The sequence below is a fragment of the Roseibium aggregatum genome, assembly GCF_014692675.1.
GTDB lineage: Bacteria > Pseudomonadota > Alphaproteobacteria > Rhizobiales > Stappiaceae > Roseibium > Roseibium aggregatum_C.
Map to the genome: position 1 here is coordinate 1 of NZ_JABFCZ010000009.1, position 55636 is coordinate 55636.

General features: G+C 61.5%; 62 protein-coding genes (1 of these 62 cut by a window edge). 37 read left to right on the plus strand and 25 right to left on the minus strand.

Annotated elements, in window-relative coordinates; translation table 11 throughout:
- Nucleotides 1-202: 202 nt before the first annotated feature.
- Together HK439_RS09070 and HK439_RS09075 are read left to right on the plus strand one after the other, a co-directional pair.
- Nucleotides 203-1207 carry a cation diffusion facilitator family transporter gene (locus tag HK439_RS09070; protein WP_190291089.1) on the plus strand — a complete coding sequence of 335 codons (1005 nt, stop codon included), beginning with the start codon at nt 203-205 and terminating at the stop codon, nt 1205-1207.
- Nucleotides 1208-1285: 78 nt separating this feature from the next.
- Nucleotides 1286-1951 carry a glutathione S-transferase family protein gene (locus HK439_RS09075; RefSeq protein WP_190291090.1) on the plus strand — a complete coding sequence of 222 codons (666 nt, stop codon included), beginning with the start codon at nt 1286-1288 and terminating at the stop codon, nt 1949-1951.
- 13 nt (nt 1952-1964) lie between these two features.
- On the opposite strand, the gene HK439_RS09080 is transcribed toward HK439_RS09075, so the two are convergent.
- Nucleotides 1965-2705, minus strand: coding sequence for a FadR/GntR family transcriptional regulator (locus tag HK439_RS09080; RefSeq protein ID WP_419247583.1), 741 nt, complete (start codon nt 2703-2705; stop codon nt 1965-1967).
- Nucleotides 2706-2882: 177 nt separating this feature from the next.
- Here HK439_RS09080 and HK439_RS09085 point away from each other — a divergent pair, with 177 nt between their 5' ends.
- From HK439_RS09085 to acuI, 3 genes are read left to right on the plus strand one after another with little or no spacing between them, the layout of a single operon-like run.
- Nucleotides 2883-3686 (plus strand): DUF2182 domain-containing protein, encoded by an 804-nt coding sequence (locus HK439_RS09085; RefSeq protein ID WP_190291092.1) that lies wholly within the window; start codon nt 2883-2885, stop codon nt 3684-3686.
- A 14-nt stretch (nt 3687-3700) separates the two neighbouring features.
- Nucleotides 3701-4327 carry a DUF1326 domain-containing protein gene (locus tag HK439_RS09090; RefSeq protein ID WP_190291093.1) on the plus strand — a complete coding sequence of 209 codons (627 nt, stop codon included), beginning with the start codon at nt 3701-3703 and terminating at the stop codon, nt 4325-4327.
- Between the two features lie 31 nt (nt 4328-4358).
- On the plus strand, nt 4359-5351 hold the full coding sequence (gene acuI, locus HK439_RS09095) for an acryloyl-CoA reductase (protein WP_190291094.1): 993 nt from the start codon (nt 4359-4361) through the stop codon (nt 5349-5351).
- A 241-nt stretch (nt 5352-5592) separates the two neighbouring features.
- Here the strand turns inward: acuI and HK439_RS09100 are convergent, their stop codons facing one another.
- On the minus strand, nt 5593-7035 hold the full coding sequence (locus HK439_RS09100) for a TrkH family potassium uptake protein (RefSeq protein WP_190291095.1): 1443 nt from the start codon (nt 7033-7035) through the stop codon (nt 5593-5595).
- A 382-nt stretch (nt 7036-7417) separates the two neighbouring features.
- Between HK439_RS09100 and ffh the strand changes: the two genes are divergently transcribed.
- From ffh to rimM, 4 genes are read left to right on the plus strand one after another with little or no spacing between them, the layout of a single operon-like run.
- Complete coding sequence (gene ffh, locus HK439_RS09105; RefSeq protein WP_190291096.1) at nt 7418-8980, plus strand: signal recognition particle protein; 1563 nt, start codon at nt 7418-7420, stop codon at nt 8978-8980.
- A 41-nt stretch (nt 8981-9021) separates the two neighbouring features.
- On the plus strand, nt 9022-9306 hold the full coding sequence (locus tag HK439_RS09110; protein ID WP_209011672.1) for a chorismate mutase: 285 nt from the start codon (nt 9022-9024) through the stop codon (nt 9304-9306).
- Nucleotides 9307-9326: 20 nt separating this feature from the next.
- On the plus strand, nt 9327-9743 hold the full coding sequence (gene rpsP, locus HK439_RS09115; protein WP_190291098.1) for a 30S ribosomal protein S16: 417 nt from the start codon (nt 9327-9329) through the stop codon (nt 9741-9743).
- A gap of 49 nt (nt 9744-9792) precedes the next feature.
- Nucleotides 9793-10338 carry a ribosome maturation factor RimM gene (gene rimM, locus HK439_RS09120; RefSeq protein WP_190291099.1) on the plus strand — a complete coding sequence of 182 codons (546 nt, stop codon included), beginning with the start codon at nt 9793-9795 and terminating at the stop codon, nt 10336-10338.
- Here the strand turns inward: rimM and HK439_RS09125 are convergent.
- Nucleotides 10296-10790 carry an antibiotic resistance protein VanZ gene (locus HK439_RS09125; protein WP_190291100.1) on the minus strand — a complete coding sequence of 165 codons (495 nt, stop codon included), beginning with the start codon at nt 10788-10790 and terminating at the stop codon, nt 10296-10298. The two genes, rimM and HK439_RS09125, sit on opposite strands and share 43 nt — an antisense overlap.
- A 162-nt stretch (nt 10791-10952) precedes the next feature.
- Here HK439_RS09125 and trmD point away from each other — a divergent pair, with 162 nt between their 5' ends.
- Nucleotides 10953-11657 carry a tRNA (guanosine(37)-N1)-methyltransferase TrmD gene (gene trmD, locus HK439_RS09130; RefSeq protein ID WP_190291101.1) on the plus strand — a complete coding sequence of 235 codons (705 nt, stop codon included), beginning with the start codon at nt 10953-10955 and terminating at the stop codon, nt 11655-11657.
- 11 nt (nt 11658-11668) lie between these two features.
- Here trmD and HK439_RS09135 read toward each other — a convergent pair whose 3' ends face one another.
- A complete protein-coding gene (locus tag HK439_RS09135) occupies nt 11669-12823 on the minus strand; it encodes a helix-turn-helix transcriptional regulator (protein WP_190291102.1) in 1155 nt (384 codons plus the stop codon).
- 499 nt (nt 12824-13322) lie between these two features.
- On the opposite strand from HK439_RS09135, the gene rplS reads away from it, so the two are divergent.
- From rplS to HK439_RS09160, 5 genes are all read left to right on the plus strand, one after another.
- Nucleotides 13323-13823 carry a 50S ribosomal protein L19 gene (gene rplS / locus HK439_RS09140; RefSeq protein WP_190291103.1) on the plus strand — a complete coding sequence of 167 codons (501 nt, stop codon included), beginning with the start codon at nt 13323-13325 and terminating at the stop codon, nt 13821-13823.
- A gap of 273 nt (nt 13824-14096) precedes the next feature.
- Nucleotides 14097-15509, plus strand: a complete 1413-nt coding sequence (gene leuC / locus HK439_RS09145; protein WP_190291104.1) for a 3-isopropylmalate dehydratase large subunit — start codon at nt 14097-14099, stop codon at nt 15507-15509.
- A gap of 300 nt (nt 15510-15809) precedes the next feature.
- Nucleotides 15810-16367: an HNH endonuclease gene (locus HK439_RS09150; RefSeq protein ID WP_190291105.1), complete on the plus strand. Its 558-nt coding sequence runs from the start codon at nt 15810-15812 to the stop codon at nt 16365-16367.
- Nucleotides 16368-16520: 153 nt separating this feature from the next.
- The gene (locus HK439_RS09155) at nt 16521-17864 is read left to right on the plus strand and encodes a pilus assembly protein (protein WP_190291106.1); all 1344 of its coding nucleotides are present in this window, start codon (nt 16521-16523) and stop codon (nt 17862-17864) included.
- Nucleotides 17865-18136: 272 nt separating this feature from the next.
- Nucleotides 18137-19435 carry a pilus assembly protein TadG-related protein gene (locus tag HK439_RS09160; protein WP_190291107.1) on the plus strand — a complete coding sequence of 433 codons (1299 nt, stop codon included), beginning with the start codon at nt 18137-18139 and terminating at the stop codon, nt 19433-19435.
- 72 nt (nt 19436-19507) lie between these two features.
- Here HK439_RS09160 and acs read toward each other — a convergent pair whose 3' ends face one another.
- The 10 genes from acs to ureC form a co-directional block, all read right to left on the minus strand.
- Nucleotides 19508-21445, minus strand: a complete 1938-nt coding sequence (acs, locus tag HK439_RS09165) for an acetate--CoA ligase (protein WP_190291108.1) — start codon at nt 21443-21445, stop codon at nt 19508-19510.
- A 146-nt stretch (nt 21446-21591) separates the two neighbouring features.
- Nucleotides 21592-21996, minus strand: a complete 405-nt coding sequence (locus HK439_RS09170; protein WP_328804127.1) for a DUF1761 domain-containing protein — start codon at nt 21994-21996, stop codon at nt 21592-21594.
- Between the two features lie 21 nt (nt 21997-22017).
- Complete coding sequence (locus HK439_RS09175; RefSeq protein ID WP_190291110.1) at nt 22018-22569, minus strand: hypothetical protein; 552 nt, start codon at nt 22567-22569, stop codon at nt 22018-22020.
- A 77-nt stretch (nt 22570-22646) separates the two neighbouring features.
- The gene (gene ureG, locus HK439_RS09180; RefSeq protein ID WP_190291111.1) at nt 22647-23258 is read right to left on the minus strand and encodes an urease accessory protein UreG; all 612 of its coding nucleotides are present in this window, start codon (nt 23256-23258) and stop codon (nt 22647-22649) included.
- Nucleotides 23255-23695: a DUF3995 domain-containing protein gene (locus HK439_RS09185; RefSeq protein ID WP_190291112.1), complete on the minus strand. Its 441-nt coding sequence runs from the start codon at nt 23693-23695 to the stop codon at nt 23255-23257. The genes ureG and HK439_RS09185 overlap by 4 nt, the downstream gene beginning before the upstream one ends.
- Nucleotides 23692-24420 (minus strand): urease accessory protein UreF, encoded by a 729-nt coding sequence (locus HK439_RS09190; RefSeq protein ID WP_190291262.1) that lies wholly within the window; start codon nt 24418-24420, stop codon nt 23692-23694. The genes HK439_RS09185 and HK439_RS09190 overlap by 4 nt, the downstream gene beginning before the upstream one ends.
- Nucleotides 24410-24925, minus strand: a complete 516-nt coding sequence (locus HK439_RS09195) for an urease accessory protein UreE (RefSeq protein ID WP_190291113.1) — start codon at nt 24923-24925, stop codon at nt 24410-24412. Before HK439_RS09195 ends, HK439_RS09190 begins: the two co-directional genes overlap by 11 nt.
- Complete coding sequence (locus HK439_RS09200; protein ID WP_190291114.1) at nt 24922-25527, minus strand: glutathione S-transferase family protein; 606 nt, start codon at nt 25525-25527, stop codon at nt 24922-24924. Before HK439_RS09200 ends, HK439_RS09195 begins: the two co-directional genes overlap by 4 nt.
- A 20-nt stretch (nt 25528-25547) precedes the next feature.
- On the minus strand, nt 25548-26060 hold the full coding sequence (locus HK439_RS09205; RefSeq protein ID WP_190291115.1) for a hypothetical protein: 513 nt from the start codon (nt 26058-26060) through the stop codon (nt 25548-25550).
- Between the two features lie 35 nt (nt 26061-26095).
- Nucleotides 26096-27808, minus strand: coding sequence for an urease subunit alpha (ureC, locus tag HK439_RS09210; RefSeq protein WP_190291116.1), 1713 nt, complete (start codon nt 27806-27808; stop codon nt 26096-26098).
- A gap of 350 nt (nt 27809-28158) precedes the next feature.
- Here ureC and HK439_RS09215 point away from each other — a divergent pair, with 350 nt between their 5' ends.
- On the plus strand, nt 28159-29088 hold the full coding sequence (locus HK439_RS09215; protein WP_190291117.1) for a DUF2167 domain-containing protein: 930 nt from the start codon (nt 28159-28161) through the stop codon (nt 29086-29088).
- A 105-nt stretch (nt 29089-29193) separates the two neighbouring features.
- Here HK439_RS09215 and HK439_RS09220 read toward each other — a convergent pair whose 3' ends face one another.
- Genes HK439_RS09220 through HK439_RS09245 form a run of 6 tightly spaced genes read right to left on the minus strand, consistent with a single transcriptional unit; the run spans nt 29194 to nt 31734 of the window.
- A complete protein-coding gene (locus tag HK439_RS09220) occupies nt 29194-29628 on the minus strand; it encodes a lysozyme inhibitor LprI family protein (RefSeq protein WP_190291118.1) in 435 nt (144 codons plus the stop codon).
- A complete protein-coding gene (locus tag HK439_RS09225) occupies nt 29625-30032 on the minus strand; it encodes a hypothetical protein (protein WP_190291119.1) in 408 nt (135 codons plus the stop codon). Before HK439_RS09225 ends, HK439_RS09220 begins: the two co-directional genes overlap by 4 nt.
- Nucleotides 30029-30334 carry an urease subunit beta gene (locus HK439_RS09230; protein WP_190291120.1) on the minus strand — a complete coding sequence of 102 codons (306 nt, stop codon included), beginning with the start codon at nt 30332-30334 and terminating at the stop codon, nt 30029-30031. Before HK439_RS09230 ends, HK439_RS09225 begins: the two co-directional genes overlap by 4 nt.
- Nucleotides 30331-30534, minus strand: coding sequence for a hypothetical protein (locus HK439_RS09235; protein ID WP_190291121.1), 204 nt, complete (start codon nt 30532-30534; stop codon nt 30331-30333). Before HK439_RS09235 ends, HK439_RS09230 begins: the two co-directional genes overlap by 4 nt.
- Before the next feature lie 21 nt (nt 30535-30555).
- Nucleotides 30556-30858 (minus strand): urease subunit gamma, encoded by a 303-nt coding sequence (locus HK439_RS09240; RefSeq protein WP_190291122.1) that lies wholly within the window; start codon nt 30856-30858, stop codon nt 30556-30558.
- A gap of 30 nt (nt 30859-30888) precedes the next feature.
- Nucleotides 30889-31734 carry an urease accessory protein UreD gene (locus HK439_RS09245; protein WP_190291123.1) on the minus strand — a complete coding sequence of 282 codons (846 nt, stop codon included), beginning with the start codon at nt 31732-31734 and terminating at the stop codon, nt 30889-30891.
- 429 nt (nt 31735-32163) lie between these two features.
- Here HK439_RS09245 and HK439_RS09250 point away from each other — a divergent pair, with 429 nt between their 5' ends.
- The 3 genes from HK439_RS09250 (at nt 32164) to HK439_RS09260 (ending at nt 35312) form a co-directional block, all read left to right on the plus strand.
- On the plus strand, nt 32164-33606 hold the full coding sequence (locus HK439_RS09250; RefSeq protein ID WP_209011674.1) for a D-alanyl-D-alanine carboxypeptidase family protein: 1443 nt from the start codon (nt 32164-32166) through the stop codon (nt 33604-33606).
- A 172-nt stretch (nt 33607-33778) separates the two neighbouring features.
- Nucleotides 33779-34009 (plus strand): hypothetical protein, encoded by a 231-nt coding sequence (locus HK439_RS09255; protein WP_190291124.1) that lies wholly within the window; start codon nt 33779-33781, stop codon nt 34007-34009.
- Nucleotides 34010-34112: 103 nt separating this feature from the next.
- Nucleotides 34113-35312, plus strand: a complete 1200-nt coding sequence (locus tag HK439_RS09260; RefSeq protein WP_190291125.1) for a CobW family GTP-binding protein — start codon at nt 34113-34115, stop codon at nt 35310-35312.
- 3 nt (nt 35313-35315) lie between these two features.
- Here HK439_RS09260 and tesB read toward each other — a convergent pair whose 3' ends face one another.
- A complete protein-coding gene (gene tesB / locus HK439_RS09265; RefSeq protein ID WP_190291126.1) occupies nt 35316-36182 on the minus strand; it encodes an acyl-CoA thioesterase II in 867 nt (288 codons plus the stop codon).
- Between the two features lie 129 nt (nt 36183-36311).
- Between tesB and HK439_RS09270 the strand changes: the two genes are divergently transcribed.
- The 12 genes from HK439_RS09270 to HK439_RS09325 all read left to right on the plus strand — a co-directional run bounded on the left by HK439_RS09270 (nt 36312) and on the right by HK439_RS09325 (nt 45726).
- Complete coding sequence (locus HK439_RS09270; RefSeq protein ID WP_209011675.1) at nt 36312-37553, plus strand: ubiquinone biosynthesis hydroxylase; 1242 nt, start codon at nt 36312-36314, stop codon at nt 37551-37553.
- A gap of 56 nt (nt 37554-37609) precedes the next feature.
- A complete protein-coding gene (locus tag HK439_RS09275) occupies nt 37610-38482 on the plus strand; it encodes an SDR family oxidoreductase (RefSeq protein WP_235987727.1) in 873 nt (290 codons plus the stop codon).
- A gap of 73 nt (nt 38483-38555) precedes the next feature.
- The gene (locus tag HK439_RS09280; protein WP_190291128.1) at nt 38556-38753 is read left to right on the plus strand and encodes a twin transmembrane helix small protein; all 198 of its coding nucleotides are present in this window, start codon (nt 38556-38558) and stop codon (nt 38751-38753) included.
- A 20-nt stretch (nt 38754-38773) separates the two neighbouring features.
- Nucleotides 38774-39349 carry a cob(I)yrinic acid a,c-diamide adenosyltransferase gene (locus HK439_RS09285; RefSeq protein ID WP_190291129.1) on the plus strand — a complete coding sequence of 192 codons (576 nt, stop codon included), beginning with the start codon at nt 38774-38776 and terminating at the stop codon, nt 39347-39349.
- A gap of 37 nt (nt 39350-39386) precedes the next feature.
- Entirely contained in the window at nt 39387-40076 is a 690-nt protein-coding gene (locus HK439_RS09290) for a rhomboid family intramembrane serine protease (RefSeq protein ID WP_190291130.1), read from the plus strand.
- Between the two features lie 397 nt (nt 40077-40473).
- Nucleotides 40474-41223 carry an electron transfer flavoprotein subunit beta/FixA family protein gene (locus tag HK439_RS09295; protein WP_190291131.1) on the plus strand — a complete coding sequence of 250 codons (750 nt, stop codon included), beginning with the start codon at nt 40474-40476 and terminating at the stop codon, nt 41221-41223.
- 23 nt (nt 41224-41246) lie between these two features.
- Nucleotides 41247-42179 carry an electron transfer flavoprotein subunit alpha/FixB family protein gene (locus HK439_RS09300; RefSeq protein ID WP_190291132.1) on the plus strand — a complete coding sequence of 311 codons (933 nt, stop codon included), beginning with the start codon at nt 41247-41249 and terminating at the stop codon, nt 42177-42179.
- Nucleotides 42180-42320: 141 nt separating this feature from the next.
- Complete coding sequence (locus HK439_RS09305) at nt 42321-43202, plus strand: 3-hydroxybutyryl-CoA dehydrogenase (RefSeq protein ID WP_190291133.1); 882 nt, start codon at nt 42321-42323, stop codon at nt 43200-43202.
- Nucleotides 43203-43209: 7 nt separating this feature from the next.
- Nucleotides 43210-44688 carry a class I adenylate-forming enzyme family protein gene (locus HK439_RS09310; RefSeq protein ID WP_190291134.1) on the plus strand — a complete coding sequence of 493 codons (1479 nt, stop codon included), beginning with the start codon at nt 43210-43212 and terminating at the stop codon, nt 44686-44688.
- 76 nt (nt 44689-44764) lie between these two features.
- Complete coding sequence (locus HK439_RS09315) at nt 44765-44971, plus strand: hypothetical protein (RefSeq protein WP_190291135.1); 207 nt, start codon at nt 44765-44767, stop codon at nt 44969-44971.
- Nucleotides 44972-45216: 245 nt separating this feature from the next.
- Nucleotides 45217-45477 carry a hypothetical protein gene (locus HK439_RS09320; RefSeq protein ID WP_190291136.1) on the plus strand — a complete coding sequence of 87 codons (261 nt, stop codon included), beginning with the start codon at nt 45217-45219 and terminating at the stop codon, nt 45475-45477.
- A 42-nt stretch (nt 45478-45519) separates the two neighbouring features.
- Nucleotides 45520-45726, plus strand: a complete 207-nt coding sequence (locus tag HK439_RS09325; protein ID WP_190291137.1) for a hypothetical protein — start codon at nt 45520-45522, stop codon at nt 45724-45726.
- Nucleotides 45727-45737: 11 nt separating this feature from the next.
- Here the strand turns inward: HK439_RS09325 and tlpA are convergent, their stop codons facing one another.
- Nucleotides 45738-46400: a thiol:disulfide interchange protein TlpA gene (tlpA, locus tag HK439_RS09330; RefSeq protein WP_190291138.1), complete on the minus strand. Its 663-nt coding sequence runs from the start codon at nt 46398-46400 to the stop codon at nt 45738-45740.
- Nucleotides 46401-46441: 41 nt separating this feature from the next.
- On the opposite strand from tlpA, the gene argH reads away from it, so the two are divergent.
- The 4 genes from argH (at nt 46442) to HK439_RS09350 (ending at nt 52178) form a co-directional block, all read left to right on the plus strand.
- Nucleotides 46442-47830, plus strand: coding sequence for an argininosuccinate lyase (gene argH, locus HK439_RS09335; RefSeq protein WP_190291139.1), 1389 nt, complete (start codon nt 46442-46444; stop codon nt 47828-47830).
- 61 nt (nt 47831-47891) lie between these two features.
- A complete protein-coding gene (locus tag HK439_RS09340; RefSeq protein ID WP_190291140.1) occupies nt 47892-48134 on the plus strand; it encodes a hypothetical protein in 243 nt (80 codons plus the stop codon).
- Between the two features lie 62 nt (nt 48135-48196).
- Nucleotides 48197-49471, plus strand: coding sequence for a diaminopimelate decarboxylase (lysA, locus tag HK439_RS09345; protein WP_190291141.1), 1275 nt, complete (start codon nt 48197-48199; stop codon nt 49469-49471).
- A 136-nt stretch (nt 49472-49607) separates the two neighbouring features.
- Nucleotides 49608-52178, plus strand: a complete 2571-nt coding sequence (locus tag HK439_RS09350; protein WP_209011677.1) for a TIGR02302 family protein — start codon at nt 49608-49610, stop codon at nt 52176-52178.
- A 74-nt stretch (nt 52179-52252) separates the two neighbouring features.
- On the opposite strand, the gene HK439_RS09355 is transcribed toward HK439_RS09350, so the two are convergent.
- From HK439_RS09355 to HK439_RS09365, 3 genes are read right to left on the minus strand one after another with little or no spacing between them, the layout of a single operon-like run.
- Complete coding sequence (locus HK439_RS09355; protein WP_190291142.1) at nt 52253-52648, minus strand: response regulator; 396 nt, start codon at nt 52646-52648, stop codon at nt 52253-52255.
- A gap of 2 nt (nt 52649-52650) precedes the next feature.
- Nucleotides 52651-53214, minus strand: a complete 564-nt coding sequence (gene hpt, locus HK439_RS09360; RefSeq protein ID WP_190291266.1) for a hypoxanthine phosphoribosyltransferase — start codon at nt 53212-53214, stop codon at nt 52651-52653.
- A gap of 1 nt (nt 53215) precedes the next feature.
- Complete coding sequence (locus HK439_RS09365) at nt 53216-54223, minus strand: zinc-ribbon domain-containing protein (protein ID WP_190291143.1); 1008 nt, start codon at nt 54221-54223, stop codon at nt 53216-53218.
- Between the two features lie 192 nt (nt 54224-54415).
- Here HK439_RS09365 and ftsE point away from each other — a divergent pair, with 192 nt between their 5' ends.
- Both ftsE and HK439_RS09375 read left to right on the plus strand, forming a co-directional pair.
- Complete coding sequence (ftsE, locus tag HK439_RS09370; RefSeq protein ID WP_190291144.1) at nt 54416-55075, plus strand: cell division ATP-binding protein FtsE; 660 nt, start codon at nt 54416-54418, stop codon at nt 55073-55075.
- A 13-nt stretch (nt 55076-55088) separates the two neighbouring features.
- A protein-coding gene (locus HK439_RS09375; protein WP_209011678.1) for a cell division protein FtsX crosses the window boundary here: on the plus strand, nt 55089-55636 show its 5' portion. The gene runs 502 nt beyond the window's last position; 548 of the gene's 1050 nt are visible here — the first part of the coding sequence; its start codon is at nt 55089-55091; the stop codon falls past the right edge of the window.

A 55636-nucleotide genomic window follows, 5' to 3' on the forward strand; every position in this document is an offset into this window, starting at 1 on the left:
ATTATGAGGACCAGACTGCGCGGATCTCCATCTTGGCCGGGGCTCGACCCCGAGACCGGATACGTTGACGCAGACTGAACAGAGCAATCTTCAAATTACCCCTTGCAGACGGGGCGGGCCATACGTTTCAAATTGGTTGAACGCTTGAACCCATTCCGGCCTCAATCCGGCTTCACCAGCCCTGTCCGCGCAGGAGAAACCGATGACCACGCCACACCAGTCCGGCAAAAAGACATCGCACGGCCACCATTCCGGACAGGGCCATGCCGGTCACGGCCACCGCGGCGGGCATGGCCATAGCCACCAAGGCGGAGATGGTCACGGCCATTCCCATGCGCCCGACGTGAATGACAAGAACGCCCGCGCGGTGGCCATTGCCGGGCTTCTGATCCTGTCCTTCATGTTCGCGGAGCTGATCGGCGGCTACCTGTCCGGGTCCCTGGCGCTGATGGCGGATGCCCTGCATATGGTGACCGATGCGGCCTCGCTCGGCCTGGCCTGGTGGGCGTTCCAGCAGACGAAGAAACCGCCCACTGCGTCTCTGAGCTACGGCCGGCACCGGCTGCCGGTGCTGATCGCCTTCGCCAATGCGATCTTCCTTCTGATCGTCACCGGCTGGATCTGCGTGGAAGCGGTCGGGCGGTTCATCACCCCGGAAAAGGTGCTGGCCGGTCCCATGATGGTCATCGCCATCATCGGTCTTCTGGTCAACATCGCCGCGTTCTTCGTGCTCCGCCAGGGCGGTGACGATTCCCTCAATATCCGGTCCGCGATCCTGCATGTGCTGGGCGACCTGCTCGGATCGGTGGCAGCGATCGCCGCGGCGGCGGTGATCGCCGTCACCGGCTGGTATCCGATCGATCCGATCCTGTCGGTCTTCGTCGCCCTCCTGATCGTGCGTTCCGCAATCGCCATCCTGCGCCAGTCCGGCCACATTCGGCTGGAAGGCACGCCGGAGGAGATCGACTGCCGGGAAATCATCGACGATCTGACCGTGAAAATCCCGGACTTGCTCGAGATCCATCACGTTCACATCTGGGCGCTTGCCGAAGGTCGCCTCAACGCCACGCTGCACGCACGCGTCCGTTCTGCCGATGACGTCCCGCGCATCACGGCTGCCATTCGCGAGGAACTTTCCAGCAGTCACGGGATCGGCCACGCGACCATCGAATGCGAAATCGAAGAAGCGGTTTCCGCGGACGCCTAGTCGCTTCGAGGAATTGTCAGCCCGATCCCGGCCATGCCCTAATTGCCGGATGGAATCAGCCCGGGGGAATTTGCACTCATGAAATTGTGGCACTGCTACAACGCACGGTCCCTGGGCCCGCTCTGGGCGCTGGAGGAACTGGGTCTTGATTACGACATCGAGACCCTGCCTTTTCCGCCCCGGGTCTTTCAGCGCGACTATCTTGAGATAAACCCGCTAGGAACGGTGCCTTATTTTACCGACGGCGATATCAGCATGACGGAATCGACCGCCATCTGCGTCTACCTGATCGAAAAATACGGGCGAAACGACCTTGGGCTTGCGACCAACCACCCGGACTACGCCGACTACCTGAACTGGCTGTTCCAGAGCGATGCCACGCTGACCTTCCCGCAGGCGCTGGTGTTCCGCTACTCGTGCCTCGAACCGGAGGACCGCCGCCAGCCGCAGGTGGTGTCCGATTACGCCAAGTGGTTCCTCGCCCGGCTGAAGCGGCTGAACACCCATCTGGAGACAAGAGATTATCTGTGCGACGGCCGCTTCACCATCGCCGACATCGCCGTCGGCTATGCGCTCCACTTCGGCGAAATCATCGGCTTCTTCGATTATTACACCCCGCAGGTTCAGGCCTATCTGAAACGGCTGCAGGAACGGGACGCCTTCAAACGCGCGCTGATGGTGGCCAAGGACCTCGACCCGTTCAAGGGTTTCACACCGGATCTTGCGCCTTATCTGGCGACCTGAAAGGAGCGATTATCTAGCCGTCGTCCCGCGGAACGCGCCTCAGGTCGGCGAGTTTGCGGGTATAGGCGGCAAGCTGGTCGAGCTTGTGCTGCGCGGTCACGGCATCCCGGGCTTCCAGCGCATCGGTCATCGCCTTGTGCAGGTCGGCGATGCTTTCCCGGTCGCGCAGGCGGTAGACCAGCATGTTCATCAGCGGCTGCATCGCCTCGACCGCGCCGGAGACCTGGAAACCGAGCAGCGGGTTTCCGCTGGCACGCGCAACGACGGAATGAAAGCGCACGTCCGAGGCGCAGAAATCCTCGTCGCTCAGGTCCTTGTCCCGCTGCTTGTAGACTTCCGCGCGAAGAGCGGCCAGGTCGTCGGCCGTCCGGCGCTGCGCCGCCAGCGGCAGGCAGGAGGCTTCCATCGTGAAGCGCGCCTCGATAGCGTCTTCCAGGGGAATGTCGTTCATGCCGATCAGGAGCCGGCAGGTGGAGACGAGATCGTCCTGCGCCTCGTCCCAGGTGATCCGGTTGACGAAGGCGCCGCCGGCCGCGCCGCGCTCGGAGCGGATCAGGTTCTGGGCGGCGAGCCGTTTCAGCGCCTCGCGCACCGTTGCCCGCGACACACCGAACCGGTCTGCGAGTTCCGTCTCGCTCGGCAGCTTTTCCTCGACGGCCAGATGGCCGTCGACGATGGCCTTTCGGATGGCATTGGCGATTTGGGTCGACAATCCTTCCTTCCGGATTGCCTGATATTCGATCGCCAATTGCACCTCCTTAGCCGTTCCTGAAAAGCGTCCGGAACACATGGGTGCCGGATGGTCTTCGCAAGGGTAAGAAGGCCGGGCGTCAACGTCAATGCGAAACAATCAATTGTCTGACAATTAATTGTTTGACTTTTATCTCCTTCCGGATCAGCCTCACCGGAAACGAAAAACGGGAGGAGACACATGGGCTTGAGCGCGGGCCTGATATCCAGTCGCGAATTGGGCCGCCAGCTGGTCTGGGGCTTCTTTTTCGCCAGTATCCTGGCCGCCTGGGGCCTTCTGTTCGCCATGCAGCCCGGCCTCGACCTGCCTGCCGGCTGGCAGGATCTCGGCCCGGATTACCTCGCCTCCCTGTGCCGGGGGAATGCGGGAACGGCCGGATATATGCCTGTCCTGGCCATGTGGGCTCTCATGGCGCTGGCGATGATGGCCCCGACCACCGTTCCCGCGCTGAAGACCTATACCGATCTCGGCCATGCAGGTGCGGCGTCCGCGTCCGGCCTTGCCGCGCTCATTGCCGGTTATCTCGCCGTCTGGCTCGGCTTTTCGGCCGCCGGTGCTGCGGCCCAGGTGCTGCTGTCCGGCTTCGGCCTGATCGATCCGCTGGGGCGAAGCACGGCAACCTTTTTGAACGCAGCGCTTCTGGCAACCGCCGGCGCCTATCAGTTCAGCCGTTTGAAACAGGCCTGCCTCAACAGCTGCCAGAGCCCGATGATGTTCTTCATGGCCCATTGGCGGCCGGGCGCCGCGGGCGCTTTCCGCATGGGCCTCAAACTCGGCGCCGTCTGCCTCGGCTGCTGCTGGGCGCTGATGCTGCTGGCCTTCGTCGCCGGCACCATGAACCTGGCCTTCATGGGCCTCGCCATGGCGCTGATGACAATGGAGAAAATGCCCGTTATCGGGCGCACCCTCACGGTCCCCGTCGGCATCGCGCTTCTCGCGGGCGCGGCGGCAACCATTTTTATCGCACTAACGACAACGAACTGAAAGGGAGAGGCGCCATGAGCGGATGGGCCATAAAGGGCGAATTGATTCTCAACTGCAATTGCACGGTCTTCTGTCCGTGCGTCGTCTCGCTCGGAAAGCACCCTCCCACCGAGGGCTACTGCCAGGCCTGGGCCGGGGTTCGCATCGACACCGGCCACTACGAGGGCGAAGACCTCTCCGGCCTGAATGTCGGCCTTGTCCTGGAGATCCCCGGGCTTATGGCCCGCGGCAACTGGAAGGCGGCCGCCTATATCGACGAACGCGCCTCCGATGCTGCCTATGACGGGCTCCTGAAGATCTTTTCCGGCCAGGCCCGTGGTACCACCGGTCTCTTCCGGGTGCTGGTCAGCGAATTTTTGGGGGCTGAACGTGCGCCCGTTTCCTATACCATGGAGGGCCGGAAGCGCCGGCTGATCGTCGGCAAGGCGATCAAGGGCGAAGTCGAACCGATTTCAGGCACGAGGCCGGACGAGGAAGTCGTGGTGACCAATACCGAATACTGGATGGGTCCGGACATCACGGTCGCAACCGCCAACCAGGGCCGGGTCCGCGCCTATGGCCGGGTCTGGGACTTCGACGGCCGAAGTGCGGAAATCTGCCAGATCGACTGGTCCGGTCCGTCCGCCGAAATCGCCGCATGACCGAAAACCGAACCGAAAAGGAGATTGCCGAATGACCTTCAAGGCGTTGCTCGTTGAAAAGGACGATGAGGGCAAGACCAGCGCGTCCGTTCAGGACCTGGACGACAGCCGGCTTCCCGACGGAGACGTGACCGTCGCCGTGGACTATTCCACGGTGAACTACAAGGACGGTCTGTGCATCGGCCCGGGCGGCGGCCTTGTGCGCACCTATCCGCATGTGCCCGGCATCGACTTTGCCGGCACGGTCGAGACGTCAAGCGATGATCGCTACAAGCCCGGCGACAAGGTGGTCCTGACCGGCTGGCGGGTCGGCGAGGTCTGGTGGGGCGGTTATGCCCAGAAGGCCTGCGTCAAGGCCGACTGGCTGGTTCCCCTGCCGAGTGGACTGTCGACGAGGGACGCCATGGCGATCGGCACGGCCGGCTTCACCGCCATGCTCGCGGTCATGGCTCTGGAAGACCACGGACTGAAGCCGGGCAACGGACCGGTGCTGGTCACGGGAGCGGCCGGCGGCGTCGGTTCCGTGGCAACGGCCATCCTGGCCAATCTCGGCTACGAGGTTGCCGCCGTCACCGGCCGGCCGGAAACCGAAGACTACCTGAAGTCGCTCGGCGCCACGCAGATCGTGGCGCGGACTGAGATCAACGAAACGGTCAAGCGGCCGCTGGAAAGCGAGACCTGGGCCGGCTGCATCGATGCGGTCGGCGGACCGATGCTTGCCCGTGTGCTCGGCCAGATGAAATACGGCGCTTCGGTCGCAGCCGTCGGTCTCGCGGGCGGCGCAAGCCTGCCGGCGACCGTCATCCCGTTCATCCTGCGCGGCGTCAACCTGCTCGGCATCGACAGCGTGATGCGGCCCCATGAGGACCGGATCCGCGCCTGGACCCGTCTGGCAAGCGACCTGCCCATGGAAAAGCTTCATGCCATGATCCAGCCGGCAACGCTTTCGGATCTGCCCGAGCTGGGCGCCGCGATCCTGAAAGGCCAGGTCAAGGGCCGAGTCGTCGTCGACGTGAACGCCTGAAATTAGGCGTTCAAAGGACAAGAGAACAGCTGACAAAGTTCCCTCTCTCAATAGTCACCCCGGCCAAGCGATAGCGCGAGCCGGGGCCGGGGAGGCAGAGGCCTTATGAATTTCGCCGGGGTGTTCCAATATAGAGACCCCGGCTCGCCGGTCCCGGGTCTCACTGACGTTCGCCCGGGATGACCAAATTGGAGTTTGTCATCAAGCTGGCAAACGGCCGCCGGACAACCCGGCGGCCGTCTTACCGTTCCATCCAGAAATCCGGGGTCAGGATGACGATGCCGGCGATGATCTCAAGCCGGCCGAGGATCATCTGGATCGCCAGCAGCCATTTCGCCGTATCCGACAGGCTCTGGAAGTTGCCGGCCGGGCCGATGATCTCGCCGACGCCGGGACCCACATTGGCAAGGGCCGTGATCGATGCGCTGAGCGCCGTTTCCAGGTCCATCCCCAGCAGGCTATAGATGGCGGCAAAGGCCGCAAAGGTTCCCGCGTAGAGAATGCTGAACACCAGGACGCCCTCGATCACCGAACTGCCGATCGGCTTGCCGGAATAACGGGTGTTGACCACCCGGTGCGGATGGATCATTCGCCTGAGCAGCGTGTGGATGAAGTTCAGCAACACCGCGATGCGGAACATCTTGAAGCCGCCGGCCGTCGATCCGCTGCACCCGCCGAGGAATGTCAGCAGGAAAAACATGGAAATGAAGAACGGGCCCCATTTGAGGTAATCGTCGGTGGCATATCCCGTCGTCGTCACCACCGAGACCACGTGAAACACGGAGTCCGTGAACAGGGCCAGCGGCGCACCGTCGTTTGTGGAGCGAAGGGTCAGGAAAACGGCGAAGCTTGCGACGGTGATAGTGCCGAGAAAATAGACGATCTGCGACGTATCCTCGAGCGGCTTGCGCTCGAAAAACCGGATCAGAACCAGGAACGGCACGCTCGAGGCGCACATGAAGATGATCGCCACCCAGTAGACCGCGATATTGTGGAACTGGCCGAAGGACAGGTCCGAGGTCGAGTAGCCGCCGGTCGAAACCGTGGTCATCGCGTGGTTGATCGCCTGGAAGGCGGTCATGCCGCACAGGAAATAGAGCAGCGTGCAGCTCAGCGTCAGACCCGCATAAAGGATCAGCAGACGGGCCAGGAACGGCTCGATCCGCCCGTAAGGCTTGGACGCGTTCTCCGACGATTCAATGGCGAACAGCTGGCTTCCGCCGACCCGCAGGCCGGGCAGCAGCCAGATGCCGATGACCACGATGCCGATGCCGCCGATCCACTGCATCAGCGACCGCCACAAAAGGATGCCCGGCGGCATGTTGTCCAGGCCGGTCAGGATGGTGGACCCGGTGGTCGTCAGCCCGGAGGCCGCCTCGAAAAAGGCGTCGGCGAAGGAAATGTTCAGCCCGCTGCCATAAAGCGGAATGGCGCCGGCGATCGAAAAGGCGAGCCAGGCGGCATTCACGAACAAAAGGGTTTCCCGCGACCGGTAGGTGAATTTCCGCCCCGCAAGGGCCGCGACCGTCAGGGCGCCGACACAGGCGATCATGAGCGCGGAGGCCAGGAACACGACCCAGTCCGGATTACCCGCCACGAGATCCGCGGTGGCCGGAATGAGCATGAATCCCGCAATCAGGATCAGAAGCCGGCCGATGGGAAGCGCAATCGCGCGATAGTCCATATCAAGTACCCTGCGGAGCCTCGTGATTACCCGCAACAGCGGAACAGACGACACCGGATGACTGCGATCTACTCCCTATAAAGGAAGATTCCGGTTAGACATACCCGCAAACCGGAGCGCCGGGCAATCTGGCCCTTTTCCTTGACTCTCGCGCCCGATTGCTTCATAGAGCGCCAACTCCATATGAGTGACTGACATTTCGATCCGCCGACCGGGACCCGCAAAGGTGTAAAGAGATCCCGGAGGTTCACATCCGACAGCGCGATGCGCCCTCGGGTGTCAAACTGCTTTGCGCGGATCCCGAACTGCTTTGCGCAGATCAATGTTAGTCCCCATATGGTCGGGAGATCCTCCCGAAACCTGAAATGCCAAGGACCAGTTAATGTTCGAAAGCCTGTCCGATCGACTAAGCGGAATTTTCGACAAGCTCACCGGCCGCGGGGCCCTGTCGGAAAACGACGTCAACGAAGCGCTGCGCGAAATCCGCCGCGCGCTGATCGAGGCTGACGTTGCGCTTCCGGTCGTCCGGTCCTTCACCGACAAGGTCCGCAACCGCGCGATCGGCGCAGAGGTGGTCAAGTCGATCACCCCGGGCCAGATGGTGGTCAAGATCGTCCACGACCAGCTCGTGGAGATGCTCGGCTCCGAAGGCCAGGGCATCGACCTGAATGCCGCGGCCCCCGTACCCGTGATGATGGTGGGCCTGCAGGGCTCCGGTAAAACGACCACCACCGCCAAGATTGCCCGCCGCCTGACCCAGCGCGACAAGCGCAAGGTGCTGATGGCCTCGCTCGACACCCGCCGGCCGGCCGCCCAGGAACAGCTCAAGGTCCTCGGCGAGCAGAACGGGATCGACACCCTGCCGATCATCGAAGGCCAGGGACCGGTCGAGATCGCAAAGCGGGCCATGTCGGCGGCCAAGCTCGGCGGCTATGACGTGGTCATGCTCGACACCGCCGGCCGCATCCACATCGACGAGCCGCTGATGGTGGAAATGGCCGAGGTCAAGGCCGCCGCCAACCCCCATGAAATCCTGCTCGTCGCCGATGCGCTGACCGGTCAGGACGCGGTCAACCTCGCCAAGAGCTTCGACGAGCGCGTCGGCATCACCGGGATCGCGCTGACCCGTATGGACGGCGACGGCCGCGGCGGCGCGGCCCTTTCCATGCAGGCGGTCACCGGCAAGCCGGTGAAGCTGATCGGGACCGGCGAAAAGGCCGATGCGCTGGAGGATTTCTATCCGAAGCGGATCGCCGACCGCATCCTCGGCATGGGCGACATCGTATCGCTCGTTGAAAAGGCGGCCGAAGCCATCGACGCGGAAAAGGCCGCGCAGATGGCGAAGAAGATGCAGAAGGGTCACTTCGACCTGAACGATCTCGCCGAACAGCTCAAGCAAATGGAAAAGCTCGGCGGCATGTCGGGCATGATGAGCATGCTGCCCGGCGTCGGCAAGATGAAGAAGCAGATCGAGGCTTCCAATCTCGACGACAAGATGTTCAAGCGCCAGGTCGCCATCATCCAGTCCATGACCGCGAAGGAGCGCGAAAAGCCCGAACTCCTGAAGGCAAGCCGCAAGAAGCGGGTCGCCGCCGGGTCCGGCGTCGATGTCGCGGAGGTCAACAAGCTTCTGAAGATGCACCGCCAGATGGCGGACATGATGAAGATGATGGGCAAGAAGAAGGGCATGCTCGGCAAGATGATGGGCGGCCTGACCGGAATGGGCGGCATGCCCAATGTCGATCCCAAGCAATTGGAAGAAATGGCCCGATCCGGCCAGATGCCCGGCGGAATGGATCTGCCCAAGGGCCTGCCCGGCGGCCTAGGGGGCGGCATGGGCGGCGGTTTGCCCGGCGGCATGCCCGGTCTTCCCGGCCTCGGCGGTCCGAAAATGCCCGGCGGCATGCCCGGTCTTCCCGGGATGGGCAAGGGCAAGAAGAAATGAGCGTGAGCGACGCGGAAAACCGGCTGGGCGAAAGCCCGGCCATGGCCGAGCTTCTGGCGCTGCGCGCCTCCATCGACAACATCGATGCCGCACTGGTCCACATGCTCGCAGAGCGATTCAAATGCACCCAGAAAGTGGGGATGCTGAAAGCAACCAACGACCTGCCGCCGGCGGACCCGGCGCGGGAGAAAATTCAGATCGAACGCCTGCGCCAGCTGGCTGTGCAGGCCAATCTCGATCCTGATTTTGCCGAAAAGTTCCTGAACTTCATCGTGAAGGAAGTCATCCGGCATCACGAAGCCATTGCCGCTGAAACCGGCAAATGAACAAACTGGAGAACTGAAAAATGGCTACCAAAATTCGTCTGGCACGTGGCGGTTCCAAGAAACGCCCGTATTACCGCATCGTCATTGCCGACATCCGCTCCCCGCGCGATGGCCGCTTCATCGAAAAGGTCGGTTCCTACAACCCGATGCTGCCGAAGGATTCCGAAGAACGCGTTCAGCTGAACGTCGAGCGCATCCAGTACTGGCTCGGCACCGGCGCAAAGCCGACCGACCGCGTGGCCCGTTTCCTGGATGCCGCCGGCCTCTTGAAGCGCGAACCGCGCAACAACCCGAAGAAGGCTCAGCTCGGTCAGAAGGCCCAGGAACGACTGGACGCCAAGAAGCAGGCTGAAGAAGACGCAGCCGCTGCCGCCGCAGAAGCCGCAGCCGCACCGGCAGCCGAAGAAGCTCCGGCTGAAGAAGCCGCCGCTGAATAAGATGCAGTACTCGGCCTGCGCCGGACGGCTTTGAGGATGACACCGTACAATGGGTGATGTCGGCAAAGACATGGTCCTCATGGCCGTTATCGGCGCAGCCCACGGCATTCGCGGTGAGGTGCGGGTCAAACCCTATGGCGACGACCCGCTTTCCTTCACCGACTACGGACCCCTGGTCACCGAGGACGGCAGCCGCACCTTCGAGGTGTTGAATGCCCGGGTCCAGAAGACGGTTGTCATCACCAGGTTCAAGGGCATCGACGACCGCAACCAGGCCGAGGCCCTGAACGGCCTCAACCTGTATATCCCCCGCGACCGGCTTCCCGAGCCGGAAGAAGACGAATTCTACTATTCGGATCTTGAGGGGCTTGCCGTCATCTCGACGGCAGGCGAGGACCTTGGCAAGGTCGTTGCGGTGCAGGATTTCGGCGCCGGAGACCTGCTGGAAGTCCGCCCGAAACGCGGCCGGACCTTCTACATCCCCTTCACGAAAGCCTTTGTTCCGGAAATCGACCTGGAAGCCGGCGTCGTGAAAGCCGATCTGCCGGACGATTACTTTTCAGACGAACGGTCGGAGTCGGCAGACAGATCGTAATAGATCGGCTGCAGACCCATCTGCTCCAGATCGAGCGGCACCGGCTTTTCTTCCATGACCTGCTGCGTTTCGGACCGGATCAGGGCGATGGCGGCGACGACCATGGCGATCCCCACTCCGTTGGCGAAGGCATCGGAAAGCGAGGATTCATGGTTGGGAAGGAACCCCTGGACAACCTCTCCGGCAAGGCCCATGGAAAAGGCCGCAACCGCGGAGATCCGCAGGCGGCAACAGAACAGCGCATGGATCGACAGGGTCAGAAGCGCGTAAAAGGCGACGTGGATGATCTTGTCGTAGGGATGCCCGACGCCCGTGTTAAAGACCAGCCCGGCCAGAACGCCGAATGTGAGCAGGGCAAGAAGCGGCAAAACGCGGCTCAGCGAAACATCCAGATAATGCTGGTCGACGCGCTCCTGGATAAATTTGGGCAGCTTCAAACGGAATACGGGCATTGGAAAACCTGACGCGACTACCTTCCCTAAGACTTGATACTATGCCGTGGGAAGTTTAATGCGCCACTTAAAGGCGCCGCTAAGGTGTTCAAAAGAATGGTAAACTTGTATTAACCCTAAGCATTCCCTACGAATGGCAAAACGATCCGCCGGTGACAGGACATGGCCTTCAAGGCAACCGTATTGACGCTTTACCCGGAGATGTTTCCAGGACCGCTGGGCCAGAGCCTGGCCGGCCGCGGGCTGGAACGCGGGCTATGGGCGCTGGAAACCGGCCAGATCCGGGATTTCGCCACCGACAGGCACAGGTCGGTGGACGATACGCCGGCCGGCGGCGGCGCCGGCATGGTGCTTCGCGCCGATATCCTGGCAAAGGCGATCGACGGCTCGGTGCCGGAAGACGATCCGCGACCGAAGCTGCTGATGAGCCCGCGCGGCAGGCCCTTCACCCAGTCCATGGCGCATGACCTTGCCGAGGGACCGGGCGCCGTCATCGTCTGCGGCCGGTTCGAAGGGGTCGACCAGCGGGTGATCGACGCCCGGAACCTGACGGAAGTCTCCATTGGCGACTACATCCTGTCGGGCGGCGAGATCGCCGCGATCACCATGCTGGATGCGATCGTGCGCCTGATCCCGGGCGTGATGGGCAATATGGAAAGCGCTGAAACCGAGAGCTTCGAGACCGGCCTTCTGGAACACCCGCACTATACCCGCCCAGCCGAATTCGAAGGCCGAACCATTCCGGAGGTACTGACCTCCGGAAATCACCGGAAAATCGCCGAATGGCGCCAGCAGCAGGCGGAAAAGCTCACCCGGGAACGGCGGCCGGACCTGTGGGAACGGCATCTGCTGCAGCAGAAGGACTGATCCCGTGCGCCTTACCCGAGGCCGAGCTCCGGCGTTCCGGGAAGTCGGGCCAGAAGCTGCGCGCCCATACGAACCACGTCGGACTGGGACCGTGTCCCGGTCTTGGTATGCACGCTTGCCAGCTGATTGCGCGCGGTATTGTAGGCAATGCCGAGGCGGTCTGCGGCCTCGCGCAAGCTGGAGCCGTAGATCAGTTCCTGGAGGAGCGCGCTCTCGCGTTCGGTCACTCCCAACGCGCCGGCCAGCACGCCCTGAGCGGTTTTCGGTCTGTCCTCGGGATTGAAATAGGTGACGAGGAACGGCATTCGCGGCCCGAGGAACGGGGCCAGCGACGGATGAACCTGTCCTTCCGGGCGGACCGGAAGGACAAAGAAAAAGCTGCCTCTTTGGCCCGGCCCGCGGAGGAAGACCGGACCGACGGGGCTGGAGGTTGCCTGCGCGCGGCCGATCGCATCCTCGATCCGTTTCCGGACCAGGATATCGGAGGATGTCAGGACCGCCCCGGGCGATGTGGTCAGGGCATCGTCGCGTTTCAGGGTCTGTTCCGCCAGGGTGTTCATGTGGATCAATCGACGGCCACCGTCCACGACAAAGGCGGGCGTTGGAATTTGTTCCAGCCAGAAACCGTAGCGGGCGGTATTCACCTCCCGTTTGCGGACTTCGAGAAGGAGCTTGAAGGCGCCTTGGAAATGCGGCCGCAGAAACCGCATAACGTCATTGGCGCGCGCTTCGTCCTCGTCGCTGAATTCCTTCGGGAAATTGGCGGCGACGAAGGCGGAATCCGCGCCTTGCCGGTGCAGGATAATCCCCGTTGCCCTGTTGATGTGGATATTCTCGCGGCAGAATTCGTCATAGAAGTCGGTTTTCTCCATCTCCTGCGGAGAAATCGTGTGTGCGGTTTGAACGATATCCGAGACGTCGCAGTTCAGAGCAATCGGCGGGAACGGATTGGCGGATTCGACCCGGCTCAGCTTTTCCAGCACATCGGGCCCGTGATTGTAAAAGGCACAGTCGTAGAATTCGTTCTGATAGACGCATTGCGCCTGATAGGAGATCGGCAGATCCGGGAACGCGATTGCCAGATCGGCCAGCACGCCGGTTAAACCGCCCTCCAGCAGAGCGGCGGAATAAAGCTTCTGAAGCAGTCCTTCCCGATCGAGCTGCATATGATCCCCTGTCAGACCCAGCGGACGACATCATACCGGAATGAGACAAATCTTATAGTGCATTTGGATCATTCGGGACTTTTCGCAATGCTATAAAATGAAAACTGCCGATGGGGAAAGAGAATGCCGACCGGATTGCGATTTCAATCAGGCCCGTTGTTCTCCCTCTGCAGGCTGCGAATAGCGGACTTGTTTATGAGGCATTTGCCTTCGGCCGTTTTTAAAGCACTTTGACAGGCATCAGCGGCGACCGGTATCCCCGGTCGCCGTATTTTTGGGCGTGACGGCCCGTAAAGCTCTCCGATTTTGTGCTTTTCTTAAAAACCGCATGACAAACGTTGCGTCTTCCTGTATCACGCGCGGCGAATGGACCGGATGGGTGAAGTCTTCCCACCGGCCGGGAAATGTCACCATGGCCCAGAGACGGTGAACCCGTCCCCGCGCAGTTTGATGCGGAGGACGCTCTGACCGCTTTGTAAATTGAAAAGGGAAATATGCCATGAACATTATCGAGCAGCTCAACGCCGAGGAAATGGCGAAAATCGAGGAAAGCCGCAAGCTTCCGGAATTTTCCCCCGGCGACACGGTCAAGGTCAACGTCCGCGTGACGGAAGGCAACCGGACCCGTACCCAGGCTTATGAAGGTGTCTGCATCGCCCGTTCCGGCGGCGGCATCAACGAAAGCTTCACCGTCCGCAAGATCTCCTACGGCGAAGGCGTCGAACGCGTATTCCCGGTCTACTCGCCGATGCTGGAAGGCGTCGAAGTGGTCCGCCGCGGTAAGGTTCGTCGCGCGAAGCTCTACTACCTGCGCGATCGCCGCGGCAAGTCGGCTCGTATCGTGGAAGCCACCAACGCCCGCGCCAAGCGCCTGAACGAGGAAGTTCGCGCAGACGCCGCTGCCGTCAAGGCAGCCGCAGCCGCTGAAAAAGAAGCCGCCAAGGCAGCCGAAGCAGCAGCAACTGAAGCAGCAGCTTCTGCCGAAAGCGCCGCGGAATAAGACGGACGCAGCTTTCAGGTTCGAATTTCAAAAGGGCAGTCCAGCGGGCTGCCCTTTTTGCGTTGAGTTCCGCACGTTTCAATCTCAGTTGAAGAATACTCAACTCAAACGTCTTGACCGCGCGACCTGCTTTGAGTCATTGAAATGCCCAACAATGGGGAGGGAGTGACTGCCGTTTCCCCGACAACAAAGACCGGTCCACAGACGTCTGCAGCGGATGCACTGCCGGCAGACGCTTAGAGAAAAGGCCCGGCCCGGTTTCAGGAGAGAACCATGACGCAAGCCAGGACGCTTTACGACAAGATCTGGGACGACCATGTGGTCGACATGCAGGAAGACGGAACGGGCCTGCTCTACATCGACCGTCATCTGGTTCATGAGGTGACCAGCCCCCAGGCCTTCGAAGGCCTGCGCATGACCGGTCGCAAGGTTCGCCAGCCGCACAAGACCCTGGCCGTTGTCGACCATAACGTGCCGACCACCGACCGCAGCCACGGCATCGACGATCCGGAATCCGCCCTGCAGGTCGACACGCTGGCAAAGAACGCCGCCGACTTCGATGTCGAGTACTATAACGAACTCGACCACCGCCAGGGCATCGTCCACATCGTCGGGCCGGAACAGGGCTTCACCCTGCCGGGCATGACCATCGTCTGCGGCGACAGCCACACCTCGACCCATGGCGCCTTCGGCGCGCTGGCACACGGTATCGGCACCTCGGAAGTGGAACACGTTCTGGCCACCCAGACGCTGATTCAGAAAAAAGCCAAGAACATGCTGATCCAGGTGGACGGCAAGCTGCCGGAAGGCGTGACCGCCAAGGACATCATTCTGGCGATCATCGGAGAGATCGGCACCGCCGGCGGCACCGGCTATGTCATGGAATATGCCGGCGAGGCGATCCGCGAGCTCTCCATGGAAGGCCGCATGACCGTCTGCAACATGTCGATCGAGGGCGGCGCCCGCGCCGGCCTGATTGCGCCGGACGAAAAGACCTTCGCCTATATCAAGGGCCGCCCAAAAGCTCCGACCGGCGAAGCCTGGGACCGCGCCGTCGAATACTGGAAGTCGCTGCACACCGAAGAAGGTGCGCATTTCGACAAGATCGTCGAACTCGATGCCGCCAATCTGCCGCCGATCGTCACCTGGGGTTCGTCTCCGGAGGATGTCGTCTCCGTGACCGGCGTCGTCCCGAACCCGGACGACATCGAAGACGAAACCCGGCGCACCTCCAAGTGGCGCGCGCTGGAATACATGGGCCTGAAGCCCGGCACGAAGATCACCGACATTGAGCCCAATGTCGTTTTCATCGGCTCGTGCACCAACGGCCGTATCGAGGATCTGCGCGCCGCCGCCGCCGTCATCGGCAACGGCAAGGTCAAGGACGGGATCCGCGCCATGGTGGTCCCGGGCTCCGGCCTCGTGAAGGAACAGGCGGAAGCCGAAGGTCTGGACACCATCTTCAAGGCGGCCGGTTTCGAATGGCGCGAGCCGGGATGTTCCATGTGTCTGGCCATGAACGCCGACAAGCTGGCGCCGGGCGAGCGTTGCGCATCCACGTCGAACCGCAACTTCGAAGGCCGTCAGGGCTTCAAGGGCCGCACCCATCTGGTGTCCCCGGCCATGGCCGCGGCAGCCGCCATTGCCGGCCATTTTGTCGACATTCGCGAATGGCAGGCGCCCTGATTCGACGCAATTTGGCCTGAGGTTGGCCTGAAACAAACGGGCGCCCACCGGGCGCCCGTTTGCATTTTGTCGCGGGTTCTTCGCCCCGACAAAGTCGCCTGGTTCGTTCATTTCGAAATTTCAAATGGTTAACAGGCATTAACCCCGGCCTGCACCGGGTGTCTCAGAATTGGGATTTGCGAATTTATCAGGCTTCACAAGAGTGTCACAGCCGCTCTACAATACTCGCGTCTCATGAGGACAGGCCTTGCGTCCGCACAGCCGGACGACAGCCGTCCGAGCAGGCATGAGGAGCGGAAGGTGACGATAGCGGTTTCGTCTGGAGCACACCCGGCTTTGGTGCTCAATGCGGACTACCGGCCATTGAGCTACTACCCCCTGTCTCTCTGGTCGTGGCAGGATACGATCAAGGCTGTGTTTCTCGACAGGGTGAACATCGTGTCGGAATACGACACCTGTGTCCGAAGTCCGAGCTTCGAGTTCCGATTACCCAGCGTCGTTTCCCTCAAGAGTTACGTCAAGCCCAGCCGCTACCCTGCCTTTACCCGTTTCAACGTCTTCCTCCGCGACAAATTCCAGTGTCAGTATTGCGGCTCCAGGGAGGAGCTGACCTTCGACCACCTCGTTCCCCGGTCGAAAGGTGGACAGACGACCTGGGACAATGTCATCACCGCCTGCTCGCCCTGCAATCTCAAGAAGGCCAACAAGTCCTGCAAGCAGCTGAACATGTGGCCGATGCACATGCCGTTTCAGCCGACCATCCAGGACCTGCACAACAACGGCCGCGGTTTCCCGCCGAATTACCTCCACGAAAGCTGGCTCGACTTTCTCTATTGGGATACGGAACTGGAGCCGTAATCATCGGCTTCGCGCGGCGCCCCGGGTTTCATCAATCGAAGTAAGCAACACTTAACCGAGACCGCAGGTTCCTCGATATTTCTTACAGATTTTAATAAATAAGAATTGGTTTTGTCCGACGCTCCCGGCAGGTCACATCCTGGAGAGTGCGTCATGTTTTCAGCTGCCCGCCGACAGCTCAGGTTTTCTGCGGCCCGGTTCGCAGAGAACGCAAGCGGTTCGATCCTGCCGATGGTCGCGATCATGGCCGTCATCCTGCTCGTCGTCGGCGGCGCCGCCGTGGATTACAGCCGCGCGATCGGCAATCGCACCACCATGGCAAACGCGTTGGATGCCGCAGCTCTGACCATTGCCAGCCAGTTGTCATCCTCGGTCATGACCGATGCGGAAATCGGCCAGAACCTGAAGGACGCGTTCACGGCCAATCTCAACAACATGGGCTATTCGGACGCCGCCATAGAAAACCTGCAGCACACCATCAACAGCGACGCCGGCACGATCCACGTGTCCTCCTCGATCGCCATCCCCACCAAATTCATCCATATCGGCGGAATCGGGCCGGACACGATTTCGGTCGGCGTGGAAACCGAGGTGTCCTATTCCAAATTCGATGTCGAGCTCGCCCTGGTACTCGATGTGACCGGCTCCATGAGCGGCGACATGACGACCCTGAAGGAGGCCGCAAATTCCCTTGTCGACACCCTGATTCCGAAAGGTACGTCCGAAGCCGACAGCAAGATCCGGATTTCGATCGTCCCCTACAGCCAGGGCGTCAATCTCGGCGAATTCGCCCAGGCCGTGACCGACGGCAACAAGGGAACCAGGAACTGCGTGACCGAGCGAACCGGCGATGCCCAGTATACGGACGATCCTTACGATTATGATGCGACCAATGCGGAATCCTATTTCGGCGGCGGCTCCGACGGTTGCGCCTCGACGCCGCAGATGGAGCCGCTGACCGCCAAGCGCAACAAGCTGACCACGGCGATCAACAAGCTTTCCGCCAGCGGTTCGACTGCCGGCCAGACCGGGATTGCCTGGGGCTGGTACTCCCTGTCGCCCAACTGGACAAACCTGTGGCCGACGAAAAGCGCCCCCGGCGACTACGGTGACGACGAGATCCTGAAATTCGCGGTCATCATGACCGACGGCGATTTCAACACTTATTACAATTATGAAGATCATCGGGAGTGCAAAGGCTGGGGCTGGGGCCGGAAATGCTCGACGGTCAAGGGTTGGACGGAGAAAAGGGAATCGGAAAACGACACCAACATCTCCTCGACACGGGCCAAGGCACTCTGTTCCGCAATGAAGGACGAGGGGGTCGACGTCTATACGATCTATTTCGGTTCGAACAGCAGCTCGGCCGGCGCGAAGGTCATGAAATCCTGCGCCACCAGCGGATCGACCTTCTACATGGCCTCATCCGATGATGCCCTGGTCGCCGCCTTCGGCAACATCGCCAAGAAAGTGCAGGCAATCTATCTCGCAAAATAGGACTGCCAGGCATCAGACTTCAATTCTATATCCGTAATTGTTCTGTTCCGAATTTCTACTTATAGTTTGAAAATAGTTTCAAATAATCCGAGAGGATTTATATTATTTCGCAGGAAAAGTGGTTAATGTATATAACTTTATACATTTGATTTAAGAATTCTCCAACTTTTATAAGATATGTAAAGCTGGTTGACCTTGGAGTCGCCTCGTTGAAATATGAATCCGGTTTAATACAGCTACAAAAACTAAAAACAGACCAGCGCGGCTCCATCATGCCGATGTTCGCCATCCTAGGCGTTCTGATAATGGTCATTGCCGGCGCGGCCGTGGACTACAGCCGCGCGGTGAACAACCGTGAAAAAATGGCCCATGCCCTGGATGCCGCCGCATTGACGCTGGCAACCCAGCTGTCGACATCGGTCATGACCGACAGCCAGATCGACACCCAGCTTTCCGAAGCGTTTGCGGCGAACATCCAGACACTCGGCCTGGATGACGTCGCGATTTCCAACCTGACCCATACCGTTGACCCCGACAACGGGATCATCGACATCTCCACGACCGTCGCGGTTCCGACCCAGTTCCTGAGCATGGGCGGTATCGGACCGGACAACCTGACCGTCCACGTCAAAACGGAAGTGAACTATTCCAGGTTCAACGTCGAACTGGCGCTCGTGCTCGATGTGACCGGTTCGATGCGCTACGACATCGACACGCTGCAGGAAGCTTCGAACGACCTTCTGGACACGCTTATTCCCGACGGCACAGATCCTTCGGACAGCAAGGTACGGATCTCGATCATCCCCTACAGCCAGGGCGTCAACCTCGGCAGCGATGCGTCGACGGTCACCAATGGAGACGCCTCCGGCAGCTGCGTGACCGAACGCGTTGGCGAGGCGCAATATACGGATGATCCGTATGATTATACGCCGGCGGATACCAGCCTGGTCTCCTCCAGCTACTTCGGCGGCGGCACGGGAAGTTGTCCGGGCAGTTCGATGAAGCTCCAGCCGCTGACCAGCAACCGGACCACCCTTCAGAACAAGATCACGGCTCTGGACGATGGCGGCGGAACCGCCGGCCAGACCGGTGTGGCCTGGGGCTGGTACACGCTGTCGCCGAACTGGACGAACCTTTGGCCCGCGGACAGCGCACCCGGTGCTTATGATGACGATGAACTTCTGAAGTTTGCGATCATCATGACCGACGGTGACAACAACCGCTATTACGACCTGGATGTCGAAAAGTGCGGCTGGAAATACAACTACTACAAACACAGTTACGAATATTCCTGTTACACGGACACCGGCTGGTCGGAGAACTCCGAAAGCGAAAGCTACAGCAACGAATCGTCGACACGGCAGCGGGCCCTGTGCCAGGCCATGAAGGACCAGGGGATCACGGTCTACGGAATTTATTTCGGAACCAACACCTCGTCGGCGGGCGCAAAAAACATGTCATCCTGCGCGACCGACGACACAACCTTCTATCAGGCGAATTCAAGCAGCGAACTGATCAGCGCCTTCGGCAACATTGCCAAGAAGATCCAGTCGATCTATCTCGCGAAGTAGAGCCGGATAACGCGCCGCAAACAAAAAGCCCGCCGGTCCGGCGGGCTTTCCTTTTTTCATGCAGCGGACTGATCAGCCGCGGTTCTGCCGGTTCTCGATCAGGTCGTCGACCACGGCCGGTTCGGCCAGGGTCGACGTGTCGCCCAGATTGTCGAAGCTGTCCTCGGCGATCTTGCGCAGGATTCGGCGCATGATCTTGCCCGAGCGGGTCTTCGGCAGGCCCGGCGCAAACTGGATCAGGTCCGGAGAGGCGATCGGCCCGATTTCGGACCGCACGTGGGCGACCAGCTCCTTCTTGAGCGCGTCGGTCGGCTCCTCGCCTTCCATCAGGGTGACGTAGGCATAGATGCCCTGACCCTTGATGTCGTGCGGATAGCCGACCACGGCAGCTTCCGAGACCTTCGGATGGGCCACCAGCGCGCTTTCCACTTCCGCCGTTCCCATGCGGTGGCCGGACACGTTGATCACGTCGTCGACGCGGCCGGTGATCCAGTAATAGCCGTCTTCGTCGCGGCGGCAGCCGTCACCGGTGAAATAGAGGCCCTTGTAGGTGGCGAAATAGGTCTGCACGAAACGCTCGTGATCGCCGTAGACCGTGCGCATCTGGCCGGGCCAACTGTCCTTGATGACCAGATTGCCTTCGGTCGCCCCTTCCAGGAACTTGCCGTCCGCATCGACCACGCCGGGCTGGATGCCGAAGAACGGCCGCGTTGCGGAGCCCGGCTTCAGATCCGTGGCGCCGGGCAGAGGCGTGATCAGGATGCCGCCGGTTTCCGTCTGCCACCAGGTATCGACAATCGGGCAGCGCTTTTCGCCGACCACGTTGTAATACCAGGTCCAGGCTTCCGGGTTGATCGGCTCGCCCACCGACCCGAGCAGGCGCAGCGACTTGCGCGAGGTCTTGGTGACATGCTCGTCACCGGCCCCCATCAGGGCGCGGATCGCCGTCGGCGCGGTATAGAAGATGTTGACGTTGTGCTTGTCGCAGACTTCCCAGAACCGGCCCGGTCCAGGATAGGTCGGCACGCCTTCGAACATCAGCGTGGTCGCCCCGTTGGCGAGCGGCCCGTAGACGATGTAGCTGTGCCCGGTGACCCAGCCCACATCCGCCGTACACCAGTAGACGTCGCCGTCATGGTAGTCGAAGACGTACTCATGGGTCATGGAGGCGTAGACGAGATAGCCGCCCGACGTATGCAGCACGCCCTTCGGCTTGCCGGTCGAACCCGAGGTATAGAGGATGAACAGCGGGTCTTCGGCGCTCATTTCCACCGGCGTGCAATGGTCGGACACGCGATCGGCTTCCTCGTGGTACCAGACGTCCCGGCCGGACTGCATGGCAATGTCGCCGCCGGTGCGCCGGACCACGATGACGCTGTCGACGGGGGCCTTTTCGGCCGCCCGGTCCACATTGGCCTTGAGCGGCACCTTGCGCCCGCCGCGCAGGCCCTCATCGGCGGTGATGACGCATTTGCTTTCGCAGTCCTCGATGCGCTGCGCCAGCGAATCCGGCGAGAACCCGCCGAAGACGATGGAATGCACCGCGCCGATGCGCGCGCAGGCGAGCATGGCGTAGGCCGCTTCCGGGATCATCGGCAGATAGATGGTCACCCGGTCGCCCTTCTTCACGCCCTGGGCGTGAAGGACGTTGGCGAACACGTTCACTTCATGATGAAGCTGCTTGTAGGTGATGACCTTGTGCTCGGACGGATCGTCGCCTTCCCAGATGATGGCCGGCTGGTCGCCGCGGGTCGCCACATGGCGGTCGACGCAATTGGCGGAAACGTTGAGCGTGCCGTCCTCGAACCACTTGATGGAAACATTGTGGTAGTCGTAGGAGGTGTTCTTCACCTTCGTGAAGGGCTTGATCCAGTCGATCCGCTTGCCGTGCTCGCCCCAGAACCCGTTCGGGTCGTCCACGGAGCGCTGGTACATCTCAAGGTACTTGGCATTGTCCACGTGCGCGCGCGCGGCAACTTCCGCAGGCACGGGGAAAACATTATCCGACATGTAATTACCTCCCAAACACCACTGATGGGCACGCCCCTCACTCGGGCACCCAATTTAGTCGGCGCCATTATGCTTACCGGCCTGCCAAGCGTCCATACGGAAGGGCTGGTACTTTCGTAGGCGTCAACTTTTGTCCAGAATACCGGTCAGGAAACCTGACCGAACAGACCGATCACGGCACCCTGGATGAGGAGCACACCGAGCCAGTGGCCGCCATCGATCACGGTGAGGCTCCATGGCGCCCCCTGAAACCGGTGATTGACGATCTGCGTCGTCACCACGAAGCCTAACCATATCAGGACCGCCGAAATCAATCCCGTTTTCAAGGTCGTCTCGCCGGTGTGAAAGATCACACCCGCCAGCACGAATGCCATCACAAGCTGGCAGATGAAGGCGGTCATGAAGGTTTTCGGGTCCGGCCTGACGTCGTCTTTCGTCAGCCCCGCCGCTTTCATCCAGGCTTTCCCGAGCACCCCGTACCAGAGCGCCCCGAAAACGAAGGCAACGACGGCGGCAATGAAAACACCCAGCAGATTGATGGTCTCGAACATCAAAAAATTCCTCCTGTAATCTCAGGGCTTCCTGACCGTCCATCGGCGGTAGACAAACATCACGATCAGCGCAGCGAGGACAATGAATTCGAGGGTGAGAAAAGCGAATTTCGTCTGGGTGGCGCTGCTGGCGAAGCGGACAAGATCCGGAGACAGGTCTTCGGCACTGCCGGTCAGAATGCCGGCAACGGCCAGGTTCTCCAGATAATCGGCGATCATTGCGGGAACCGTAACCAACGGCAGGAGATAACGCGCCCGACCCCACCCTTTTGGTGTCAGACGCAGGATCGACCAGCCGACGGAAAGCGCCAGCAACAGAGGAAAGGTACGGTCCAGTCTCTGCACGACGTACAGATATTTCCGCTTTTCGGCTTTGGGCATCTCCTCCAGATAGGTCTTTGCCGCGTTAAAATCGTAGCCGCTGATCCGTTCATCAAAGGTCGGCAACGCCTTGTCGTCATGGATGACCTGCGGCGCCCAGACCCGCATTGCACCAAAAACAAGACAAGCCGCGATCAGGACAGCCCAGAACAGGCCAGTCCGCCAGTACCTTTGCCGTTTGTCTCGCGTCACCGCCAACCCCCGGTATTTTTGCCGGGCATCATAGAACGGCCGATTGATTCCGCCGATCGTTTTCTGAAAGGGGGCCGTCAGAGCCCGCCCTTGTCCTTGATGAAATCGACCACCTGCTGAATGCCGTCTCCCGCCCGCATGTTGGCGAAGACGAACGGCCGGTCCTTGCGCATGCGCTCAGAATCCCGCTCCATGACGGCGAGATCGGCGCCGACATAAGGCGCAAGATCGGTCTTGTTGATCACCAGAAGATCGGACCGGGTGATGCCCGGGCCGCCTTTGCGCGGGATTTCCTCGCCCGCGGCAACGTCGATCACATAAATCGTCAGATCGGCAAGTTCGGGCGAGAAGGTCGCCGCCAGATTGTCGCCGCCGGATTCGATCAGGATCAGGTCCAGATCCGGGAACGCCTGATTGAGATCATGCACGGCCGCCAGGTTGATCGAGGCGTCCTCGCGGATCGCCGTGTGCGGACAGCCGCCGGTCTCCACGCCGCGGATCCGCGCGCTTGGCAGCGCCTGTGAGCGCATCAGCGCCTCCGCATCCTCGCTGGTGTAGATGTCGTTGGTGATGACGGCGAGCGAATAGGCATCGCGCATGGCCTTGCAGAGCCGGTCCGTCAGGGTGGTCTTGCCCGAACCGACCGGGCCGCCGATACCGACGCGCAAGGGACCGTTGGGTGAAGTCATTGGGACACTCCAAGAAAGACAGCTGTGAACCCTGCGCCGAATACCAGGCACAGGGGAGAATAGAACCGGCGATCGAACGAACGGAAAGGCTCTTCGGAAAAGCGCCGCGAAAAAGGCCCCGAATAACCTGCCAGTCCGCGCAGCAGAAACACCGCCGCAAACGCGGCCACCAGATACCGGCCGAAGACGCCAGCTGGTTCCGGCAAAGGGAAGAAATTCAGCGCCGCCCATAGGGCGAGCGCCCCGATGCAAAGGGCGCCGGCGACGAGAAAACACGAAAGACCGGGCGGCATTTTCTCAATGCCGGTCTGGCCGACCACGGTCCGGGCAAGCGCGGTTTCGTCCGCAATCGGCCACCAGACCTTTACGCCCCACAGGGCATGGATCACCGCGATAACCAGCAATCCGAAAGAAAGAGCCGCGGCGAGAACGGTCATGACCGGAACAGCCGCGAATATTTCGTCTCATGCGCCATGGAGGCAATGTCGCCGAGGAAGGTGCTGCTGCCAAGATCGTCAAGGCCGGAGCGAAGCGCCTGTTCCGTTATCCCGGCGACCGCAGGTTCCAGCCGTGCCAGCACCCGCTGGCCGTCGCTCTGGCCGAGCGGAACCGCCCTGACGGCCGCCGATATCACATTGGCCATGAAGGTATGCAGAAATCCGGTCACCGTCGCCTCGACCGGAATCTCCCAGGCCGCCGCGACCAGACCGACGGCGACCGGATAGGGCCAGAGCTTCGGCCTGTCCGAGCTAGAGCGATCGGTCAGCCGCGCAAACAGGCCCGCCGCCGGTCCGTCCGTTTCCGGCGCCCAGGCCTTCAGGACCGCTTCGATGAAGGCAGACCCTTGCGCGCTTGTCTCAAGGTGCCGCTCCTTTGACGGCTGCAGCGCGAGACCGAGATCGATCAGCCCCCGGACGGCCGCCTCATCGCCCCGTTCCGCCGCACCCATCGTTTCCTTCAGGAGAATCGCGTCGCTCCGCCCGGAGCCGTGGTTCAGAACATCCAGAAGCCAGGCTTCGAGGCTGGCCGCGTCGGAGACGCCGCCGTCCTCGATCACCTGTTCCAGCCCATGGCTGTAGGTGAAGGCGCCGACCGGAAAGGCCGGGGACAGGAAAGCGAGCAGACGGTAAAGGGCAGCAAGCGAGACGTTTTCAGTGGTCATGGGAATGCCCATGATGATGACTGTGCCCATGCGAATGCCCATGGTCGTGCGGGTGATCATGACCGTGGGTCTGGCCGTGTCCGTAGGCGCCGCCTTCCGGATCGAACGGCGCCTGCAGCGGCGTCAGCCGGCCGCCGAGACGGGCCACCATATCCTCGATCACATGATCGCGGCGGATACGCAGCGTCGTTCCCATGAGCTGGGTCGGCAGGTGCCGGTTGCCAAGATGCCAGGCGATCTTCACCAGATGCCCCATGTCGTCGGCTTCGATTTCGACAAGGTCCTCCGGTGCCGCCAGCACTTCCACGATCCGGCCGTCTTCCAGCTTCAGCCCGTCGCCGTGATGCAGGGTGACCGCACTCGGCTGATCGAGGAGGAAGGAAAGCCCGCCCGCACCGGTCATGACCGCCCGCCGGCGGTGCCGGTCGTCCCGTTCCAGCATGATCGTATCGGCGGGAGGACCCTCCCAGGTTCCGGCGGTCAGAATCTCGGAGACGCGGATCATGACGCGGCCTTGACCTTGGCCATCAGCCGCTGGAATGCGGGACGGGCGCGCAAGCGCATGGAGTAGTCGTAGAGCGGACCTTCCTTCGGCAGGTCGAACTTGGCGGCGATCGCCCACCCCAGACAGTGACCGGCAATGATATCGGCAATGGTGAAGGTGTCGCCCATGAGGTAGGGGCCGTCGCCCAGGCGCGCTGCAAGGGTTTTCAGCGCCCTGTCGAATTCAAGCCTGCAGACCGCCTTGATTTCCGGAACCCGCACCTCTTCCGGGTGGACGAAGGAATTCTTCGCCGCCGTCCACAGCACACCGTCCAGTTCGTCGACGCCGAACTGGGTGAGACTGTCCTGACGGGCCCGCTCGACGGTTCCGGCCGGAAAGGTCAGCTTGCCGTGCTTGTCGGCGAGATAGGTACAGATCGCCACGGAATCGGTCACCACCGCGTCACCGTCGATCAGGATCGGAATCTTGCCGGCGGGATTGAGCGCAAGCACGGTTTCCGACCGCGGAGGTGCGGGGTCGTGTTCATAAGGCTCGCCGAGTTCTTCAAGCGTCCACAAAACGCGCATGACGCGCGACTGAAAGGCACCGATGACCTTGTACATTCCGTTTCTCTCCTCGGATCTCAGTCCGGAGCCGGTTCTTTTCGCGCAGCCTGCGCAGCAAAAATTCCGGTCTTCCGATGCACCGGCCGCAACATTGTTTTCGATGTCGACGCGGTGTCCGCAAGTGCCTTTTGTATACGGCTGTCCCGGGCCGTAATCGCATCGGCCAGCCCGGCGAATTCCGGCTCCAGGGCGGCGTCTTCATCGCTCAGCAATTTGCCGACCATCCCGACATCCCGCCACAGGCTCAAGCGTGCATCAAACCCGGTCCACCGGGCGACGCCATCAGTGAGTTGCCCCCTGAAGGCCGCCGCGCACCGATTCGCAGGCGTGCTGTCTTTTTCCCAGTTTCCGACGGAAATCAGCAACTCGACGGTGCCGCTCGCACCATAATCCCAATCTGCAAAGTAGATCGCATGGGGCTGCCCGCCCCTGCTGACATATCCTTGCGGAAAACAGGCCTCGGGATCGCAGCAGGGGCAGCCTCCGGACGGAGCGCTGCCCAGCTCAATGGTAATGTCTGCCGCTGTCATTCCGAAAACGCCGCTGCTTGTGGTTTCCCGTCAGTCTAGAACAGGAAATACCGCTGGGCCATGGGAAGGACCTCCGCCGGTTCGCAGGTGAGCAACTCGCCGTCGGCGCGCACTTCATAGGTTTCCGGATGGACATCGATATGCGGGGTCGCGTCGTTGAGAACCATGGATTTCTTGGAAATCCCGCCACGGGTATTCTTCACCGGCAATACGAGACTGTCGAGCCCCGCCTTGCCCTTGACGCCGTTTTCATAGGCCGCCTGCGAGACAAACGTGATCCGGCTCTGTGTGAGCGACTTGCCGAAGGCGCCGAACATCGGCCGGTAATGGACCGGCTGCGGCGTCGGGATCGAGGCGTTCGGGTCGCCCATGGGGGCGGCCGCGATGGTGCCGAGCTTCAGCACCATGTCCGGCTTGACACCGAAGAAGGCCGGGTCCCACAGCACCAGGTCGGCGAGCTTGCCGACCTCGACGGAGCCGATGTGCTCGTCGAGACCGTGGGCGATCGCCGGGTTGATGGTGACCTTGGAGATATAGCGCTTGACCCGGTAATTGTCGTTTTCGCCCGCTTCCTCCGACAGCCGGCCGCGCTGGACCTTCATCTTGTGCGCCGTCTGCAGGGTGCGGATGATCACCTCGCCGACGCGGCCCATGGCCAGGCTGTCCGAGGCGATGATCGAAAAGGCGCCCATGTCGTGGAGGATGTCTTCCGCGGCGATGGTTTCCTTGCGGATCCGGCTTTCTGCGAAGGCCACGTCTTCCGGGATCGAGGCATCCAGGTGGTGGCAGACCATGAGCATGTCGAGATGCTCGTCGATGGTGTTCCTGGTGTAGGGCCGGGTCGGATTGGTCGACGACGGCAGCACGTTCATCTCGCCGCAGACCTTGATGATATCCGGGGCATGGCCACCGCCCGCACCCTCGGTATGGAACGCATGGATCGTGCGGTTCTTGAACGCCGCCGTGGTGTTTTCCACGAAGCCGCTTTCATTGAGTGTGTCGGTGTGAATCATCACCTGGACGTCGTATTCGTCGGCAACCGCAAGGCAGTTGTCGATGGCAGCCGGTGTGGTGCCCCAGTCCTCATGCAGTTTCAGCGCGGACGCACCCGCCAGGATCTGCTCTTCCAGGGCGGCCGGAAGCGAGGCATTGCCCTTGCCGGCAAAGGCCAGGTTCATCGGAAAGGCATCGGCTGCCTGCAGCATGCGGGTGATGTGCCAGGACCCCGGCGTACAGGTTGTGGCATTGGTGCCGGTCGCCGGCCCCGTGCCGCCGCCGAGCATGGTGGTGACGCCTGACATCAGCGCGTCGTCGATCTGCTGCGGACAGATAAAGTGGATATGAACGTCGAGCGCGCCTGCGGTGAGGATCTTGCCCTCGCCCGCGATCGCTTCGGTGCCCGGACCGACGACGATGTCGACGCCCGGCTGGACATCCGGGTTGCCCGCCTTGCCGATGCCGACGATCCGCCCGTCCTTCAGGCCGACGTCCGCCTTGACGATACCCCAGTGGTCGACGATCAGCGCGTTGGTGATCACCGTGTCGACCGCACCGGCCGAACGCGGCTGCTGCGACTGGCCCATGCCGTCGCGGATCACCTTGCCGCCGCCGAATTTCACTTCTTCGCCGTAAGTGGTGAAATCCTTTTCGACCTCGATGATCAGGTCCGTGTCGGCGAGACGGAGCCGGTCTCCGGTCGTCGGGCCGAACATGTCCGCATAAGCGGCGCGGGGCATCTTGTAAGGCATTCAATCCTCTGGGAACTGCTTGTATCGGAAGGCGCAGGATCGCCATTTGCTATGTAATTAAGCATGCATATTTATTCATCCGCAAGGTCAAACACCCCGGAATGGCAAGGCTCGAACATTATTTTCCGACGACCCTGGACAAACTGCAACACCGGGAACGATCCGATTGGCTTTCCACCTGCCTCAGGCGAAATCAAGGCGGCATTCCGCTCCTATCCAATGTGCCCTTTTGGCAACGGATCTTCGATAACGACCCGATGGAGATACCGGTTTCAAGTTGCAGATTGAAAACACTGCAAGCCGGGATACTGTTGATCGGATAGACAAATGGATATGGGGCGGCGGCCTTCATGAAGAAACTATATGCCGGACTTGTTCTGGGCTGCCTCCTTGCGAGCAGCGCCCAGGCGAAAACCTATGCGGAAATGTTTGGTCAAGAGCCGCCGTACGAAGGCGACGCCGTCAAGCTCCTGAACAGCCTGGATTTCAAGCAGGGTCACATCGACCTGCCTGATGTCCCTGCCTCCCTGGATGTCCCGGACCAGCTTTATTACCTGGACGTCAGGGACACGAAAACCCTGCTGACCGAGATCTGGGGCAACCCGCCGTCTGCCGCCGAGGGCGTTTCCGGCATGCTTATGCCGGCGAAATACCCGCCGGAAGCCGACATCGGTTGGGGAACCGTTATTTCCTACGAAGCTGACGGCTACGTCTCCGACGAAGACGCCGAAGAGATCGACTACAACGAACTTCTCTCCAGCCTGAAGACGGCCATCAGCGAAAACAATCCGGAACGCGAGAAAGCCGGATACGAGCCCATGGAACTGATCGGCTGGGCATCGCCTCCCCACTACGAAAAACAGGAACATGCCCTGCACTGGGCCAAGGATCTGCTGTTCGGCAAAGACAAAGATGGGCCGCACACCCTGAACTATGCGGTTCGGGTCCTTGGGCGCGAAGGTGTCCTGGAAATGAATTTTATCGCCGGCCTCGATCAGCTCGATGAAATCAAGACCAATATTCCAAGCTTCCTGAAGGTCACGAATTTCGATCAGGGCAAGAAATACACGGATTTCATGGAAGGCGACAAGGTCGCCGGCTATGGCCTTGCCGGCCTGATTGCCGCCGGTGCGGGCGCAAAACTGGCCGCCAAGGCGGGCATTTTCGCGATTGCGCTCGCCTTTTTGAAAAAAGGCTTCGTTATCGTGCTTGTCGCGGCAGCAGGCGCCTGGCGTTTCGTCAAGGGCCTGTTCGGCAAGAAGGACGGACCCACCGGCTAGTGCCGGAAGTGCTTGGAAACCGGTAAGGCGCGCCGGCGCGGGATATTTCCCGGGCCGGACCTCGCCTGAAAGATCCCCTCGAGCGATTGCCTGGTGTTCAGACCCCTAGTTTCCGAGCCCGCCGATGAGGTCTTTCAATTCCTCTATGCGCGCCCGGGTCATTGTCGCCATGCAGCCGTAGATCAGCATGGGTTCCATCGTGCCGCCGCGGGCCTGAAAGCCGTAAGACGCACAGGCCTTGTCGCGGTAGGGGATCCAGGCGCGCTGCGCTTCCTTCAGCGCATCTGCCGCCCCTTTCAGCGAGGCGTCCAGATAGCTGTCCATCTCGCGCATCCTGGCCATGGCGTCCTTGTAGACCGCGTTCAGCTCCGCATCCGCCTCATGCCAGCCCTTTTCGGCGCAATAGGTCATTTCGTTCTGGTTGATCGGGTAGCCGCAGTCGATGTTTTGCTGGGCCGAAGCCGAACCGATTTCGGCGGCAATCAGGAACACCGTACCAAACGCCAGGTGAAACGGTGGCCTTTTGATTGCGTCTTTCATTCGTCTCTCCCGGCGATGGAGTTGGCGAGTTTCCACAGGTCACCCGTATCGAATGCGATCGGCGATCCGCCCGCGCCGATCTGAAAATAATTGTCAGACAAAATTACCTTGAGCTTGATATATTTTATAGAAAATTCTCCAAATATTTTCCCTCGAACATATGTTCCGTCTTCTATTTTTTTAAATCCAAGTTTATCGAGATTAGCCTTGACGTTATCTGCTTCGATACCTTCAACTCTATACTTCGGAAGGAATGCTATAAACGGCTTGCGGGCAGGAATTTTTTTATAAGGGCGTCTTTGATAGTAAAAATACATAACGACACAAATAAATATCACAATCGGCATGCAATACAACAAAGCCTGAAGCACTGCGACACCGACATAATATGCCAAGTCTGTCAAAGTGCGCCCATGACCTTCTGATTGAAGCCGTAGACCGTCCGGTCACCGCGGAAAGCCACCAGCGTCACCGACCGGCTCTGGCCGGGCTCGAAACGCACGGCGGTCCCGGCCGGGATGTCGAGCCGCATGCCGCGGGCCTTTTCCCGGTCGAACGACAGGCCTTCGTTGGTCTCGTAGAAATGATAGTGGCTGCCCACCTGGATCGGCCGGTCGCCCGTGTTCGAGACGTCCAGCGTGACCGTTTCCAGGCCCGCATTCAGTTCGATCTCGCCTTCGGCGGGAAAGAGTTCTCCGGGGATCATTTGCTCGTCTCCTTGCGGCGGCGGTACCAGGCAATCGTACCGCCGATGCTGAGACCGAGGGCAAAGATCACCAGGGTCTCGATGGTGAAATAACTGGCGGCATCATTGTGGGGATGCGTGTGCTCCTGCAGGCCCGAATGGGCAAGAGCGGTTGCGGTTGAAAAACTGAAGGCAAGAAGGCCCGGGAGGATCCGTTTCATCTCATGCTCCTTCGGGAAAATTCAGCGGATCGGATCGTGGACGGTAACAAGCTTGGTCCCGTCGGGAAAGGTGGCTTCGACCTGGACGTCGTGGATCATCTCCGCAATCCCTTCCATCACCTGATCGCGGGTCAGCACCTTGGCGCCGGCCTCCATCAGGTCCGCTACCGTGCGTCCGTCCCGGGCGCCCTCGACGACGAAATCGGTAATCAGCGCGATGGCTTCCGGATGGTTCAGCTTGACGCCCCGTTCCAGGCGGCGGCGGGCAACCATGGCCGCAGTCGCAATCAGCAGTTTGTCTTTTTCACGTGGCGTGAGATTCAAAACGACCTCCCCTTCGGTGGCAATCAAGTTTCAGCAATGCCAGACCCTCGGAAGGTCTGCAGAGCGGTAGGTTTTCAAAAAAGTCATCAGCCCGTCGCGCAGCGACCGGCCGTCGGCGCCGACGAAGCGGGCAACCAGGACCCCGTTCCAGGCACTGGCCGCCGCCCGTATTTCTAACTGCCCAAGGGCCTCACGAGCGAGGCCAAGGCGGGTATCCGCATCCACCGCACAATCGACCAACGTGGCAAAGGCCAGTCCGCCGCCCGCCGTCGCCGGACCGTTGAGAATGCCGCGCCCGTCCCCCTCCAGCCGGACATCATCGGCAAAGACAAGACGGCCGTCGCGGTGAACCCGCCAGCGGTCGCGGAAGGCGACCCGGTCAACGGTTTCCCCCATCGCGGTCCGTCCCAGGACAACCGATTCAATGGCAAGCAGACGGGCATCGCCGGCCAGATCCGCGGTCATGGACCGGTGCAGGCCCGATGCGTTGAACAGGATGGTTTCCTGCGGCAGCCATTCCAGGGCCGCGCCGGTTCCGGCCGACAGCCTGTTTGCAACCTCGGCCACGCCGCCGGAACTGCGGTACGCCCGTTCGGCCGCCTGGGTGGTCACGACCGCGCGGCCGCCGGCGCCGACGCCGGCTTCATAGGTCAGCCGGTCGCCCCCGGTCAGTCCGCCCGAGGTATTGATCAGGACCGCGACCGGAACGCCGTCATAGACCTTGGGCAACCGGATTTTCGCCGAGCCGCTCTGATGAAGATCGCTCAGGCGGGTCAGGCCGGATGTGTGCTTGAAGGCAACATGTCCCCGTCCGCTCACCCGCTGCATGCGGGGCGCGTTGTCATTGATCGGCTCAACGATTGCAGCTTCATACATTACGTGATCTGGCCTTGCCGCAGACGAACCCCGCCAGCGCGGGGAACCCGGTCTCCACTTGAAACAGGTTGATCGGCGAATGCAAGCCGTTCAGCCGGCATCCGCGTTTACACGCGCTTGATGCAAACAGGAGGCCATATCAGGTTCATGCGCACAACATGACGGCAATGGCCGGGATCGTTCCGTCGAAAAGGCTGAATTTCTGGGCGAATGCCTAAAATCTCGCCATTTTTACAAATTTCCTTAGGTTAGTTTTTGCAATCGGGAAGCCGGATCGTTTATGAATGGACCTGGCCGGGAGCCGATCGACAATCAGATTTTGAAACGTTGCATTAACGCCGGAACGCGAAAGTATTTCCGCCCGAATCCTGAATTTCGACCGGCTGGCCGCCGGAGCCCGAGACCGCGAAATCGACCAGCGAGGCTATAGTGTTCACAAGACTGCTAGACTGCCGGTTCCACGTGTTCGGTTTGGTATTCGCCCTCTCGCTGGTGGCTTTATCGGCCACGCCGCTTCGTGCGGAAATCGGCACCTATATCCTGTTCGATGCCAAGACCGGCGCTGTCCTGGACGAACACGACGCCACCCGGAAATGGTATCCCGCATCGCTCACCAAGATGATGACCGCCTATGTCACCTTCAAGGCGATCCGGGACGGCAAGGCATCGCTGAATTCGATCGTTGTGCAGTCGGCAAATTCGATCAAGGAACCGCCCAGCAAGATGGGGTTCAAGGTCGGCACGCAATTTACCGTCGATACGGCGCTGAAAATCATCCTGATCAAGTCGGCGAACGACATCGCCATTGCCCTCGGTGAAGCGATCGGCGGATCGGAAGCCGCCTTCATCGACATGATGAATGCCGAAGCCCGCCGTCTGGGGATGAACGACACCGTCTTCGTCAATCCGAACGGTCTTCCCGACAACCGCCAGATCACCACCGCGCGAGATCTTGCGATCCTGGCACAGGCCCTCAGGCGCGATTTCCCGCAGGCGCAGAATTATTACAATCACCCGGGCATCAAATTCGGCAAGAAGACACTGCGGTCCGCCAATCGGGAGTTTCTGCTCCGGGTCCGCGGCGCGAACGGCATGAAAACCGGATACATCTGCAATTCCGGCTACAATGTCGCCGCATCGGTTACCCGCAACGGCCGGACGCTGATCGCAATCGTACTCGGTGCGGCCTCCGGCCTGGAGCGGATCGCCTTCACCCGCGACCTGATGGACAAGGGCTTCCGGAAACGCTCCGGCAGGTACACGCTCAAGACGCTCCCCCGCAGGGGCGGCAATCCTCCGGCGGACCATTATTGCAAACGGAACGAAAAACCCGGCGCTGAAGGCATCATGGCGCAGTTTGACATGCAGGGCGGGAACAGCGGCATCCAGGTCCTGTCCTACACCTCCCCCAGCAAAGGCAGAGGCCCCGCGATCCCCGGTCTCCGGCTCGGCAACGGCGGCAAAGCCGAAGGGACCGGCGGGAAAGTGGACGATTCGGTCAAGCTTGCGAATGGGAAAATCGACTGGCGCAAGGTGATGGACCGGACGATCGGACCGCGCCGGATCGCCTATGCGCCGATTCCGATAGACCTCAACGTCCCCAACGGCGCGACGCCGCCCGCCGCCTCGATAGCGGACGATACGGACACCGGATCCGGCGAACCGGACGACGAACTCGCCGTGGTGCCGCTTCCCACCCCCAATCCCCTCCGGATTCTCGAAATCAAGCTGAAGTCGGCGGCAAAGGTGGCGGGTCCCGGCGCCGTCGCCCAGAAGGATTTCGTGAAGACGGAGACCGATGCCCACATGACGGCCTCGGGATCGCTGTTCCAGAAGGGAACCGGAATCGCCGTGCCGGCTCCGAAGCCGTAAGGTGGAAACCCTCTCCGGCAAGCCCAGCATGTCCCTACGTTAACGCGATATTAACCGTTAAAATTAACAGTATGTTCAGAATAGCATTTGCCGCGGTGCGGGCCTGATCAGCTTCAGGAAAGCCTCCGCGGATCATGCTGGGCAGAAGCCCTTTATTTTATGGAGCATTTCCATGGCTGAACCGAACTCCTCCGCCACGATCCGGGCGCTGGCCGATCTTGCGGAGCTTAGCGCGACCCAGCTGGAAGAAGGCCGCTCCGTCGACGATGTCATCGAAATCCTGCGCAAGGCCGCCAAGTCCGTCCGCTCCGCCCTGGACCCCAAAACCGAAGCGCCGGAAGAAGACTTTACCCCGGTCGATCTGAAGGAAGAGCTGGAGAAGGTCGAAGACCTTTCCGCTTGAGGATCTGCCTCATTAGGGCTGGATTTTCCGTTCCCTACATCCTAGGTGACTGCCTGAAGGTTCCGGCACAGGCCGGAGCCAGATGGTTGGAGCCGCCTGCCGAATGACCCGAACCCCTGCCGACGAAACCACGGACAAGCCGCAGCGCGGGCCGAAACCGCCGATCCCGCTGTCGGTCATCACCGGATTTCTGGGATCCGGCAAGACGACCCTTCTGAACCGGATCCTGAAGGACCCGGCCATGGCGGATACGGCGGTCATCATCAACGAATTCGGCGAAATCGGCCTGGACCACCTGCTGGTCGATCAGGCCAGCGACGGCATTCTCGAACTCTCGTCCGGGTGCCTGTGCTGCACCATTCGCGGCGACCTTGTCACCACGCTGGAAAATCTCCTGAGACGCCTCGACAACGGCCGCATGGACCGGCTGGCGCGGGTCGTGATCGAAACCACCGGGCTCGCCGATCCGGCACCGATCCTGCACACGGTCATGCTGCATCCCTATCTTGTCATGCGCTACCGGCTGGAAAGCGTCGTGACCCTGGTCGATGCCGTCAACGGCCTGGAGACGCTCGATACCCACGAGGAAGCCCGCCGCCAGGTGGCTGTCGCCGACCGGCTGGTGCTGACCAAGACCGATCTGATCGAGGCGCAGGGCGCGCATGAAGGGCTGACGGCCCTGAAGGAACGGCTCGCCCATCTCAATCCGGGCGCACGGCTGCTCGACACCCAGGCCGGCGAGGCAACGCCGGACCGCCTGTTCGACGCCGGCCTCTACAATCCGGAAACGAAGATCCCCGACGTTGCCAAATGGCTGAATGCCCAGGCCTATGAGGCGGCGCACGACCACGATCACGCCGATCATGATCATGGGCAGCGCCATCATCATGGCCACGGACACGACGTAAACCGGCACGACGACAAGATCCGCGCTTTTACGCTGTCCACCGACCGGCCGGTGTCCGCTTCCGCCCTGGAAATGTTTCTCGACCTGCTGCGCTCCGCCCACGGATCGAAACTGCTCCGGGTCAAGGGCATCGTCTGCCTGGCCGAGGACCCGGACCGTCCGGTCGTGATCCATGGCGTGCAGCACGTCTTCCATCCGCCGGCGACCCTGGAAGGCTGGCCGGATCAGGACCACCGCACACGCATGGTCTTCATCACCTACGATCTTCCCGAAGGCTTTGTGCGCAAGATGTTCGAGGCCTTTTCCGGCGCGCTTTTACCCGACACTCCGGATGCGAAAGCCATGACGGAAAATCCGCTGGCGATTTCGGGCTTTACCAGCCCAATCCGAAATTGAGAATCACGGCCTGGTTCTGAGCCGCATCAGGCCTTCCTGGGTCGTGGAGGCAACCAGCTTGCCGTCCAGGTCGAACAGGGATCCGCGGTTGAAGCCGCGCGCGCCGGAACTCGACGGGCTGTCGGAGGTGTAAAGCAGCCAGTCATCGGCCCTGAACGGCCGGTGGAACCACATGGCGTGGTCGAGGCTCGCACATTGGACCCGGTCGCTGAAGACCGAAAGACCATGGGGATGCAGCGCCGTATCCAGCAGCGTCATGTCGGAGGCATAGGCAAGCACGCACTGATGAATGCGCGGGTCGTCCGGCAGCGTATCGGTCGCCCGGACCCAGACATGCTGCACCGGCGGCAACGGCTTGTCGGAATAATAATGGGTCAGGTCGACGGGGCGCATTTCGATGGGCCGCTCCCGTTCCCAGTATTTGCGTACATTTTCAGGCGCCAGCTGAAGAAACTTTTCCTTCAGTTCCTGCTCGCTCGGCAGGTCTTCCGGCCGCGGCACATCCGGCATCTCGATCTGGTGCTCCATGCCTTCCTCCAGCACCTGGAAGGAGGCCGACATGGAGAAGATCGCCTTGCCGTGCTGGATCGCGACCACCCGGCGGGTGGTGAAACTGCCGCCGTCGCGAATCCGGTCGACTTCGTAGATGATCGGTACCGACGGATCGCCCGGGCGCATGAAATAGCCGTGGAGGGAATGCACATGCCGGTCTTCGACCACGGTCCTGGAGGCGGCGACCAGTGCCTGCCCGATGACCTGACCGCCGAACACCCGCTGCCATCCGACCTGGGGGCTGCGACCCCGAAACAGGTTGTGTTCCAGCGGTTCCAGGTCGAGAATTTTCAGAAGTGTGTCAATGGCCGTGTTCATCGGCGCGATCCCTGCTAAATAAGACAGTCGAAGCACGAGTTGATCGCCATATGGGGATGGCGTGCCTCTGAGATGGGCGAGCCGCGGCACATAAGTCAAGGTGCCCTTAAGGAACGGTCCGGGAGACGGATGATGGTAAAAGCCGGCAAGAATACCGAAATGTTGGACGTTGTCGTCGCCGGAGGCGGCTATGTGGGCCTGTCGCTTGCGCTCGCGCTGAAGCAGGCCGACCCGACGCTGAAAATCGCCGTCATCGATCCCAAACCGGCGGAAAGCCTGTCAAAGGATCCGCGGGCATCGGCCATCGCCGCCGCGGCCTGCCGCATGCTCGATCAGCTGGGTGTCTGGCAGGACATTCTGCCTTCCGCCCAACCGATCAACGAAATGATCGTCACCGACAGCAAGCTGCGCGATGTGGTGCGGCCCGTGTTCCTGACATTCGACGGCGAAACGGCCGAGGGCGAGCCCTTCGCCCACATGGTGCCGAACGGTGTGATGATGCCGGCGCTCTATGAAGCGGCAGCCGGCGCCGGGGTCATCTTTCACGCGCCCGACAGCGCCGAAACCTTCCGCAACACCAACGATCATGTCGCCCTGACGCTGGCAAGCGGCGAGACCCTGTCGACCCGCCTGCTGGTCGCCGCCGACGGCGTGCGCTCCAAGCTTCGCGACCTTGCCGGCATCCGGACCGTCTACTGGGACTACGGCCAGTCCGGCATCGTGACCACCGTCAAGCACGAGCGGCCGCACAACGGCCGGGCCGAAGAACATTTCCTGCCAGCAGGCCCGTTCGCGATCCTGCCCCTGCCGGGCAACCGGTCATCGCTGGTGTGGACCGAGCGCACGGCGGACGCCAAACGTCTGGTGGCAAGCGACGACTTCACCTTCGAGATCGAGCTGGAGCGCCGCTTCGGCCATCACCTGGGCAAGATCGAACTCGACGGACCGCGTCACGCCTATCCGCTGGGCCTGCGCCTTGCCCGTGACTTCGTCAAACCGCGTTTCGCGCTTGCCGGCGATGCCGCGCACGGCATTCACCCCATTGCCGGCCAGGGCCTGAACATGGGATTCCGGGACGTGGCCGCCCTGTCGGAAGTCCTGATCGAGGCCCGCCGCCTGGGCCAGGATATCGGTGCGCTTGATGTTCTGGAGCGCTATCAGCGCTGGCGCCGGTTCGACACCTTCCAGATGGGCGTGGTCACCGATGTGCTCAACCGGCTGTTTTCCAACGACAACGACATCCTCCGCGGCATACGGGATTTCGGATTGGGTCTTGTCGACCGGATGCCGGGCCTCAAAACGCACTTCATCAAGGAAGCCGCCGGATTTGCCGGACCCTCCCCGAAGCTGCTATCAGGCGAACCGCTGTAACACCTGTTACCATCGGTATAACTGACAACCTCATATGAAGCGATCGACGCCCGCGCATGTCTGACGATCTTTTGATGTACAGAAAACCCCGGACGCTCCTGATCACGGGATGCTCCTCCGGGATCGGCGAGGCTGCGGCGCATTTGATGCGGGGGCGGGACTGGCGCGTGTTTGCCACAGCACGCAAGGTCGAGGACGTGGACCGTCTGAAGCAACAGGGCTTTGAAGCCTTCCGTCTGGATTACGAGGATCCGGACAGCATCATGAACGCCGCCGATTCGGTCCTGGAGGCCTGTGACGGCAAGCTCGACGCCCTGTTCAACAACGGTGCCTATGCGGTGCCCGGCGCCATTGAAGACATGCCGGTTGCCGCGTTGCGCACCCTGTTTGAGGCCAATTTCATCGGCTGGCACGATCTCACCCAGCGCATCATTCCGTCCATGCGCCTCAACAGAAACGGCCGTATCGTGCAATGTTCCTCGGTGCTGGGACTGGTCGCGCTGAAATACCGGGGCGCCTATACGGCTTCCAAATTTGCGCTGGAGGCCTATTCCGACACCCTGCGCCAGGAGTTGTGGGGAACCGGAATTCACGTAAGCCTGATCGAGCCCGGACCGATCGACACTCATTTCACGCAGAATGCTCTCGCCAATTTCGACCGCTGGATCGGTCCGGAGGCCATGAAAGACTCGCCCCATCGCAAGGCTTACGAAAAGCGGCGCAAGCGCATGGAAAAGGGCGAACCCGGGCCGTTCAAGCTGCCGTCCTCGGCCGTGGTCAAGCGCCTGATCCATGCGCTTGAAGCCAAACGGCCGAAACCGCGCTATTATGTCACGATACCGACGACGGTGATGGGTGTGGCAAAACGGCTGCTCTCGACGAAGCTCATGGACCGGGTCAGCCTGGCCGCCGCCAAGTCGGAAGAATGACCTGATCCTCTCGCCGGCCCCTGATCGGGCCGGACAAATAGTCGGCCGCCACCGGTCAGATACAGGAATGGAAATGGAAACAGTTTATCACGCACTGGTGCCGGTCGGTCTGGCCGCAGTGACCCTCGTGCTCCTGCTCGGCATCTGGAACATGCTGCGCGGCGGTCCGGGCAACCGCTCGCAGATGCTGATGCGCTGGCGCGTCGGCCTGCAGTTCATCGTTATCGTCGTCATCATGACCGGAATTTATTTCTTCGGCACTCCGAGCTGACACCAGGATCATCCAGACACATGGTCGTTCTGAACAAGATCTACACCAAGACCGGCGACGACGGCACGACCGCACTCGGCACCGGCGAACGCCGGCCGAAGAACGATCTGCGCATCGAAGCATACGGCACGGTCGACGAAACCAATGCCATCGTCGGCATTGTCCGTCTCCATACCGCGGGCTCCACGGCCGATGTGGATGCGATCCTCGGCCGGATCCAGAACGACCTGTTCGATCTCGGCGCGGACCTGGCCACCCCGGAAACGGATGAAGACCTGGGTTACGAACCACTGCGTCTGACCGACGGCCAGGTGAGCGCCCTGGAAGAAGCGATCGACCGGCTGAATGCCGACCTGCAGCCCTTGCGCTCATTTGTCCTGCCCGGCGGCAGCGCGGCTGCGGCCCATCTTCATCTGGCGCGCACCGTTTCGCGGCGCGCGGAACGCCTGATGGTGGAGCTGCAGGCCCGCGAGAAGATCAATCCCTGCGCCATCCGCTACATGAACCGCCTGTCGGATTTCTTTTTCGTCGCCTCGCGATTCCTGAATTCGAAAGGCGACGGCGACGTGCTATGGGTTCCCGGTCAAAACCGCTGAAAGTTCGGACATACTGCGGTTCTGAGGGGAGCCGCCGATGTTCATACCGCTGCACGACCACAACACGATCAAGCACGTCTACCGGCCCATTGTGAACTGGGCATTGCTGGCGACGAACGTCCTCGTCTTCGTCGTCGTGCAGCACGCCGGTGTCGGCGACGCGGCCACCATTTCCGACTACAGCTACGGCCTGATCTCCAGCGTCCTGTTCGACATGAAGGACCTGACGCCGGACCTGCAGGCCGTCCCCGATACGGCGACCCTCATTACCTACGCCTTCCTGCACGGCGACTGGATGCACCTGATCGGCAACATGCTGTTCCTGTGGGTCTTCGGCGACAATGTGGAAGACGCCATGGGTCACGTCCGCTATCTTGTCTTCTATCTTGCCTGTGCCGCCGGGGCCGGTCTTGCCTATGCCCTCACATCCTACGGCTCGGACGTGCCGCTGATCGGCGCCTCGGGCGCGACGGCCGGCATCATTGCGGCCTACCTGATGCTTCACCCGCACGTGAAGATCTGGGTGCTCGCCCTCGGGCGGATCCCGCTGCGCCTGTCCGCCCGCTGGGTGCTGGGCGCATGGATTGTGCTGCAGGTTTTCAATGTGGTGGTCGATCAGGAATCCAATGTGGCCTGGTCGGCCCATATCGGCGGATTGATCACCGGAGCAATTCTGGTGCTTTTCCTGCGCAGGCGGGGCGTGCCGCTGTTCGATAAAAACCTGTAACCGGGGCCTGTGACCGGCTCACCCGGTGGCAATCGGAACCGCCGGGTCGCTTATGCTCCGGTTCACGCCGGTTTTCGGGCCGGATTCCTCATTTACCTGCCCATAATGATGAATTGGCACGCAGGTCCGTCCCGGTTATGGTCCCGTCCGCGGGAGCGCGCCGAGCGGGACGGAAGTTTGCATGGGCACAATTGACAGCGCCAGGTGGTTAGAATGAAACCCGATTTCGCAAACTTCCGCAAAGCCATCGTTGACACATGAACTACAGGTGATTACCGTCCCGCGTCATGCGCCAGGATTGGCCAAAAACTGCAGTTTATGACCCTTTGTCCCTGCGATGGCGAAGCCGAATGATGCGGTGCGGTATCCCTGCCCACCCAGCGGAGGTTGAAACCTTATGAAGATCCTAGTGCCCGTAAAGCGGGTAATTGACTACAATGTTAAGGTCCGTGTGAAAGCGGACGGTTCCGGCGTCGATCTTGCCAACGTCAAGATGTCGATGAACCCGTTCGACGAGATCGCCGTTGAAGAAGCCCTGCGCCTGAAAGAGGCCGGCAAGGCGGAAGAAGTCATCGTCGTTTCCGTCGGCCCGCAACAGGCGACCGAGACCCTCCGCACGGGTCTGGCCATGGGCGCCGACCGCGGCATTCTGGTCAAGACCGACGAAACCACCGAACCGCTTGCCGTCGCCAAGATCCTCAAGGGCATTGTCGAGGCGGAAGAGCCGGGGCTCGTGATCCTCGGCAAGCAGGCCATCGACGACGACTGCAACCAGACCGGCCAGATGCTGGCCGCCCTGCTCGGCTGGGCCCAGGGCACCTTCGCCTCCAAGGTCGATATCGGCGACGGCACGGTCGACGTCACCCGCGAGGTCGACGGCGGCCTGCAGACGGTAAAGCTGAAGATGCCGGCCATCGTGACCACGGACCTGCGCCTCAACGAGCCGCGCTATGCGTCCCTGCCGAACATCATGAAGGCAAAGAAGAAGCCGATCGACGAAAAGACCCCGGACGACTTCGGCGTCGACATCGCTCCGCGCCTGACCGTCGTCTCCACTGCTGAGCCCGCTGCCCGCCAGGCCGGCGTGAAGGTCGGCTCCGTGGCCGAACTCGTCGACAAGCTCAAGAACGAAGCCGGCGTCCTTTAAGACGCGCCCAGGGAGAAAAACCAATGACAACACTTCTTGTGGCCGAACATGCCGGCGGCGCGCTCAACGATGCGACCGCCAAGGCCCTGACCGCAGCCGTCGCCCTTGGCGGCGATGTCCATGTGCTGGTTGCCGGCAAGGATGTCGGCCCGGTCGCCGATGCCGCTGCCAAGCTTTCCGGCGTCGCCAAGGTTCTGACCGCGGAAGGCGACGACCTGGCCCACCAGCTCGCCGAGCCGATGGCCGCCCTGATCGTCGATCTCGCAGGCTCCTATGACGCCATCGTCGCGCCCTCGACCGCCAACGGCAAGAACATCCTGCCCCGCGTCGCAGCCCTGCTCGACGTGATGCAGATTTCCGACGTGATCAAGGTGATCGACGCAGACACGTTCGAACGCCCGATCTACGCCGGCAACGCCATCCAGACGGTGAAGTCGAACGATCCGAAGAAGGTGATCACGGTCCGGACCTCGACCTTCGCCGCTGCCGGGGAAGGCGGATCGGCGCCGATCGAGGCCGCCTCGGCCCCGGCGGCATCCGGCCTGTCCGACTTCGTTGGCGAGGAACTGTCCAAGTCCGACCGCCCGGAACTGACGTCTGCAAAGATCATCATTTCTGGCGGCCGCGCGCTCGGCTCGGAAGAGAAATTCCAGGAAGTCATCATGCCGGTGGCCGATGCGCTGGGTGCCGCCGTCGGCGCATCGCGTGCAGCCGTCGATGCGGGCTATGCCCCGAACGACTGGCAAGTCGGCCAGACCGGCAAGGTGGTCGCTCCGGACCTTTATATCGCCTGCGGGATTTCCGGCGCCATCCAGCACCTGGCCGGCATGAAGGACTCGAAGGTGATCGTGGCCATCAACAAGGACGAGGAAGCACCGATTTTCCAGGTTGCGGACTACGGCCTGGTCGCGGACCTCTTCGACGTTCTGCCGGAGCTGAAGGCAGCCGTCGAGTAGACGGCGAAACATTATGCATATTCTCCCTTGGGCGGAAGTTACGAATTCCGCCCAAGGGTGCTTGCCGTTCGGCATTATACTTGCCAAAAATAGCCCGGCAGGACTTCCGAACGGACTGTCACTCAAGGATCGGAATGGACGATGGTGGTCGAAATCAAGAAAGTCGGTGTGATTGGAGCTGGTCAGATGGGCAGCGGGATCGCCCATGTCTGTGCTCTGGCCGGGTTCGACGTGGCCTTGAGCGATCTCTCCATGGAAAAGATCGAATCGGGTCTTGCCTCGATCAACGGCAACATGGCCCGGCAGGTTCAAAAAGAGCAGATTAGCGAACAGGTGCGGACCGCCGCCCTCGACCGGATCACGCCTGCGGTCGATCTCGACCTTTTGAGCAATGTCGATCTTGTCATCGAATCGGCCGTCGAAAACGAACAGGTCAAGCGCAAGATCTTTTCCCAGCTCTGCCCGATCCTGAAACCGGAAGCGATGCTGGCAACCAACACATCGTCGATTTCCATCACCCGGCTGGCCGCCTCCACGGACCGCCCGGAACGGTTCATCGGGATCCACTTCATGAACCCGGTTCCGCTGATGGAACTGGTCGAGCTGGTCCGCGGCATTGCCACCGAGGACGAAACCTTCGAAGCGGCGAAGGCATTCGTCGACCGCCTCGGCAAGCAGATCGCCGTTGCCGAAGATTTCCCCGCCTTCATGGTCAACCGCATCCTGCTGCCGATGATCAACGAGGCCATCTACACCCTTTATGAAGGGGTCGGATCGGTGGAATCCATCGACAAGGCCATGAAGCTCGGCGCCAACCACCCGATGGGTCCGCTGCAGCTGGCTGACTTCATCGGCCTCGACACCTGCCTGTCGATCATGCAGGTGCTTTATGAAGGCCTCGCCGATACCAAGTACCGGCCGTGCCCGCTTCTGGTGAAATATGTCGAAGCCGGCTGGCTCGGCCGCAAGACCCAGCGGGGCTTCTACGACTATCGCGGCGAAACTCCGGTTCCGACCCGCTAAATTCGGGATGAATCTTGCCCGCTATTGCCTGACAAATGCGTCGCCCGCCGCGGAAGCGATCGCGCTGGAAGTGGTCGGTCCGAACGGCGCCCTGAAAGAGCGCTGGACTTACGGCGACATTGAAAGGACCGTCCTTTCCATCGCCGGCGGACTAACCGAAAAAGGCCTGATGCGCGGCGACCGCATCCTGTTGCGGCTCGGCCACTCCAGCGACTTCCCGCTGGTCTATTTCGGCGCGATCGCCGGCGGTTTCGTTCCGATCCCCACATCCGAAATGCTGACCTCGGCCGAAGCGACCGCGATCCTTGAAGACAGCGGCGCGGCCGCCGTCGTCCATGACGGGCGCACGGCCCTGCCCGAAGGCAACGCACTGGTCCTCGGACCCGACGAGCTGACAGCCCTCAAGCAGTTCGGCGGTGGCGTTTACGCGGACACCAAGCCCGACGACCCCGCCTTTCTGATCTATACATCCGGCACCAGCGGAACCCCCAAGGGCGTTCTCCATGCACAGCGCGCCGCCATCGGGCGGGCGCCGATGTACAAGGGCTGGTACGGCATGTTCTCCGCCGACCGGCTGCTGCATGCCGGCGCCTTCAACTGGACCTACACGCTCGGCGTCGGCCTGATGGACCCCTGGGCCAACGGCGCCACGAGCCTTGTCTATGACGGCCCCCGCGACCCGGAAATCTGGCCGGGTCTCATCGAAAGCTGCAAGGCGACCCTGTTTGCCGCCGTCCCCAGCCTTTACCGGCGCCTTCTGAAATACGGCGATGTCACCACCGGATCGTTCCCGTTCCTGCGCCACGGCCTGACGGCCGGCGAAGCGCTTCCGGCCGGCCTTCACCGCGAATGGGTCGAACGCACCGGGCGTCCGCTTTATGAGGCGCTCGGCATGAGCGAGATTTCCACCTACATTTCCAGCGGCCCGACGGTCCCGACCAGGCCCGGATCGCCCGGAAAGCCCCAGGCAGGCCGGAAAGTCGCCATCCTGAGCGAAGACGGAGATGGAGAGGAATTCGCCGCCACCGGCGAAGCAGGCCTTCTGGCGGTGCACGAGAGCGAAACCGGCCTGATGCTCGGTTACTGGAACCGCCCCGAAGAAACCGCCGCCGCCTTCCGGGCCGGATGGTTTCTGACCGGCGACCGGGCGCGCGCGGATCAGGAAGGTTATTACTGGTACGAAGGCCGCGCCGACGACCTCATGAACGCCTTCGGCTACCGCGTGGCCCCGGAAGAAGTCGAACGGGCGCTCGGCGCCCACCCGGACGTGCTGGAGGTCGCGGTGACAAGCGTAGAGGTGCGCGAAGGCGTGAGCCTGATAACCGCCTTCATCGTTCCCAGGACCTCTGGCTGGCATGACGAAACCGCCCTGGCCAACTGGGCGCACGATCGTCTCGCCGAATACAAACGCCCGAAAGCCTACCGCTTCGTCGCATCGCTGCCCCGAACGCCCTCGGGCAAGATCCGCCGAAAAGCGCTAGTTTAGGTTTTCCGCTAAGTTTTCGTTTACCCTGTCTTAACGCCTCTTAACCTAATAACGGGTGAACCCGTAGGAGAGCGGAATGGACAGTACAGGCATTGCTGCGACCTACGCAGTCACGTCACAGGCACAGACACAACAGGCCCTTCAGGCGCAGATGATGAAGATGGCCGCGGCTCAGGATGCAAGCGTCGTCGCACTGCTCCAGTCGGGAGCCGAGAACCTGGCCGAAACGACAAGCGCCGCCCCGCCGGCGGGCATGGGCAACGTGGTCGACGTGACCGCCTGAAACATTTCCGCTCCAAAAGGGACAAAGCCGCTCAATTGAGCGGCTTTTTTTATTTTAATCCAAACAATGCGGATTGCCTTACACCTCAACACCTTACCCAAAGTTCGCTAAAATTTTATTCAAATACATATCATGTATAAAACACAGCATGAAGTCTGAATTACATTAGTTTTACGCCTTTACTTTTATTTACTTCTCGACGTTTTAAATATCTGGCAAGTCGGTCCCAAGAAGTGGATAGAACGATGCCGGAAGGAATTGGATACGGCGTACAGGCCGCATCCGCCTCTTCTGCGGCGACATCGCAACGCCAGAAGGTGGCGGAACAGGTTGAACGGATCAGCGCCCGCAAGGAAAAAACCGTTGCCGCGGTTGTCCAGAGGCAGGCGAGCTTCAGCGCCAACAGGGCCGAGACCCTGACGCGGCAGGCCGAAAAGGCTCAGGATCGCGTCGAGTCCCGAGAGGCCCGGAACGGGCTGGGGCTCAGGCTGGACGTCAGCGTTTGATAAGGTGCGCGCCCTCCCGGCGCGCCGAACAGGAGAAGAAACATGGACAGCGTTTCCAGCGCAGGCTCAGCCGCCTCACAGGCTGCCGGTCTCCGGAGTGAACTGGCGACCAATGCCATTCGCGATGCGAATGAACAGGAGCAGGCAGTCGCTGACCGGCTCGAGGACGCCCAGTCGAACGAGCAGGAAGCCCGCCGTCAGCAGCGGCAGATTCCCGGCCTCGGCCAGGCAGTCGACATCACCGCCTGACCTGAATTCGTCTAGTTGGCCTTCGTCTTCAAGGCGGCGGTCAAAAGAGCTTTGGCCTCGTCGGATGCCCATTCGGCGGGGCCATACATTGTTCCGATCTCGCATCCCGAAGGTCCGACGAGAATCGTCGTCGGCAGGCCCGTCGCCCGGGCCTTCGCCTTGAGATCCTTGAGGATGCCGTTGCTGGCGTCGCTGTAGAAACCGAGGCGGCTGACGCCGATTTCCTTCCAGAACGCCTTTGGCTTCTCCGGACCGCTCCGGTCCACATTGACCGCAACGACCTGGAAATCCTGATTTCCCATTTCCCCCTGAAGTTCATCGAGCGCCGGCATTTCCTTGCGGCAGGGCGCGCACCATGTCGCCCACAGGTTCAGCAAAATCGTGCGATCTTCGAAATCGCTGATGCGCACCGGATTTCCGTCCGGCCCGTCGAACGTCAGCTCCGAAAGCCCGAGAGGACGTTCCGCAGGACGGAAGGCGGCGACCTCGCCGGTGGCAAACGGCCTGGTCTGCTCCGCCAGCGCCATTTCCAGCGCGCAGCTTTGCGTATCGTCCGTGTTGCCATGCGGGCCGACGATCACGTATACCGCCGCAAGGACGGCGGCAGCGCCGGCAATGCCTGCGGCGATCAGACGTCGTTTCGGGCGTTGTCCAGGTTCGGTCGGCTGGGTCATTCTTCAAAACCTCGCAAGGGGCGTGATTAAAAGGACAGGGCATGAGCAATCGCATGTGGGGCGGCCGGTTTGCCGAAGGACCGGATGCCATCATGGAGGAAATCAACGCCTCCATCGATTACGACCGCAAGCTTTATAGGCAAGACATTGCGGGTTCGAAAGCCCATGTGCGCATGCTCGCGGCCTGTCAAATCGTCACGCAGGACGATGCGGACAAGATCGTTCAAGGTCTAGACACGATCCTGTCAGAAATCGAAAACGGCGAGTTCAAGTTCTCCCGCGCGCTTGAAGACATCCACATGAACATCGAGGCCCGCCTGGCCGAACTGATCGGTCCGGCAGCCGGCCGGCTGCATACGGCGCGCTCGCGCAACGACCAGGTGGCGACCGACTTCCGGCTCTGGGTGCGCGATACGCTCGACACGCTCGACGAACAGCTGACCGACCTGATGCAGGCGCTCGCCGAAAAGGCCGAGGCCCATGCGGGCGACGTCATGCCCGGCTTCACCCATCTCCAGTCCGCCCAGCCTGTCACCTTCGGCCACCATCTGCTCGCCTATGTGGAAATGTTTTCCCGCGACCGCGGCCGGGTCCGCGATGCCCGCAGGCGCATGAACGAAAGCCCGCTCGGCGCGGCCGCCCTTGCCGGCACCTCCTTCCCGATCGACCGCAGGGCGACCGCCGAGGCCCTCGGCTTCGACCGTCCGACAGCCAATTCGCTGGATGCGGTCTCCGACCGGGACTTCGTGATCGAGGCGCTGGCCGCAGCCTCGCTGTGTTCCATGCACCTGTCGCGCCTGGCGGAAGAAATCGTCATCTGGTGCTCCGCCCAGTTCGGCTTCATCAAGCTGTCCGACAAGTTCTCCACCGGCTCCTCGATCATGCCGCAAAAGAAGAACCCGGACGCCGCCGAGCTGGTGCGCGCCAAGACCGGGCGTATTTACGGCTCGCTGCAGGCGCTCCTGACCATGATGAAGGGTCTGCCGCTCGCCTATTCCAAGGACATGCAGGAAGACAAGGAACAGGCCTTTGACGGCCTTGCCAGCATCTCCCTGGCCCTTGCAGCCATGACCGGCATGGTGAAGGACCTCGAGCCGGTGACCAAGACGATGAAAAAGGCTGCCGGGTCCGGCTATTCGACTGCGACCGACCTGGCGGACTGGCTGGTCCGGGTTCTCGGACTGCCGTTCCGCGACGCCCATCACGTGACCGGCCGGATCGTCGCCATTGCCGTGGAAAAGAATATCGAGCTGCACAAGGTCCCGCTTGAAGACATGCAGGCGGTGGAGCCGAAAATCACGCCCGAAATCTATTCGGTTCTGTCCGTCGACAAGTCGGTCAGGAGCCGGACCAGCTACGGCGGAACGTCGCCCGTCAACGTCCGCAAGCAGGCGCGGCGCTGGCTGAAGGACCTCGGCCGGGGCAAATAACGCGGCAAACGGCGAAATCGGCCTTGCCGCGGGACTGCGCCCGTGCGAGGAAAAAGACGGAATGCACGATTTGAGCAAAGGGGCGGAAGTGGCCATGCATTGGGGATCCAAGGCGCTGTTATTGTGTGCGCTCTCGCTCATGCTGGCACTGGGCGGCTGCGGACGGCGCGGCGCCCTGGACATTCCCGCGGCCCCTGCGGCGACGGCGACCTCCGGCGATGACGTTCAGACCGGCCGGACAACGCAGCAGCAGACGGTCAAACCGGCAGGAAACAGCTTTCCTCTGGACTTTCTGATCAAGTAGCCGCAGCAATCAGTCGGCGCCCCCGTGGCCCTCCGTGCCCCTGGATTATTCGAGGACACCCCTTGCACCATTTCGATTACAGGAACGGCGTACTTCATGCCGAGGATGTGCCGGTCGAAAAGATCGCAGCCGAAGTCGGCACGCCGTTTTACTGCTATTCGGCGGCGACACTGACCCGTCACTACAACGTCTTTGCCTCCGCCTTCGACGATATTCCCTCGCTGGTCTGCTATGCCATGAAGGCGAATTCGAACCAGGCGGTGCTGGCGACCCTGGCGCAGCTGGGCGCCGGCATGGACGTTGTCTCCGAAGGCGAGCTGCGCCGCGCCCGCGCCGCCGGTGTTCCCGGCGACAGGATCCTGTTTTCCGGCGTTGGCAAGACCGAGGCCGAACAGGCCTATGCGCTCGACGAGGACATCCTGTGCTTCAACGTGGAATCCGAGCCGGAACTGGTTCAGCTGTCGCGGGTGGCGAGCGAAAAGGGCAAGACCGCCCGGGTCTCCCTGCGCATCAATCCCGACGTTGACGCCATGACCCATGCGAAGATTTCCACGGGCAAGGCGGAAAACAAGTTCGGCATCCCCTGGCAGCGGGCCCGTGAGGTCTACCACGAAGCGGCCGAACTGCCGGGCATCCAGGTCTCCGGGATCGACATGCATATCGGCTCGCAGATCACGAAGCTGCAGCCTTTCGACAACGCCTTTGCGCTTCTCGGCGAGCTGATCACCGATCTGCGCGCGGAAGGTCTTGCCATCGATCATGTCGACCTGGGCGGTGGCCTCGGCATTCCCTACATGACCGACAACGAGCCGCCGCCCCATCCGGACGCCTATGCGGAAGTGGTCAAGAAGCACGTCAAGCGCCTCGATTGCCGGGTCATCTTCGAGCCCGGCCGGTTGATTGCCGGCAATGCCGGCATTCTGGTGACCAGCATCATTTATGTGAAGGAAGGTGCGGACAAGACCTTCGTCATCGTCGATGCGGCGATGAACGACCTGATCCGCCCGACCCTTTATGATGCCTATCATGAGGTGCGCCCGGTCCAGGACCTGACCGCCCGGACCCGCCGAATCAGGGCGGATATCGTCGGACCGGTGTGCGAAACCGGGGATTATCTCGCCCATGACCGGGATCTGCCGGAGGTCAGGGCAGGGGAAATGCTCGCGGTCTATTCCGCCGGCGCCTATGGCGCGGTTCAGTCGGGCACCTACAATTCGCGCCTGCTCATTCCCGAAGTGATGGTAAATGAAGACCAATTCGCCGTTATCCGTCCACGACCGAACTACGACGACCTGATCGGCCTTGACCGGCTTCCCGGCTGGCTCAAGAATTCGTGATCCCGGGGTTTTCCACTTGGTTGTTTCGACAACTTGCCGGAACCTCGCGTTTGCCCCAGTCTAATCAGGAATATGTCCCTGTGCAGGAATGACGTGGAATTAGGGTTCGATCGGGGGGCAAACCGGAGGTACCCTGTTGGAGCAAAACGGCAGACCGGAAATCAGCACCCGTCCGGCCGATGATGGCCTGACCAAAGCCGAGGTGGATGCGAAGCTTGACCGGCTCGTGTTCCGCAGCCGACTGGCCCTGCTTGTTGAAAGCATCTGGCGCGCTTCCCTGCCTCCCCTTGTCGTCCTCGGATTTTTCGTCGGCCTGTCCTGGCTTGGACTGTGGCTCTACCTGCCGTTCTGGGCGCGGCTGATCGGCATCATCGGATTTGCCGTTCTGTTCATCTGGTCCTGCCGCGACCTTCTTGCCGTGAAATGGCCCTCCCGCGAGGCGGCCCTTAATCGCATAGAGCGCGACAGCGGCCAGTCGCACAGACCCCTGACCGCGATCGAGGACGACCTGTCTTCGGGCGAAAACAATCCGCAGACCGCAGCCCTCTGGGTTCTGCACAAGAAACGCATGATCCGTGCACTGGCGGCCATGCGCACACGCTTGCCCGATCCGCGGGCTTACAGGCGCGACCCCTATGCCTTGCGCGTCGCGGCCCTGATCCTGGTGATCATCGGCTTCGCCGCGACCGGCGGTGAACGCTGGACCCGGCTCGGCTCCACCTTCCGCAGCCCGATCGATGCGGAAGAAATCGCAAGCCGGCTCGATGCCTGGGTCACCCCGCCGCTCTATACCAGCGAACCCCCGGTCTATCTGACAGGAGACAGTGCAGCACTCAGGGATCCCGGCTCCGCCATCGGCATTCCGGAAGGCTCGGTTCTTGTGGTCCGCTCCCAGGGCGAAACCGGCCTTTCCATGCGGTTTGTCGGCGATGGTGCCGGCGACCCTCCCAAGCCGGTCGAGCCGGAGGCCGAAAACGGCGATCCGGAATCGGGCCTGCCGGTCGAACGGCGCCTGACCCTGGCCGAATCCGGTCGCGTCGACATGCTCAAGGACGACACGGTCGTGAAAAGCTGGGCGTTTCAGGTCAAGCCCGACGAACCGCCGATGATCCGTCTCGACAACGATCCGGAAGAACAGTTGAGCGGCGCGCTGAAGTTTTCCTACCTGGTCAAGGACGACTACGGCGTGGTTTCCGCCGAAGCCAGGATCAGCCCGGTACCGGGCACGTCCGCAGGCACAAAGACCCCGCGTCCCCTGGTCGAGGCGCCGCAATTCCCGCTTTCCCTTCCCGCCTGGACCGGGACGGCAAAGACCGGGGAAACGATCCGGGACCTGACATCCCATCCCTGGGCCGGATCGGAAGTCGATCTGGTCCTGACCGCCCGCGATGAAGCCGGACAGGTGGGAACGTCCGCACCGCACCGCTTCAAGCTGCCGCAGCGGCTCTTCCGCAAGCCTCTGGCGCGCGCGGTGGTCGAACAGCGCCGGGACCTGGCGATCGACGCCAACAACCTCAACCGCGTGCTGATCGCCTTCGACGCGCTCCTGCTCGCCCCGGACGTGTTCAACATGGAAACGCGCACCTACCTGGGGATGGATTTCGCCTACCGGCAATTGGTCAAGGCCAAAACCGATGAGGACCTGAAGGAACTCCTGCCGCTCCTGTGGGATGTGGCGCTCACCATCGAGGACGGCGACCTGTCCGTGGCGGAGCGCAATCTCCGCGACGCCCAGGAAGCGCTTCGCAAGGCGCTTGAAGAAGGCGCAAGCGAGGAGGAAATCGCCAAGCTCACCCAGCAGCTTCGCGAGGCGCTCAGCGAATACATGCAGGCCCTGGCGGAACAGATGCGGCGCAACCCGCAGGTCATGCAGCCGTTCAATTCCAATCAGCAGACGCTCAGCCAGCAGGATCTGAACGAAATGCTGAACCGGATCGAGGAACTCGCCCGCACCGGATCGCGCGACGCCGCCCGCGAATTGCTCGCCCAGATGCAGCAGATGCTGGAAAACCTGCAGGCCGGCAGGCCGCAGATGATGCCGGACAAGATGACCAGCGAAATGATGCAGATGCTCAACGAGCTCGGCAAGATGATCCAGCGCCAGCAGCAGCTGATGGACCAGACCAACAAGTTCAACCGCGATCAGCAGCAGCAGGGCGGCAAGCGGAGCCAGCAAGGCCAACAGGGAGACCAGGACGGTCCGGGCCAACCGATGACGGCCGAGCAACTGGGCAAGCTCCTGGAGCAGTTGCAGCAGGGTCAGGGCGATCTCGCCCAGCAGTTGCAGGAGCTCATGGATCAGCTCAGCCAGAACGGCATGGGCGAAAACAAGGAACTCGGCGAAGCCGGCGACGCCATGGGCCAGGCGGAACAGTCGCTCGGCGAGGGCCAGGGCGAACAGGCCGTCGGCGAGCAGGGCAATGCCCTCGATGCCCTGCGTCGCGGCGCCCAGGGCCTGACCGAGCAGATGATGAACCAGGGTCAGGGGCCGGGAATGGCCGAAGGGCGCGGGCCGCGCGACGAGGATCCTCTCGGCCGGCCGCGGCGGACCGACGGCGCCGATTTCGGCAATCGCGTGAAGGTTCCCGACGAGATCGACGTGCAACGTGCGCGCCGTATCCTGGAAGAACTGCGCCGCCGCTACTCCGATCCGTCACGGCCGAAGCTCGAACTCGATTATCTGGAACGGCTGCTGAAGCGGTATTAGGCCGTGCCGTATTCCGGAAAACAAAAGGCCCCGGTCAGCGATGACCGGGGCCTTTTTCAATTCAGGTGCCGGCTTCAGGCGTAGTAGCGGGTTTCCTCGCGCTCCGCGCCGGAAAGCGCATTGCGCACCGCACGGCGAATGTCGGCCAGCGAAAACGGCTTGGTGACCACGTCGCGGACGAGTTCGTCGAGACCGTTCGCCCGCTCGCGCTGATCGGCAAAGCCCGTCATCAGCAGGATCGGCATGTCCGGCCAGTCGCGCGCCGTATGCAGCGCCAGCGCGATCCCGTCCATGACCGGCATCTTGATATCCGACAGGAGCAGATCGAATTCGCCTTTTTCCCGGGTCAGGACTTCGACCGCCTCGCCGCCGTCTTCAACCGCCTTCACACTATGGCCATCCAGTTCCAGAGCCCGTTTTACAAAGCTCCGGACGGCTTCGTCATCTTCTGTCAGAAGGACGCGAGCCATGGTCACTCTCCTCTGGTTTCGCCGGACGATGTTTCTTCGTCCGGAACGACATATCCGATAAACGGCAGCTGCCGCCACGCATGCCCCATATCCATGCCATAGCCCACAACGAACTTGTCGGGACAGATAAATCCGACATAGTCAGCGGAAATGGCTGCTTTGCGGTGTTCCGGCTTGTCCAGAAGCGCCGCGATTCGTACCGATCGGGCACCCCGTTTCGCAAGCCGCTCCTTGGCGAAGCTCAGGGTCCGTCCGGATTCCAGGATATCATCCACCAATATTATATCCCGCCCGTTAACGTCGCTTTCCACATCCCGCAAAATACGGACCTCATCGGCCCCTTGCGTGCCGGCCCCGTAGCTGGACAGGTGCATGAACTCCATCTCCGGTGTCAGTCCCGCCCGGTGCATCGCCCGGACAAGATCTGCCGCAAATATGAAACTTCCCTTCAACACCGCCACCACCAGAAGGCGTTCAGGCCTTGCATCCGCGATCTCCCTGGCCAGGGCGTCGACCCTGGCAGCGATGGCGTCTTCATCGAAGAGCGTGTTTATAGTGACAGTCATCTTACTCAAGTATTACCTGCTTCCGGCCGCGATCGATAAAGCGCACCAGGATGTCCGAAGCGCCGTCCGGCGGGTTCGACAGGATGGTCCGGAACCTGGTTTCGTCCAGTCCTTTTAACATGGTTGTCCGCGGTTCGACGGTCCAGGCGTAAATTTCCTGAAGATCCGTGCCCCGGATCGAAAGCCTGACGGCAGGAACCGGCGTCTGTTCCTCTCCGATGTTCCGGATCGTTCCTTCAACGACGAGAACCTGCTTTCCTTCGGCGACCTCGGAAAAGGTTCTCAGGTCGCGGAATTCCAGACCGCGCAGGTTGACTTCGAGGCCAACGAATTCAAACAGGCTCGCCAGATCCGGCGCATCCCGGACGATCTGATCGCGGATCAGCACCAGGAACGCACAGATCGCGAGCGCCCCACCGAACAGCCCGATGCCGGCAATGCGGCGGTAGTTGCGCCGTGCCAGCCATTTCAGGACCGCGCCGACGACGCTTCGTTTGAACTTGTTCGGGTTGACGATGATCTTCGGGCGCTTTGCCAGGGTCTCGATGTCCGCCGGCCGCTTTGACGGGTCCCCCGTATCGTCCTCGTCCTCTTCGTCGTAGTCGTCATCGTCTTCCGAGGCCAGAGTGGCGCGCGGCGCGGGTGCGGGCGTGGAAGCGGCGGGCTCTTTTTCCTCCTCCTCTTCGTCCTCATCCTCTTCGGAAAAGGCGTCGCCGGAGGTCACGCTGTCGAGGTCATCATCCTCGTCGTCCGCGGCTTCCGCCGCAAAACCTTTTTCCTCCGCTGCGCGTTGTTCATCGGCCTCGTCCTCCATCCAGTGGGCTTCGTCCGCAGTGTCGGCATCCGCCGGCGGCGAATCGGCCTCCAGGTCGAGGTCTTCATTTGCCTTCTTCGGGCTGACGAACCAGCGGTTGCCGCAGCGTGCGCATTTGACGCTGCGCCCTTCTTCGCCAAGAATCTCGGGCTTGATGTCGTAGGCAGTCTTGCAGTCGGGGCATTTGATCTTCATCCGAGAAGACCCTTCGCCTTATGTGTTATGAGGACGTTCAAGTGTAGCCGATCTGGTCGAAATTTCGGTACAAATTCCGGTCAGGCAACATATCCACACACTCCGACCTTTATCGTTTCTAAAGGACCTTTATATGTTTAATGAAGCGTTAACGGGACCGCGTTAGCGTTTGCCGTTTTCAGGAGGTATTGGGTGATCCGCTTCGAAAATGTCGGACTGAGATATGGCATGGGGCCGGAAATCCTGCGGGACTTGACGTTTCAGATCGAGCCTCAGTCGTTCCAGTTCCTGACCGGTCCGTCCGGCGCGGGTAAAACCAGTCTGATCAGATTACTTTTCATGTCCCTTCGCCCCACCCGCGGCCTGATCAGGGTTTTCGACCGGGACCTGTCCGTCATATCCAAGCAGGAATTGCCGGAACTGCGCCGAAAGATCGGCGTCGTGTTCCAGGACTTCCGCCTGCTCGACCATCTGACCACTTATGAAAACGTCGCCCTGCCCCTGCGCGTGCTCGGCAAGGAGGAATCGGACTATCGTGCCGACGTGATCGAACTTCTCAAATGGGTCGGCCTGGGCGACCGGATGCATGTGCTGCCGCCCGTTCTTTCAGGTGGGGAAAAACAGCGTGCCGCCATCGCCCGCGCCTTGATCACCCGGCCGGACATGCTGCTGGCGGACGAGCCGACCGGCAACGTGGATCCGCCTCTGGCGCGCAGGCTACTGCGCCTTTTCATCGAACTGAACAAGCTCGGCACGTCCGTCGTGATTGCAACCCACGACATTGCCTTGTTGGAACAGGTGGATGCACGGCGTATGGTGCTGGCGGATGGCCGTCTTTCCATATTCGATTAATACGAGCTCCTGAATGAGGCCTGCCAAGATGGCCACGGTGAAAAAACAACCGGCGCGGAACAAGATCCGGAACGCCGTCAAGGCGCCGCGCAAACCCGCGCGTCCGAAACTGCCGCCCAAGGCCGCAAACGCCGGTGGCGCAGTCTACGCGGACGAACGGAAGCTGCGGCCGACGGCTGCAATCGTGCCGCCGCAATCCGTCGCCGGGCGGGCGCTGACCCTAGTGGTCGCCATCATGAGCTTCCTCGCCTGCCTGACCATCGGTGCGGTCTCCATCGTCTGGGATGCCGCCGATGCCTGGCAGAACGACCTGGTCCGCGAAGTCACGATCCAGATCAGGCCGGCCGACGGCGTCGACATGATCCGGGAAATCGACAAGGCGGTCGCACTCACCCAGGAATTTGCCGGTGTCGGCTCCGTCCGCGCCCTGTCGGACGAGGAAACAAAGGCCCTGCTCCAGCCCTGGCTCGGGGAGGGGCTGGATCTTGAAAGCCTGCCCGTTCCGCGGCTCATCGAGGTTTCGATCGACGATCCGTCCGCCCTCGACCTCAACCAGCTCCG

Coding starts and splice junctions, on each gene's coding strand:
- HK439_RS09070 (WP_190291089.1), top strand. CDS start 203: ATGACCACGCCACACCAGTCCGGCAAAAAGACATCGCACGGCCACCAT.
- HK439_RS09075 (WP_190291090.1), top strand. CDS start 1,286: ATGAAATTGTGGCACTGCTACAACGCACGGTCCCTGGGCCCGCTCTGG.
- HK439_RS09085 (WP_190291092.1), top strand. CDS start 2,883: ATGGGCTTGAGCGCGGGCCTGATATCCAGTCGCGAATTGGGCCGCCAG.
- HK439_RS09090 (WP_190291093.1), top strand. CDS start 3,701: ATGAGCGGATGGGCCATAAAGGGCGAATTGATTCTCAACTGCAATTGC.
- acuI (WP_190291094.1), top strand. CDS start 4,359: ATGACCTTCAAGGCGTTGCTCGTTGAAAAGGACGATGAGGGCAAGACC.
- HK439_RS09100 (WP_190291095.1), bottom strand. CDS start 7,035: ATGGACTATCGCGCGATTGCGCTTCCCATCGGCCGGCTTCTGATCCTG.
- ffh (WP_190291096.1), top strand. CDS start 7,418: ATGTTCGAAAGCCTGTCCGATCGACTAAGCGGAATTTTCGACAAGCTC.
- HK439_RS09110 (WP_209011672.1), top strand. CDS start 9,022: ATGGCCGAGCTTCTGGCGCTGCGCGCCTCCATCGACAACATCGATGCC.
- rpsP (WP_190291098.1), top strand. CDS start 9,327: ATGGCTACCAAAATTCGTCTGGCACGTGGCGGTTCCAAGAAACGCCCG.
- rimM (WP_190291099.1), top strand. CDS start 9,793: ATGGGTGATGTCGGCAAAGACATGGTCCTCATGGCCGTTATCGGCGCA.
- HK439_RS09125 (WP_190291100.1), bottom strand. CDS start 10,790: ATGCCCGTATTCCGTTTGAAGCTGCCCAAATTTATCCAGGAGCGCGTC.
- trmD (WP_190291101.1), top strand. CDS start 10,953: ATGGCCTTCAAGGCAACCGTATTGACGCTTTACCCGGAGATGTTTCCA.
- HK439_RS09135 (WP_190291102.1), bottom strand. CDS start 12,823: ATGCAGCTCGATCGGGAAGGACTGCTTCAGAAGCTTTATTCCGCCGCT.
- rplS (WP_190291103.1), top strand. CDS start 13,323: ATGAACATTATCGAGCAGCTCAACGCCGAGGAAATGGCGAAAATCGAG.
- leuC (WP_190291104.1), top strand. CDS start 14,097: ATGACGCAAGCCAGGACGCTTTACGACAAGATCTGGGACGACCATGTG.
- HK439_RS09155 (WP_190291106.1), top strand. CDS start 16,521: ATGTTTTCAGCTGCCCGCCGACAGCTCAGGTTTTCTGCGGCCCGGTTC.
- HK439_RS09160 (WP_190291107.1), top strand. CDS start 18,137: ATGCCGATGTTCGCCATCCTAGGCGTTCTGATAATGGTCATTGCCGGC.
- acs (WP_190291108.1), bottom strand. CDS start 21,445: ATGTCGGATAATGTTTTCCCCGTGCCTGCGGAAGTTGCCGCGCGCGCG.
- HK439_RS09170 (WP_328804127.1), bottom strand. CDS start 21,996: ATGTTCGAGACCATCAATCTGCTGGGTGTTTTCATTGCCGCCGTCGTT.
- ureG (WP_190291111.1), bottom strand. CDS start 23,258: ATGACTTCACCCAACGGTCCCTTGCGCGTCGGTATCGGCGGCCCGGTC.
- HK439_RS09185 (WP_190291112.1), bottom strand. CDS start 23,695: ATGACCGTTCTCGCCGCGGCTCTTTCTTTCGGATTGCTGGTTATCGCG.
- HK439_RS09190 (WP_190291262.1), bottom strand. CDS start 24,420: ATGACCACTGAAAACGTCTCGCTTGCTGCCCTTTACCGTCTGCTCGCT.
- HK439_RS09195 (WP_190291113.1), bottom strand. CDS start 24,925: ATGATCCGCGTCTCCGAGATTCTGACCGCCGGAACCTGGGAGGGTCCT.
- HK439_RS09200 (WP_190291114.1), bottom strand. CDS start 25,527: ATGTACAAGGTCATCGGTGCCTTTCAGTCGCGCGTCATGCGCGTTTTG.
- HK439_RS09205 (WP_190291115.1), bottom strand. CDS start 26,060: ATGACAGCGGCAGACATTACCATTGAGCTGGGCAGCGCTCCGTCCGGA.
- ureC (WP_190291116.1), bottom strand. CDS start 27,808: ATGCCTTACAAGATGCCCCGCGCCGCTTATGCGGACATGTTCGGCCCG.
- HK439_RS09215 (WP_190291117.1), top strand. CDS start 28,159: ATGAAGAAACTATATGCCGGACTTGTTCTGGGCTGCCTCCTTGCGAGC.
- HK439_RS09220 (WP_190291118.1), bottom strand. CDS start 29,628: ATGAAAGACGCAATCAAAAGGCCACCGTTTCACCTGGCGTTTGGTACG.
- HK439_RS09230 (WP_190291120.1), bottom strand. CDS start 30,334: ATGATCCCCGGAGAACTCTTTCCCGCCGAAGGCGAGATCGAACTGAAT.
- HK439_RS09235 (WP_190291121.1), bottom strand. CDS start 30,534: ATGAAACGGATCCTCCCGGGCCTTCTTGCCTTCAGTTTTTCAACCGCA.
- HK439_RS09245 (WP_190291123.1), bottom strand. CDS start 31,734: ATGTATGAAGCTGCAATCGTTGAGCCGATCAATGACAACGCGCCCCGC.
- HK439_RS09255 (WP_190291124.1), top strand. CDS start 33,779: ATGGCTGAACCGAACTCCTCCGCCACGATCCGGGCGCTGGCCGATCTT.
- HK439_RS09260 (WP_190291125.1), top strand. CDS start 34,113: ATGACCCGAACCCCTGCCGACGAAACCACGGACAAGCCGCAGCGCGGG.
- tesB (WP_190291126.1), bottom strand. CDS start 36,182: ATGAACACGGCCATTGACACACTTCTGAAAATTCTCGACCTGGAACCG.
- HK439_RS09270 (WP_209011675.1), top strand. CDS start 36,312: ATGATGGTAAAAGCCGGCAAGAATACCGAAATGTTGGACGTTGTCGTC.
- HK439_RS09275 (WP_235987727.1), top strand. CDS start 37,610: ATGTCTGACGATCTTTTGATGTACAGAAAACCCCGGACGCTCCTGATC.
- HK439_RS09280 (WP_190291128.1), top strand. CDS start 38,556: ATGGAAACAGTTTATCACGCACTGGTGCCGGTCGGTCTGGCCGCAGTG.
- HK439_RS09285 (WP_190291129.1), top strand. CDS start 38,774: ATGGTCGTTCTGAACAAGATCTACACCAAGACCGGCGACGACGGCACG.
- HK439_RS09290 (WP_190291130.1), top strand. CDS start 39,387: ATGTTCATACCGCTGCACGACCACAACACGATCAAGCACGTCTACCGG.
- HK439_RS09295 (WP_190291131.1), top strand. CDS start 40,474: ATGAAGATCCTAGTGCCCGTAAAGCGGGTAATTGACTACAATGTTAAG.
- HK439_RS09300 (WP_190291132.1), top strand. CDS start 41,247: ATGACAACACTTCTTGTGGCCGAACATGCCGGCGGCGCGCTCAACGAT.
- HK439_RS09305 (WP_190291133.1), top strand. CDS start 42,321: ATGGTGGTCGAAATCAAGAAAGTCGGTGTGATTGGAGCTGGTCAGATG.
- HK439_RS09310 (WP_190291134.1), top strand. CDS start 43,210: ATGAATCTTGCCCGCTATTGCCTGACAAATGCGTCGCCCGCCGCGGAA.
- HK439_RS09315 (WP_190291135.1), top strand. CDS start 44,765: ATGGACAGTACAGGCATTGCTGCGACCTACGCAGTCACGTCACAGGCA.
- HK439_RS09320 (WP_190291136.1), top strand. CDS start 45,217: ATGCCGGAAGGAATTGGATACGGCGTACAGGCCGCATCCGCCTCTTCT.
- HK439_RS09325 (WP_190291137.1), top strand. CDS start 45,520: ATGGACAGCGTTTCCAGCGCAGGCTCAGCCGCCTCACAGGCTGCCGGT.
- tlpA (WP_190291138.1), bottom strand. CDS start 46,400: ATGACCCAGCCGACCGAACCTGGACAACGCCCGAAACGACGTCTGATC.
- argH (WP_190291139.1), top strand. CDS start 46,442: ATGAGCAATCGCATGTGGGGCGGCCGGTTTGCCGAAGGACCGGATGCC.
- HK439_RS09340 (WP_190291140.1), top strand. CDS start 47,892: ATGCACGATTTGAGCAAAGGGGCGGAAGTGGCCATGCATTGGGGATCC.
- HK439_RS09355 (WP_190291142.1), bottom strand. CDS start 52,648: ATGGCTCGCGTCCTTCTGACAGAAGATGACGAAGCCGTCCGGAGCTTT.
- hpt (WP_190291266.1), bottom strand. CDS start 53,214: ATGACTGTCACTATAAACACGCTCTTCGATGAAGACGCCATCGCTGCC.
- HK439_RS09365 (WP_190291143.1), bottom strand. CDS start 54,223: ATGAAGATCAAATGCCCCGACTGCAAGACTGCCTACGACATCAAGCCC.